Annotated in this window: 41 protein-coding genes and 3 pseudogenes (1 of these 44 cut by a window edge); 17 read left to right on the plus strand and 27 right to left on the minus strand. The window is 72.9% G+C overall.

The window, feature by feature from the left end; genetic code table 11:
- Positions 1–146 precede the first annotated feature (146 nt).
- Complete coding sequence (locus ACIQ7D_RS04900; protein WP_403933573.1) at positions 147–734, plus strand: TetR/AcrR family transcriptional regulator; 588 nt, start codon at positions 147–149, stop codon at positions 732–734.
- A 16-nt stretch (positions 735–750) separates the two neighbouring features.
- On the opposite strand, the gene ACIQ7D_RS04905 is transcribed toward ACIQ7D_RS04900, so the two are convergent.
- On the minus strand, positions 751–1,773 hold the full coding sequence (locus tag ACIQ7D_RS04905; RefSeq protein WP_403933574.1) for an SMP-30/gluconolactonase/LRE family protein: 1,023 nt from the start codon (positions 1,771–1,773) through the stop codon (positions 751–753).
- A gap of 211 nt (positions 1,774–1,984) precedes the next feature.
- On the opposite strand from ACIQ7D_RS04905, the gene ACIQ7D_RS04910 reads away from it, so the two are divergent.
- A complete protein-coding gene (locus ACIQ7D_RS04910; RefSeq protein ID WP_403933575.1) occupies positions 1,985–3,796 on the plus strand; it encodes a flavin-containing monooxygenase in 1,812 nt (603 codons plus the stop codon).
- On the opposite strand, the gene ACIQ7D_RS04915 is transcribed toward ACIQ7D_RS04910, so the two are convergent.
- Both ACIQ7D_RS04915 and ACIQ7D_RS04920 read right to left on the minus strand, forming a co-directional pair.
- Complete coding sequence (locus ACIQ7D_RS04915; RefSeq protein ID WP_403933577.1) at positions 3,793–4,629, minus strand: alpha/beta fold hydrolase; 837 nt, start codon at positions 4,627–4,629, stop codon at positions 3,793–3,795. The two genes, ACIQ7D_RS04910 and ACIQ7D_RS04915, sit on opposite strands and share 4 nt — an antisense overlap.
- Complete coding sequence (locus tag ACIQ7D_RS04920) at positions 4,629–4,835, minus strand: hypothetical protein (RefSeq protein WP_403933579.1); 207 nt, start codon at positions 4,833–4,835, stop codon at positions 4,629–4,631. Before ACIQ7D_RS04920 ends, ACIQ7D_RS04915 begins: the two co-directional genes overlap by 1 nt.
- Before the next feature lie 254 nt (positions 4,836–5,089).
- On the opposite strand from ACIQ7D_RS04920, the pseudogene ACIQ7D_RS04925 reads away from it, so the two are divergent.
- A pseudogene (locus ACIQ7D_RS04925) lies at positions 5,090–5,152 on the plus strand (TetR/AcrR family transcriptional regulator); the annotation flags it as partial.
- 154 nt (positions 5,153–5,306) lie between these two features.
- Positions 5,307–5,579: pseudogene (locus tag ACIQ7D_RS04930) on the plus strand (DeoR/GlpR transcriptional regulator); the annotation flags it as partial.
- A gap of 17 nt (positions 5,580–5,596) precedes the next feature.
- Here the strand turns inward: ACIQ7D_RS04930 and ACIQ7D_RS04935 are convergent.
- Positions 5,597–6,001, minus strand: a complete 405-nt coding sequence (locus ACIQ7D_RS04935) for a nuclear transport factor 2 family protein (protein WP_403933581.1) — start codon at positions 5,999–6,001, stop codon at positions 5,597–5,599.
- 111 nt (positions 6,002–6,112) lie between these two features.
- Positions 6,113–6,856 carry a zinc ABC transporter ATP-binding protein AztA gene (aztA, locus tag ACIQ7D_RS04940; protein ID WP_403933582.1) on the minus strand — a complete coding sequence of 248 codons (744 nt, stop codon included), beginning with the start codon at positions 6,854–6,856 and terminating at the stop codon, positions 6,113–6,115.
- Between the two features lie 15 nt (positions 6,857–6,871).
- Between aztA and aztB the strand changes: the two genes are divergently transcribed.
- The 5 genes and pseudogenes from aztB to ACIQ7D_RS04965 form a co-directional block, all read left to right on the plus strand.
- The gene (gene aztB, locus ACIQ7D_RS04945; RefSeq protein WP_403933584.1) at positions 6,872–7,723 is read left to right on the plus strand and encodes a zinc ABC transporter permease AztB; all 852 of its coding nucleotides are present in this window, start codon (positions 6,872–6,874) and stop codon (positions 7,721–7,723) included.
- Positions 7,724–7,738: 15 nt separating this feature from the next.
- The gene (locus tag ACIQ7D_RS04950; protein ID WP_403933586.1) at positions 7,739–8,980 is read left to right on the plus strand and encodes a hypothetical protein; all 1,242 of its coding nucleotides are present in this window, start codon (positions 7,739–7,741) and stop codon (positions 8,978–8,980) included.
- A complete protein-coding gene (gene aztC / locus ACIQ7D_RS04955; RefSeq protein ID WP_403933587.1) occupies positions 8,977–9,954 on the plus strand; it encodes a zinc ABC transporter substrate-binding protein AztC in 978 nt (325 codons plus the stop codon). Before ACIQ7D_RS04950 ends, aztC begins: the two co-directional genes overlap by 4 nt.
- Positions 9,955–10,046: 92 nt before the next feature.
- A complete protein-coding gene (aztD, locus tag ACIQ7D_RS04960) occupies positions 10,047–11,240 on the plus strand; it encodes a zinc metallochaperone AztD (protein WP_403933589.1) in 1,194 nt (397 codons plus the stop codon).
- A 388-nt stretch (positions 11,241–11,628) separates the two neighbouring features.
- A pseudogene (locus tag ACIQ7D_RS04965) lies at positions 11,629–12,326 on the plus strand (helix-turn-helix transcriptional regulator); the annotation flags it as partial.
- 38 nt (positions 12,327–12,364) lie between these two features.
- On the opposite strand, the gene ACIQ7D_RS04970 reads toward ACIQ7D_RS04965, so the two are convergent.
- The gene (locus ACIQ7D_RS04970; RefSeq protein ID WP_403933591.1) at positions 12,365–13,453 is read right to left on the minus strand and encodes a sensor histidine kinase; all 1,089 of its coding nucleotides are present in this window, start codon (positions 13,451–13,453) and stop codon (positions 12,365–12,367) included.
- On the minus strand, positions 13,446–14,165 hold the full coding sequence (locus tag ACIQ7D_RS04975) for a response regulator transcription factor (RefSeq protein ID WP_403933592.1): 720 nt from the start codon (positions 14,163–14,165) through the stop codon (positions 13,446–13,448). Before ACIQ7D_RS04975 ends, ACIQ7D_RS04970 begins: the two co-directional genes overlap by 8 nt.
- An 87-nt stretch (positions 14,166–14,252) precedes the next feature.
- Here ACIQ7D_RS04975 and ACIQ7D_RS04980 point away from each other — a divergent pair, with 87 nt between their 5' ends.
- The gene (locus ACIQ7D_RS04980; RefSeq protein ID WP_403933594.1) at positions 14,253–15,365 is read left to right on the plus strand and encodes an endonuclease/exonuclease/phosphatase family protein; all 1,113 of its coding nucleotides are present in this window, start codon (positions 14,253–14,255) and stop codon (positions 15,363–15,365) included.
- Between the two features lie 78 nt (positions 15,366–15,443).
- On the opposite strand, the gene ACIQ7D_RS04985 is transcribed toward ACIQ7D_RS04980, so the two are convergent.
- A complete protein-coding gene (locus tag ACIQ7D_RS04985; RefSeq protein ID WP_403933596.1) occupies positions 15,444–15,962 on the minus strand; it encodes a MarR family winged helix-turn-helix transcriptional regulator in 519 nt (172 codons plus the stop codon).
- A gap of 180 nt (positions 15,963–16,142) precedes the next feature.
- On the opposite strand from ACIQ7D_RS04985, the gene ACIQ7D_RS04990 reads away from it, so the two are divergent.
- The 3 genes from ACIQ7D_RS04990 to ACIQ7D_RS05000 all read left to right on the plus strand — a co-directional run bounded on the left by ACIQ7D_RS04990 (position 16,143) and on the right by ACIQ7D_RS05000 (position 19,298).
- Positions 16,143–17,357, plus strand: a complete 1,215-nt coding sequence (locus tag ACIQ7D_RS04990; RefSeq protein WP_403933597.1) for an FAD-dependent monooxygenase — start codon at positions 16,143–16,145, stop codon at positions 17,355–17,357.
- An 88-nt stretch (positions 17,358–17,445) separates the two neighbouring features.
- Complete coding sequence (locus ACIQ7D_RS04995; protein ID WP_403933599.1) at positions 17,446–17,985, plus strand: helix-turn-helix domain-containing protein; 540 nt, start codon at positions 17,446–17,448, stop codon at positions 17,983–17,985.
- Positions 17,982–19,298 (plus strand): MFS transporter, encoded by a 1,317-nt coding sequence (locus ACIQ7D_RS05000; RefSeq protein ID WP_403933601.1) that lies wholly within the window; start codon positions 17,982–17,984, stop codon positions 19,296–19,298. The genes ACIQ7D_RS04995 and ACIQ7D_RS05000 overlap by 4 nt, the downstream gene beginning before the upstream one ends.
- On the opposite strand, the gene ACIQ7D_RS05005 is transcribed toward ACIQ7D_RS05000, so the two are convergent.
- The 14 genes from ACIQ7D_RS05005 to ACIQ7D_RS05070 form a co-directional block, all read right to left on the minus strand.
- On the minus strand, positions 19,267–21,222 hold the full coding sequence (locus tag ACIQ7D_RS05005) for a class I SAM-dependent methyltransferase (RefSeq protein WP_403933603.1): 1,956 nt from the start codon (positions 21,220–21,222) through the stop codon (positions 19,267–19,269). The two genes, ACIQ7D_RS05000 and ACIQ7D_RS05005, sit on opposite strands and share 32 nt — an antisense overlap.
- Positions 21,140–22,447, minus strand: coding sequence for a cytochrome P450 (locus tag ACIQ7D_RS05010; protein ID WP_403933605.1), 1,308 nt, complete (start codon positions 22,445–22,447; stop codon positions 21,140–21,142). The genes ACIQ7D_RS05005 and ACIQ7D_RS05010 overlap by 83 nt, the downstream gene beginning before the upstream one ends.
- A 421-nt stretch (positions 22,448–22,868) precedes the next feature.
- Positions 22,869–26,948 (minus strand): amino acid adenylation domain-containing protein, encoded by a 4,080-nt coding sequence (locus ACIQ7D_RS05015; RefSeq protein WP_403933607.1) that lies wholly within the window; start codon positions 26,946–26,948, stop codon positions 22,869–22,871.
- The gene (gene gntD / locus ACIQ7D_RS05020; protein ID WP_403933609.1) at positions 26,945–27,958 is read right to left on the minus strand and encodes a guanitoxin biosynthesis L-enduracididine beta-hydroxylase GntD; all 1,014 of its coding nucleotides are present in this window, start codon (positions 27,956–27,958) and stop codon (positions 26,945–26,947) included. The genes ACIQ7D_RS05015 and gntD overlap by 4 nt, the downstream gene beginning before the upstream one ends.
- Positions 27,951–28,181: an MbtH family protein gene (locus ACIQ7D_RS05025; protein WP_403933611.1), complete on the minus strand. Its 231-nt coding sequence runs from the start codon at positions 28,179–28,181 to the stop codon at positions 27,951–27,953. The genes gntD and ACIQ7D_RS05025 overlap by 8 nt, the downstream gene beginning before the upstream one ends.
- Before the next feature lie 14 nt (positions 28,182–28,195).
- Positions 28,196–31,570, minus strand: coding sequence for an amino acid adenylation domain-containing protein (locus ACIQ7D_RS05030; RefSeq protein WP_403933613.1), 3,375 nt, complete (start codon positions 31,568–31,570; stop codon positions 28,196–28,198).
- Complete coding sequence (locus tag ACIQ7D_RS05035; RefSeq protein WP_403933615.1) at positions 31,551–32,390, minus strand: phytanoyl-CoA dioxygenase family protein; 840 nt, start codon at positions 32,388–32,390, stop codon at positions 31,551–31,553. The genes ACIQ7D_RS05030 and ACIQ7D_RS05035 overlap by 20 nt, the downstream gene beginning before the upstream one ends.
- Before the next feature lie 156 nt (positions 32,391–32,546).
- A complete protein-coding gene (locus ACIQ7D_RS05040) occupies positions 32,547–34,373 on the minus strand; it encodes a hypothetical protein (RefSeq protein ID WP_403933617.1) in 1,827 nt (608 codons plus the stop codon).
- An 80-nt stretch (positions 34,374–34,453) separates the two neighbouring features.
- Positions 34,454–40,054 (minus strand): amino acid adenylation domain-containing protein, encoded by a 5,601-nt coding sequence (locus tag ACIQ7D_RS05045; protein WP_403933618.1) that lies wholly within the window; start codon positions 40,052–40,054, stop codon positions 34,454–34,456.
- Positions 40,055–40,095: 41 nt separating this feature from the next.
- Entirely contained in the window at positions 40,096–40,323 is a 228-nt protein-coding gene (locus ACIQ7D_RS05050; protein WP_403933620.1) for a helix-turn-helix transcriptional regulator, read from the minus strand.
- 170 nt (positions 40,324–40,493) lie between these two features.
- Positions 40,494–41,321 carry a hypothetical protein gene (locus ACIQ7D_RS05055; protein WP_403933622.1) on the minus strand — a complete coding sequence of 276 codons (828 nt, stop codon included), beginning with the start codon at positions 41,319–41,321 and terminating at the stop codon, positions 40,494–40,496.
- A complete protein-coding gene (locus ACIQ7D_RS05060; protein ID WP_403933623.1) occupies positions 41,305–41,919 on the minus strand; it encodes a phosphopantetheine-binding protein in 615 nt (204 codons plus the stop codon). The genes ACIQ7D_RS05055 and ACIQ7D_RS05060 overlap by 17 nt, the downstream gene beginning before the upstream one ends.
- Before the next feature lie 21 nt (positions 41,920–41,940).
- Complete coding sequence (locus tag ACIQ7D_RS05065) at positions 41,941–42,750, minus strand: class I SAM-dependent methyltransferase (protein WP_403933625.1); 810 nt, start codon at positions 42,748–42,750, stop codon at positions 41,941–41,943.
- A gap of 2 nt (positions 42,751–42,752) precedes the next feature.
- Complete coding sequence (locus ACIQ7D_RS05070; protein WP_403933627.1) at positions 42,753–47,492, minus strand: amino acid adenylation domain-containing protein; 4,740 nt, start codon at positions 47,490–47,492, stop codon at positions 42,753–42,755.
- 345 nt (positions 47,493–47,837) lie between these two features.
- Here ACIQ7D_RS05070 and ACIQ7D_RS05075 point away from each other — a divergent pair, with 345 nt between their 5' ends.
- From ACIQ7D_RS05075 to ACIQ7D_RS05085, 3 genes are all read left to right on the plus strand, one after another.
- Positions 47,838–49,736, plus strand: coding sequence for an amino acid adenylation domain-containing protein (locus ACIQ7D_RS05075; RefSeq protein ID WP_403933628.1), 1,899 nt, complete (start codon positions 47,838–47,840; stop codon positions 49,734–49,736).
- 189 nt (positions 49,737–49,925) lie between these two features.
- Positions 49,926–50,819, plus strand: a complete 894-nt coding sequence (locus ACIQ7D_RS05080; RefSeq protein WP_403933630.1) for a 3-hydroxybutyrate dehydrogenase — start codon at positions 49,926–49,928, stop codon at positions 50,817–50,819.
- 179 nt (positions 50,820–50,998) lie between these two features.
- Entirely contained in the window at positions 50,999–52,930 is a 1,932-nt protein-coding gene (locus ACIQ7D_RS05085; protein ID WP_403933632.1) for a helix-turn-helix domain-containing protein, read from the plus strand.
- A 35-nt stretch (positions 52,931–52,965) separates the two neighbouring features.
- Here ACIQ7D_RS05085 and ACIQ7D_RS05090 read toward each other — a convergent pair whose 3' ends face one another.
- Both ACIQ7D_RS05090 and ACIQ7D_RS05095 read right to left on the minus strand, forming a co-directional pair.
- Positions 52,966–54,369, minus strand: a complete 1,404-nt coding sequence (locus ACIQ7D_RS05090) for an MFS transporter (protein ID WP_403933634.1) — start codon at positions 54,367–54,369, stop codon at positions 52,966–52,968.
- A gap of 216 nt (positions 54,370–54,585) precedes the next feature.
- Positions 54,586–55,134 (minus strand): NUDIX domain-containing protein, encoded by a 549-nt coding sequence (locus ACIQ7D_RS05095; protein ID WP_403933636.1) that lies wholly within the window; start codon positions 55,132–55,134, stop codon positions 54,586–54,588.
- Positions 55,135–55,601: 467 nt separating this feature from the next.
- Here ACIQ7D_RS05095 and ACIQ7D_RS05100 point away from each other — a divergent pair, with 467 nt between their 5' ends.
- Entirely contained in the window at positions 55,602–55,982 is a 381-nt protein-coding gene (locus ACIQ7D_RS05100; protein ID WP_403933638.1) for a TetR/AcrR family transcriptional regulator C-terminal ligand-binding domain-containing protein, read from the plus strand.
- Positions 55,983–56,257: 275 nt separating this feature from the next.
- Here ACIQ7D_RS05100 and ACIQ7D_RS05105 read toward each other — a convergent pair whose 3' ends face one another.
- From ACIQ7D_RS05105 to ACIQ7D_RS05115, 3 genes are all read right to left on the minus strand, one after another.
- Positions 56,258–56,911 (minus strand): TetR/AcrR family transcriptional regulator, encoded by a 654-nt coding sequence (locus ACIQ7D_RS05105; protein ID WP_403933640.1) that lies wholly within the window; start codon positions 56,909–56,911, stop codon positions 56,258–56,260.
- Positions 56,912–56,983: 72 nt separating this feature from the next.
- Positions 56,984–57,376: a carboxymuconolactone decarboxylase family protein gene (locus tag ACIQ7D_RS05110; protein ID WP_403933641.1), complete on the minus strand. Its 393-nt coding sequence runs from the start codon at positions 57,374–57,376 to the stop codon at positions 56,984–56,986.
- A protein-coding gene (locus ACIQ7D_RS05115) for an SDR family NAD(P)-dependent oxidoreductase (protein WP_403933643.1) crosses the window boundary here: on the minus strand, positions 57,369–57,671 show its 3' portion. Its footprint extends 558 nt past the window's final position; only the last 303 of its 861 coding nucleotides appear in the window; its start codon lies beyond the right edge, outside the window; its stop codon occupies positions 57,369–57,371. The genes ACIQ7D_RS05110 and ACIQ7D_RS05115 overlap by 8 nt, the downstream gene beginning before the upstream one ends.

Here is a 57,671-nt window from a genome sequence, read left to right on the forward strand (position 1 = left end):
ACCCCGGCCGGGGGCGGCCGGCCGCTCCCCCCCCACCAACGGCGCCGGCCCCCCGGGCGCCCCTCCCCCCGGGGGGGGCCCCGGCCCCGCCCCCCCGGGGGGGCCCCGGCCGGACACACCGCCCGGCCGGAGGCTACCCTTCCCGGGTGACGCAGCATCCCACGCCGAACGAGCGGCGGCCCGCGAACGACGGGCCGAAGGCCGCCGGCCGCAACCGGGCCGCTCTGGTCGCCGCCGCCCGGGAGATCTACGCGGAGCACGGACTGGACGCCCCGTTCTCCGCGATCGCGCGCCGCGCCGGGGTCGGCCAGGGCGTTCTCTACCGGCACTTTCCCGACCGGGACGCCGTGGCGACCGCGGTCCTGGAGGAGAACGTACGGCAGGTCGAGGAGGCGGCCGCGAGCGAGGAACTGACCTTCGCCGGTGTCCTCGGCGTGATGACCTGGCATCTGACGGAGTCGGCGGCCTTCATCGGCCTCCTGCACGCCGGTGAGGCGGGCCGCACCGGCATCCACGCGTACGCCCTGGCCCTTTCCGAGCGGGTCGAGCTCGCCCTGCGGGCCGAACTGCCGGACGGTCACCGGCTGGGGGCGGCGAACGATCTGATGCTGGCGGTCGCCATGGTCTCCGGGGCCGTGACCGGCCCCACCCGCGAGGAGCGGGAACGCCGGGCGCTGGCGGCCTGGCGGCTGCTCGACGTCGAGGTGGGACCGGTTCGGCCCCTCGGCGGGTGAGGGGCGCGGCGGTGTGTCAGCCGCCGTTGGACTGCCGGATGCCCTTCGCCAGCGCGTCGAAGGTGTAGAGGTACCCGCCGGCGGGCCCGCTGACGGTCATGTACGCCGTGGTCCCGCCGGGCTTGATCGCCACGTTGGTCGCCGACTCCAGCCCTTCGGTGCGGCCGGGGATCTCGACCGTCGCCAGGCGCTCACCGTGCCGGTCGTACACGACCATCGCGGGCCGGCCGTGCAGCCCCTGGTAGAGGTTGCCGGCCGCGTCCACGGCGATCGAGTCGGTCTGCGCGATTCCGCCGTCGACGCGGATGGCAGTGTGCCGGGAGGCCACCCCGCCCTCCGCGTCGAGGCGCAGATAGGAGATCCGGTTCTGGGTGAGTTCGCTGATCCACAGCCCGCGGTGGCCCACGTCGAACGAGATGCCGTTCGTCGCGGCCAGTTCGTCGGCGAGGACGGTGGCCTTCTTCCCCTCGCGGTCGATACGCACCACCCGGCCCTGCTCCTTGTTCTCGGACAGGCCGCGTGAGTCGCTGACGTACAGGTTGCCCTCCGGGTCGAAGGCGAGGTCGTCGGGGTTCATCGGCGCCCCGTCGACCCCGCCGGAGAAGAAGGTGCGGGGATCGCCGCCGTCCGGAGCCAGGCTCACGATCTCGCCGTGCGCGTAGTCGGTCAGGTAGAGCCGTCCGTCGTACGGGCTGAACTGGGCCGAGGTGTAGGCGCCCCGGCCGTCGGTGTGGACACCGCGCGACGTCTTCTTCGCGATGTCGACCCGTATCACCTTCGGCTCACCGGCGGGCGCGGTGACGTCGACGACGTACAGGCCACCGTCCTTGCCGAAGGTCGGGCCCTCCAGCAGGGTCATCCCGGTCTCCTCGTGCACCTGGGTGAGTTGCATGACCTTCTGCGCGCGGATGGTCCGGTCCTGGTGCGCGGAGGCGGCCGCCGTACCGCCGGGGGCGGCGGTTTGCGTACCGCATCCGGTGAGTGTCAGCACACCGACCGAGGCGAGCACGGCAAGGGATCGGAGGGGGAGTCGTCGCATGGGGGGATCACTCTTCCTGTCCGCTGTGTGCGGGCGCCGCCGGCGGGGAGGTTCGCGCGCGCCCGCCCGGGGCGCGGACGGGCTCGTCCCTGGTGCGGCGGTGCGCCCGCGTCCAACCGGACATCATTGTCCGGTAGTTGCTACCGTAGCGGAAGGCCGCTCGTCCTGGGCGGCCGGCACGACAGCGACCCCACAGGATCGAGGCCCCCACATGACGACGACCTCCCCAGCACCGGCCCCCGGCGAACTCGCCGAACTGAGGCAGCGTTACCGCCTCGAACGCGAGCGGCGCGTACGGCCCGACGGCGCGCTCCAGTACCGGGACACCGACGCCGAGTTCGGCTACTACGCCGCCGATCCGTACACGGGGGAGGTGGCCGGGCGCGAGCCGCTGTACGACACGGTCGATGTCGCCGTGGTCGGCGGTGGCTTCGGGGGCATCCTCGCCGGGGCCCGGCTGCGGCAGGAGGGCGTGGAGCGTGTCCGGGTCGTCGAGAAGGGCGGCGACTTCGGGGGCACCTGGTACTGGAACCGGTACCCGGGCATCCACTGCGACATCGAGTCGCACGTGTACCTGCCGATGCTCGACGAGACCGGATACGTGCCGGAGTGGAAGTACGCGCCCGGCGAGGAGATCCGCCGCCACGCGGTACGGGTCGCAAGGAAGTTCGACCTCTACGCCGACGCCCTGTTCTCCACCGCGGTCACCTCGCTGACCTGGGAGGAGGCATCCGAGACCTGGCTCGTGGCCACCGACCGCGGTGACGCGTTCCGGGCCACGTACGTCGTCACCGCCACCGGCACCCTGTCCGAACCGAAACTCCCCGGGATACCCGGCATCGAGGACTTCAAGGGCCACACCTTCCACACGTCGCGGTGGGACTACGGCTACACCGGCGGCACCGCCGACGGCGGCCTGACCGGTCTCGCGGAGAAGCGGGTGGGCATCGTCGGCACCGGTGCCACCGGCATCCAGGTCATCCCGATGCTGGCCGAGGACGCCGGGCACGTCTACGTCTTCCAGCGCACCCCCTCCACCGTGGACGTTCGCGCCAACCGCCGCACCACCGCGGGCGATGTCGGCGCCGACCACGACGGGTGGGCACGCGAACGCCGCGACAACTACCTCCGTATCGTCTCCGGTGAGACGGCCGAACAGGACCTCGTGGCGGACCGCTGGACCATGTCGGCGGGGCTTCTGGAGAAGCTTCTGCCGAGCTTCCGCCGCCAGGGCGACCGGAAGGCGTTCGAGGCCGCCTACGAGGTCGCCGACGCCGCCAAGATGAACGAGCTCCGCGCCCGCGTCGAGGAGACCGTCACCGACCAGGCCACGGCGGAGCGGCTCAAGCCCTGGTACCGGTACGCCTGCAAGCGCCCCACCTTCTCCGACAAGTACTACCCGGCGTTCAACCGGGGCAATGTCACCCTGGTCGACACCGCCGACACCCATGGCATCGAGCGCGTCACCGAGAACGGCGTCGTGGTCGGGGACACCACCTACGAACTCGACTGCCTGATCTTCGCCACGGGATTCTCCGTCGGCACCTCCGGCATCCACTCCGGCAAGCTCCCCGTCCACGGCCGCGACGGCACCCAACTGCTGCACGCCTGGGCGCGCCAGGGCCCGCGCAGCGTGCACGGCTTCACCAGCAACGGCTTCCCGAACCTGATCCAGATGGGCTCCCTCCAGAACGCCAGCAGCGTCAACTTCACGCACATCCTGGACGAGCAGGCCGTCCACGCCGCCGCCCTCGTCGCCGCCGCCGAGGCCAAGGGCGCCGTCATCGAACCGCCCCGCGAAGCCGAGGACGCCTGGATCGCCGCCCTGGCCGAGGACGCCCCCGACCACGAGTGGTTCCACGCCGAATGCACCCCCGGCTACTACAACCGCGAAGGGCGCGGCCGGCCGAACGGCCCGACCGCCTACCCCCACGGAGCGTTCGCCTTCCACGCGCTCCTGAAGCGATGGCGTACGGAGTCCATGGACGAAATCCTCCGGGCGAGGGCTTCCCGGCAGTCCTAGGGGGCGTACGGGCCGGACTCGGGCGCCGTCGCCCCACGTCGGAGCGGCGGTACGGGGGACCGCTGGGGCTCGTGGCCCCGTACCGGGACGCCGGCCGCCGGCCGCGCGTCCCGGTACGGGGCCAGGAACGCCGTCAGCGCGGACAGCATCGCCTCAGGGGTTTCCTCGGCGGGGTAGTGGCCGGACCCGGGCAGGGACAGACTCTCCACGTCGTCGGCGGCCGCCTCCATCGTCTCGCCGACCGACGCGCCCAGGTTCTCCGCCCCTCCGATCGCCAGGACGGGCAGGGACAGCCGTCGTGTCCTGCGCTCCTGGTTCTGGGCGACGGTCGTGTCGAGTGCGCGGTAGAACTCGAAGCCGCACCGCAGGGCTTCCGGGTCGCCGGCGAGCATGTCGACATAGTGCTGAACGGCGTGGCCGGGCAGCGGTTTCGCGGATTTCGTGGCGAACTGGCTGCCGAAGTAGAGCTGTTCCCGTCCGCTGACCAACTGCTCGTTGATGTCCGTGAGGCGGTTGAAGGCGAAGTGCCAGAGGCGTTCGTCGGCCTCGTGGCCGCCGAAGAGCGGCGGTGCGGGGGACAGCCCCGGTATCGCGGCCTCGGCGACGACCAGGCGGTCGAGCCGGCCGGGGTGATCCGCCGCCAGGGCGTAGCCGGTCCACATGCCGACGTCGTGACCGACCAGGGCGAAGCGCTGGTGCCCGAGCGCGTCCATCAGCGCCACCATGTCGCGTGCGAGCGTGCCGGTGTCGTATCCGCCCCGGGGCTTGCCCGAGAGCCCGACGCCGCGCGGATCGACCGCGACGATCTGGAAGACCTGGGCCGGCGCCGGCATCAGGAGACGCCAGGCGTACCAGGTCTGGGGCCGGCCAGCAACAGCAGGGCGGGCCCCTCGCCGCCGGTGACGGCGTGCAGGCGCAGTTCACCGATGTCGACGTACCGGCTGGTGAAGGTGTCGGTGAATCCGGCCGGGAGGTTCGGCACCTGGGAGACGGAACCGGGGCCCTCGGGGGTGGGCAGGTGGGGCGTCGTCAGATTCATGATCATCCTCTGTATAGGAGTAGGCGGGCGGGGCGGCCGAAGCGCGCACGTGCCGGCGCGAGGCCGTCGGCCTTCGTGAGTCCTCCGGGTACGAGAACCACGGCCCGTCACGCCAACCATCCTGGATCGACGGTCAAGGGTGAGGTGACCGATCGGTCCAAGAGGGGGGTGGGCTCCTGGGGCGAACGAAAAGGGAGGTGTCTGCTGTGTCCGGCCGCAAGCAGTTCGATGTCGGTGAGGCCCTGGACCAGGCCATGCGGGTGTTCTGCCAGCGCGGGTACGCGGATGCCTCGCTCGATGCCCTCGGCTCGGCGACGGGCCTCGGCCGCGGTTCCCTCTACGGAGCCTTCGGCGCCAAGGACGCCCTGTTCGCCCGGTGCCTCGACCGCTACGCGTCGATCTACGGCGCCCAGTACGAGCGGGCGCTCGCGGCACACCCCGATGATCCGGTGCGCGCGGTCGAAGCGTTCTTCGACGTCGTCCTGGGCCGTATCGCCGACCCGGCGGTCCCTGCGCGGTGCCACCACTCCCTCCGAGTCGAAGGTGGAGGTCAAACAGGCCGCGATGGCCACCGCCGCCCACTCGGTGCTCGTCGCCGGATCTTCCAAGTACGGTACGTTCGGCCGGTACCGGGTCGCGCCGCTCGCCGCCTTCGACACGATCGTCACCGATGCCGACCTGACCGATGCGGCCGCCGAGGGCATCCGTACAGGAGGCTCCTCGCCGGCACTGGCCCGTTCCTGACGCCGGCCGGCACCGGGTCACGCCCTGGTGATCTCCCTGCCCGGCATCGGCTCCGCGAGAGCCGCCCGCCAAGCGGGCGCGCCGAAGGGGTCCGCGAAGTACTGGGTCTCGTGCACCACATGCCCGTGGGCGAATTCCATGACGCTCACCGCGCGGCTGGGCACCCCGTCGTAGGTGATGACGCACTCGCTCACCCACAGATCCCCGCCGCCGACGATCCGGCGGACGGCGAAGTGCCGATCGGCGGGGTGCCCGCCACGCTGCGCCGAAATCGCCGCGCGGCCCCGGAACCGTTCGCCCGACTGCGGATAGTCGAGGATCGCGTCCACGGCGTAGAGGGCGTGCTCCGCCTCGATGTCCCCGCGTTCCGATGCCCGCCAGTGCTCCTCGATCGCGGTCCTGGTCCGCGTATCAGCATCCATCGCCTTGTCCCTTCTGCTGGCGGTCGGAGCGATCAGGGACCGGCCGTGGAACGTCAGGGGAAACGGGGACAGCGTAGACCGCCCGGTCCCGGGCGCGCGGAGCGACCCGCGTCAGAACGGCTGCCGGATCCGGGCGAGTGCCGCGGTGGTGAGGACCTGGTCGGGGTGGCCGTCTCCCGCCAGACGTCCGTCGTGCAGGACGAGGCAGGTGTCCGAGGCGCGCGCCGCCTCCAGGTCGTGCGTGGCCTGGACGACCGTCACCCCGTCGGCGACGAGTTCGGTGAGCAGTGTCGCGATCCGTTCCCTGGCCTCCGGGTCCAGGCCCGTGGTCGGCTCGTCGAGCAGCAGCAGGTCGGACCCCTGGGCCAGCCCCTGGGCGATCAGGGCGCGTTGGCGCTGACCGCCCGACAGCTCCCCCAGCTGGCGTGAGGCGAGAGCGCCGATACCGAGCCGGTCCAGCGCGTGGTCCACCGTCGCGTGGTCGCGCCCGGTCAGCCGGCGCCAGGGGCCGCGTTCGCCCCAGCGCCCCATCTCCACCGTCTGCCGGACGGTCAGCGGCAGTGTGTCGCCGACCGCCGTGCGCTGGGGGACGAACGCGGGCGGCAGTACACCGTTGTGGTGGAGTTCGCCCGATGTCGGACGGATCACACCGGCCATGACGCCGAGCAGTGTCGACTTCCCGCTGCCGTTCGGCCCGACCAGCGCGGTCATGGCGAGTCCCGGTATCGCGGCGTCGAGTTGGCGGAGGACGGGGCGGCCGGGATATCCCGCACACAAAGCGGCGAATCGGACGCGCGGAGTCCGGCCTCGCGGCGCGGTGGTCAGATGGTTCGGTGTTTTGAACATGATTTTCATTGTAGTGTGCCGGTCATGGAGTGGTTGACGGCCCCGTTCGAGGTCACATTCGTACAGCGAGCCCTGTGGGGCGGAATCCTGGTGTCCGCGATCTGCGCACCGGCCGGGACCTGGGTGGTGCTCAGAGGCATGGCCTTCCTCGGGGACGCCATGTCCCACGGGTTGCTGCCCGGGGTCGCGCTGGCCGCACTGTTTGGCGGCAACCTGCTGGTGGGCGCGGTGCTGAGCGCGGCCGTCATGACGGCGGGCGTCACCGCGCTGGGGCGCGCCCCGAAGCTGTCCCAGGACACCGGGATCGGGCTGCTGTTCGTCGGCATGCTCTCGCTCGGCGTGATCATCGTGTCGCGCTCGCAGTCCTTCGCGGTGGACCTGACCGGATTCCTCTTCGGTGACGTCCTCGCCGTACGGCAGCAGGACCTGTACCTGCTGGCGGCGGCCCTGCTGATCTCCCTGGCCGTCTCGGTCCTCGGTCACCGGGCCTTTCTGGCCCTGGCGTTCGACCCTCGCAAGGCCCGGACCCTCGGGCTGCGTCCGCGGCTCGCCCACGCCGTACTGCTCGGACTGCTCGGCCTGGCGATCGTTGCCTCGTTCCACATCGTGGGGACGCTGCTCGTCCTCGGCCTGCTCATCGCCCCACCGGCCGCCGCGCTGCCCTGGGCGCGCGGTGTCCGCGGGGTCATGGTGCTCGCCGCCCTCCTCGGCGTCACCGCCACCTTCGGCGGCCTGCTGCTGTCCTGGCATCTGGGAACCGCGGCCGGAGCGACCGTCGCGGCCCTCGCGGTCGGCCTGTTCTTCCTCTCCCATGGGGCATCCGGCCTGCGGCACCACCGCGCCACCACGCCCGTTCCCGCCCACGAAGTCAACTGAAGGAAACCTGAGGCGATGGCCCTGACCGTCAAAAGAAACGTCACCCCGCGGGCCGCGGCCGCCCTGCTGCTCCCCGCGCTGCTCGCCACGAGCTGTACCGGAGAGCGGGACAACGGCCCCCGGCCGGCGGCGCGTTCCTCCTCCGCCACCCCGCACGGTTATGTCGACGGCGCGCACGAAGCCGCCGAACAGCAGTCCCGTCTGCTCCTCAACGACCCCGACAGCGGGAACACCCGGGTCCTCGACCTCGTCAGCGGCACGGTGCGGGGAACCGAACCGGTGGCGGGCGCCGTCCGGCTGGAAACGGACGGACGGTTCGGCTACCTCCACACCGCCGAGAGCACCCACGTACTCGACAGCGGCGCCTGGATGGTGGACCACGGCGACCATGTCCACTACTACCGGGCGGCGATACGCGACATCGGCGATCTCCCGGTGGGCCGTACGGCGCGGGTACGCGGCGACATCGCGGTGACCGCGCTGACCGACGAGGCCGGCCGCGTGGTCCTCCACGACCGGAGCGAACTGGAGAAGGGCTCGATCACGTCGCCCCGGACGCTGCCGGGCACCTACACGGGCCCCGTCGTCCCGTACGCCGGGCACCTGGTCGCCTTCACCGGGAAGGGCGGCACGGCGCGGCCCGCCGTACTCGACCGGAAGGGCAGGCGCGTCGCGTCCCCGGAGGCGGAGTGCCAGGACCCGCGAGGTGACGCCGTCACGCGGCGCGCAGTGGTGGTGGGATGCGCCGACGGCGCCCTGCTCGTCCGTGAACGGAACGGTACCTTCACCGCCGAGAAGATCCCGTACGGCGACGACATCCCCGAGGAGCAACGGGCCACGGCCCTGCGGCAGCGCCCCGGCAGCGACACCCTCACCGCGCCCGCCGGGCAGGACGCCGTGTGGATCCTCGATGTCACCGAGCGGACCTGGACCCGGGTGAGCACCGGACCCGTCGTCGCCGCCAACACCGCGGGGGAGGGCTCCCCGCTGCTCGTCCTGGAGACCGACGGAGCCCTGCACGGCTACGACATCGCCACCGGCGAACACATCGCGCGGACCCAGCGGCTCCTGACGGGGCATCAGCGGGTGGGTGCCGAGGCGATCACACCCGTGATCGAGGTCGACCGCAGCCGCGCCTACGTCAACGACCGTGACGGCAAAAGGGTGTTCGAGATCGACTACAACGACGGACTGCGCGTCGCGCGCTCCTTCGACCTCGACATCGAGCCGGCCCTGATGGCGGAGACGGGCCGATGAGGGCGATGCGGCGCGCACGGATGCGGACCCGGCTGCGCAGCCTGCTCATGGGCCTGCTCGCCCTGGTCACGGCCGCTGCCGCCACCGCCTGCGGCACCGGAGGCGAGCGGCCTGGGATCGTGGTCACCACGAACATCCTCGGCGACATCACACGGCAGATCGTCGGCGACGAGGCCGAGATCACCGTCCTGATGAAGCCGAACGCGGACCCACACTCCTTCGGCCTGTCCGCCGCACAGGCCGCCACACTGGAACGTGCCGACCTGGTGGTCTTCAACGGTCTGGGCCTGGAGGAGAACGTACTGCGGCACGTCGACGCGGCCCGCGACTCCGGCGTCGCCACCTTCGAGGTGGGCGAGGCGGTCGGCCCGCTCACCTTCCGGGCGAGCGCCGACGGAGGCCCCGCCGACGGGGGAGGACAGCCCGACCCGCACTTCTGGACCGACCCGGACCGGGTACGGAAGGCCGCCGGCCTGATCGCCGGTCAGGTGATCGAGCACGTGAACGGCGTGGACGAGGCCGCGATACGCGCCCACGCCGGCCACTACGACACGAACCTGGCGGACCTCACCACCTGGATGGAGAAGTCCTTCGACCGCATCCCCGAGGACCACCGCGCCCTGGTGACCAACCACCACGTCTTCGGCTACCTCGCCGCTCGCTTCGGCTTCCGGGTGATCGGCGCGGTCATCCCCAGCGGCACCACCCTCGCCTCACCCAGCTCCTCCGACCTGCGCTCCCTCACCCGGGCGATGGAGGAGGCCGGGGTACGCACCGTGTTCGCCGACTCCTCGCGGCCCACCCGGCTGGCCGAGGTGCTCCGTACCGAACTGGGCGGCCGGGTCGCGGTCGTCGAGCTCCACTCGGAGTCACTGACCGCGCGAGGCGAGGGCGCCGACACCTACCTGCGCATGATGCGCGCCAACACCACCGCCATGACCGACGGCCTCACCGCCGGCGCGACCGGCGGCTGACCCCCGGCCCCACCGACGCCCGGTCGACCGGGCGTTCGTCAACCGTCACGTACTCCACGCCGCCGACGCGCGGCCCGGAAAGGAACACACCGGTGAACACCTCGATACGCACCAGAGCCCTCACGGGTACGGCCCTCACCCTCGCGGTGGCCACGGTCCTGACCGCCTGCGGAGGGGAGGACCCCTCGACCGGCGCGAAGGCCACGACGAGCCCCACGCCCGCGAAGACGGTCAAGGACCCGTTGGTCGCCACCTTCGACGGAGGCCTGTACGTCCTGGACGGCGCGAGCCTCGAACTCGGCGGGACCATCGCCCTGCCCGGCTTCAACCGGGTCAGCCCCGCCGGGGACGGCGACCATGTCATCGTCTCCACGGACAGCGGCTTCCGTGTCCTGAACGCCACCGGACGGAGCTTCACCGGCGTCGAGTACCAGGGCGCCAAGCCCGGCCATGTCGTCCGTCACGCGGGCAGGACCGTGCTCTTCACCGACGGCACCGGTGAGGTCAACGTCTTCGACCCCGCCGATCTCGGCGGCGGCGAGAAGCCCGAGGGCCGCGGCTACACCTCCGCGGAACCGCATCACGGTGTCGCCATCGAGCTGAAGAACGGTGAACTCCTCAGCACACTGGGCACCGAGGAGAAGCGTACGGGGGCTCTCGTACTGGACAAGAACAACAAGGAGATCAAGCGCGCCGAGAACTGCCCCGGTGTGCACGGCGAGGCGGCCGCCAGGAACGAGGCCGTCGCCGTCGGCTGCGAGGACGGCGTCCTGATCTACAAGGACGGCGAGTTCACCAAGGCCGAGGCCCCCGACGACTACGGCCGGATCGGCAACCAGGCCGGCAGCGACGTATCGCCCGTCATCCTCGGCGACTACAAGACCGACCAGGAGGCGGAGCTGGAGCGGCCGACCCGGATATCCCTCGTCGACACCGAAACGGCGAAGGTGCGCCTGGTCGACCTGGGTACCAGCTACTCGTTCCGCTCACTGGCCCGCGGCCCGGAGGGCGAGGCGCTCGTGCTCGGCACCGACGGCGCGATCCGGGTGATCGACCCGGTGAGCGGCGCCATCGAGAAGAAGATCCCCGCCGTGGGCGAGTGGCAGGAACCCCTGGACTGGCAGCAGGCCCGGCCCACCCTCTTCGTCCGCGACCACACCGCCTACGTATCCGAACCCGGGAAGAAGGCCCTGCACGCCATCGACCTCGAAACCGGCAAGAAGACCAGCTCGGTGACCCTGCCGAAGAGCACCAACGAACTGTCGGGGGTCGTCGCGCCCCACTGACCCCCGCACCGCCCCTGCGGCCGGCGGGCCGCAGGGGATCGGCGTGGTCGGCTGGTTCCGCGAGAACGGCGAATTCCCCGTCGACGACGTCGCCTGCCAACTGACGCGCCGGTGCCAACCGACGCTCCGGACGGCTACGCCGCCGGCGTCGGCACAGCCCCGTCGGCGGAACCGCGTACCGGTCCCTTCCAAGCGGTCGTGGCCGTTTCACCGGCAGGTCCGGGCGGTTCAGGTTTGCGGGTCACGGTGCCCGGTCGGCTGACCACGGCCGGGTCGCGGTGGTCGAAGAACAGCGACGCCCCCGAGGTGTGCCGGGGGGTGATGAGCGGGGGTGTATCAGGGCCCCCTCCGCGGGCGTGCACGGTGACGGCGGAGAGACACTGAAACCATGGCACCCGAGCAGCACACCGGCGAGGAACTGGGCCGCTTCCCGCGCGCCTGCCGCACCCGGACCAGCCAGCCCGCAGAGCGTCGGCCTGACCCCCGGGCCAAGGGTCCGCCGTACCCCTGGCCTGCGCCGCGAGGAGCTGGCCACCCTCGCCGGGGTCAGCATCGACTACTGCACCCGGCTGGAGCGCGGCAAGGAGACCCGGCCCGGTCCCGCCGTCATCGACGCGCTCGCCCGCGCGCTCAAGCTGGACGAGGCCGAGCACCAGCACCTGCGCGACCTCGCGGGACGCGCCGCCCGCTACGCGCCCCAGCCGGCCCCGGCGCCCGGCCGCACCGTGCGCCCCCACCTGAAACTGCTGCTGGAAGCCGTACGGCCGAACCCGGCCTGTCGTCAGCCGCAGCATGGACCCCCTCGCCCACAACCCCGGCGGGCTCGCCCTCTACGCCGGCATCGCCGACTGGCCCGCCACCCAGCGCAACCTCGCCCGCTATCTCTTCCTCCACTCCGCCGCCCGCGAGATCTTCCCCGACTGGGACAACCAGATCCGCGGCTGCGTCGCCCGGCTGCGCGCCCTGGCCGGCACGGCCCCCGACGCCCCGGACCTCACCCGCCTCGTCGGTGAACTCCTCCTCAAGAGCCCCGACTTCGCCGGGCTGTGGGAGCGGTACGAGGTCACCGGCCGCACACACGCCAGCGTTCCCCCACGTGCGGTAGGCATCGGTTCCCCGCTTCGTCACCTTTCGGCGGGCCGGGCTGCCGCGGGTAGTTCCACAGCGACGCGGATCCCGCCGGCAGGGCGCGGGGCGAGGGTGAGTGTTCCGTCGTGTGCGCGGGTGATGGTCTTGACGATGGCCAGGCCCAGGCCGACGCCCGCGTGATCGGTGCTGATGCGCTCGGTGCCGCGCTGGAACGGTTCGGTGAGTGTCGAGGCCTGCCGCGGGGTGAGCTTCTTGCCGGTGTTCTCGACCGTGAGTTCCACGGTCCCGGGGCGGACGCCGGTATGGACCCACACAGTGCCCTGTCCGGGCAGGTTGTGCACGATGGCGTTGTGCACCAGGTTCGTGGTGAGCTGCAGCAGGAGCGCCTGCGATCCGGCCGCGGGGGTGATGTCACCGGTGGTCTCGATGGTGACACCGCGCTTCTCGGCGAGAGGGAGGAGCGTTTCGGTGGCTTCTTCCGCCAGGAGGGACAGGTCGACGTACTCGCGGGTGAAGGATCGCTGGTCGGCGCGGCTGAGCACGAGGAGCGCCTCGGTCAGGTCGATCGCCCGGGTGTTGACGACGTGCAGGCGGTCGATGATGTCACCGGTGTCGCGCTGCGGATCGGTGCGGGCCAGGTCGAGAAGTGTCCTGGAGACCGCCAGCGGGGTGCGCAACTCGTGCGAGGCGTTGGCCGCGAACCTCTGCTGTTCCGCGACGTGTGCCTCAAGCCGTGCGAGCATGGCGTCGAAGGCGTCGGCGAGTTCGCGGAACTCGTCGTTGCGGCCCGGCAGCCGGATCCGGTGGGAGAGCGATCCGCTCGTGGCGGTACGTGTGGCGTCCGTGATCCGGGTCAGCGGGGCGAGCATACGGCCGGCGAGCATCCATCCTCCGAGGAGACCGAACGCCAGAAGGAAGACCATCACCGCGCCCGCGGCCGGCGCGAAGGTGCGCAGGAGGACGGAGCGTTCCAGCACCCCACCGGGGCTGTTCGCCACGTCGGGCAGGGCACTCAGCATGAACACCCACACCGCTGCGAGCAGCAAGGTGCCCGCGAACATGAGGAAACCCGCGTAACTGAGGGTGAGTTTGAGGCGAACGCTCACCCCGGGCGTTCTAGCCACGGTCTCCTCCCTTGTGCCCGGCCCCGTCCCCCGTCCTGTCCCCGGCCTCCGGTCGCGTGTCGATGCGGTAGCCGACGCCGGGCACGGTGGCGATGATCCAGGGTTCGCCGAGGCGTTTGCGCAGCGCCGAGACGGTGATACGTACGGCGTTGGTGAACGGATCGGCGTGCTCGTCCCATGCCCGCGCCAGCAGATCCTCGGCGCTGACGACACCGCCTTCGGCGGCGACGAGGACTTCGAGCACCGCGAACTGCTTCCTGGTCAGCGCGACGTAGCGGCCGTCCCGGTAGACCTCTCTGCGGAACGGATCCAGCCGCAGACCGGCGAGCTCCCGCACAGGGGGCCTGGTGTGGCCACGTCTGCGGTCGAGTGCTCGGATCCTGAGCACGAGTTCCTGGAGTGCGAAGGGCTTCGTGAGGTAGTCGTCGGCGCCGAGTTCGAACCCGGAGGCCTTGTCGTCGAGCCGGTCGGCCGCGGTGACCATGAGGATCGGCATGCCGCTGCCGCCGGCGACGATGTGCTGGGCGATCGCGTCACCGGAAGGGCCGGGGACATCGCGGTCGAGAACAGCGATGTCGTAGGCGTTGACGCTCAGCAGTTCCAGAGCGGTGTCGCCGTCCCCGGCGATGTCGGCGGCGATCGCTTCCAGGCGTAGACCATCGCGGATGGCCTCCGCCATATACGGTTCGTCCTCGACGATCAGCACACGCATGCTGTCGATGCTACGAGTCGGCGCATATCGTCGGCATATCGAAAACCGCATACGTGCCGGCAACACCACACCGCCTTGACTGACGGCATGTCCCACAGCGAATCAGCCCTCGATGACACGACAACGGCGCGGCCGGACACGGCGGAGACCGGGCAGGGCGGCGCCGGCCGCCGGGACGCGGGCGGTGGGACCTGGCGCGCGGGCATCCGCCGGGCGATCCGTATCGGCTCCCGGCCGGGGCCCTGGAGGCGCGGCCCGGTGCTCGCGGCGCTGGCGCTGCTGCTCGGCCTGGTCATGCTGCTGCACGCGCGGATCACGGACCGCGGCGGCCTCGGCAGCCTGGTGGAGACCTGCCTGCCGTGGTTCGGCCTGTTCGTCCCGGTGCTGCTGGCCGGGGCGGTGCGGCGCCGCTCCGCCTCGGCGGTGGCCGCGCTGCTGCTGCCGGTCACGGTGTGGCTGAACCTCTTCGGCGGGCTGCTCGGCGACAAGTCCCACCCGGGCGCCGACCTCACCGTGGCCGGCCACAACGTCGGCGCCGACAACCCCGACCCGGCCGGCACGGCCCGCGACCTGGCCGCCTCCGGCGCGCAGGTGCTGGCCCTGGAGGAGATCACCCCGCAGGCGAAGCCGCTGTACGAGAAGGAGCTGGCGGAGGCGTACCCGCACCACACGGTGCAGGGCACGGTCGGGCTGTGGAGCAAGCTGCCGCTGTCGGACACCCGGCCGGTCGACATCAGCATGGACTACGGGCCGCTGGCCGACACCAAGACGGCCGACGTCAAGATGGCCTACAACCGGGCGCTGCGGACCACGGTGGCCACGGACCGGGGCCCGCTGGCGGTGTACGTGGCCCACCTGGGGTCCGTACGTGTGTTTCCCAGGAACGGCTTCTGGACGGAGAGCCGGGACCGCGGCGCGCAGGCGCTCGGGGAGGCCGTCGCAGCGGAGCGGAACGAGCGGGTGGTGCTGCTCGGCGACTTGAACGGCACCCTGGACGACCGGGCGTTCGCCGGCATCACCGCGCGGACGCACTCGGTCCAGGACGCGGCCGGGGACGGCTTCGGCTTCACCTGGCCGGCGGGGTTCCCGGTGGCGCGGATCGACCAGATCCTGGTCAGGGGCGTGGAGCCGGTGAGCTCGCGGGTGCTGCCGGCCACCGGCAGCGACCACCGGCCGGTGGCGGCCGGAATCAGGTGGTGAGCACCGCGTGAAGCTTCCGCCGCCTCCCGCCGCCCGCCTCCCGCCGCCCGGCACCCCGCGCGCGGCCGTGCACCGGGCTCAGGTCTCCTCGTCGTCGAGCAGGGCGAGCCGGGTCGTCACGTCGTCGGCGAAACGGGCGAGGAGGCGGACGAGGTCGTCACGGTCCTGGCGGGGCCAGTCGGCGAGGGCGTCGCTGAACCAGCCGAGCAGGAAGGCGAGATAGCGGTTGACGGCCTCGGTGCCGGCGTCGCTGGGTTCGATGAGGCGGGCCCGCGCGTCGTGCGGGTCGGGGATGCGGTGGACGAGGTCGCGCTTCTCCAGGATCTGGACCTGGCGGGTGATGTGCGGGCCCACGACCTGCATACGGTCGGCGATCTCGCCGATCCGCAAGGGCTTGCCGGCCGTATGCAGGGCGACCAGCACACCCACCGCGGAGCGGTCGCGTCCCAGGCCCGCGTGTTCGGCGGCGCGCTCCACGAGGCGCCCCCGGTTGACGGCGGCACCGAGCCGGCTGATCCGGGGCAGCGCGGCGAGCAGGCCGAGGCGCGGATCCTCCGGTTCGTGGGCCTCGGGGGACTCCGGGGAATCGGTGGGCACGGCACCTCCATTTGCATACCTGAGTTAGGTATCTATATTGTGTGGGGCTATCGCCACCCGCCAGGGCGGCGTGCGGCCTCCGTAAAGATACCTGAGGTACGTATCTTTTCGCTGGTCCGGTGTGTACCACCGACATGCCGGCAGGGAAGCCCGCCGGGGAAGTGAGAGGCCATGAACGCCATGTCACACCCAGCCCGTCGCGTACTGGTCTCCGGAGCGAGTATCGCGGGCCCGGCGCTCGCGTACTGGCTCGACCGGTACGGCTTCGAGGTGACCGTCGTCGAGAAGGCCGCAGCCGTGCGCGGGGGCGGCTACGCCATCGACATCCGGGGCACCGCCCGTGAGGTCGTGGAGCGCATGGGGCTGCTGACGCGCCTGCGCGCCGCCCATGTCGACAGCCGGCGGATCACCTTCGTCGACCCCGCCGGGCTGACCGTCGGCTCGCTGCGCCCGGAGCAGATGACCGGCGGCGAGGCCGGTCTCGACCTGGAGGTCCGGCGCGGCGATCTGGCCGACGCCCTCCAGGAGCCGCTGCGCGACCGCGTCGAGTTCCTCTTCGGGGACTCCATCGCCACGCTGGACGACGACGGGGACGCTGTCCATGTGGCGCTCGACAGCGGCACCCGCCGCGGTTTCGACCTCGTGATCGGCGCGGACGGGCTGCACTCGAACACGCGCCGGCTGGTCCTCGGACCCGAGGAGCCCTTCCACCGCTACCTCGGACACGTCTTCGCCGGTTTCACCCTCCCGAACGAGTTCGGCCTCGCCCGGGAGGGCGTCGTCTGGAACGACGCCGGTCGCGGCGCGGTCCTCTACGCGCACGACCCCGCCGATCGTGTCCACGGCTTCCTCACCTTCACCCGCGACATCCCGCCCTTCGAGGCCTTCCGCGATCCGCGGGCCCAGCGCGAGCTGGTCGCCGCGCGCTTTCCGGAGCGGGCCTGGCATGTGCCGCGGCTGGTGGAGGCGATGCGGGAGGCCGACGACCTCTTCTTCGACATCGTCAGCCAGATCCACCTGCCGGCCTGGTCACGTGGGCGCGTGGTCCTCGCGGGCGACGCCGCGCACGCCACCTCGTTCCTCTCCGGTCAGGGATCGAGCGTCGCCCTGGTCGGCGCGTACGTCCTGGCCGGTGAGCTGGCCGCGCGCTCCGACCACACCGCCGCCTTCGCGGCCTACGAACGCCGGATGCGCCCCTTCGCAGAGCGCAACCAGGCGCTGGCCACCAGTGGTGGCACCGTGGTGACACCGACGACACGGGAGCAACTGGAGGCCCGCGACGCCCTGTTGCGCGATCCGGAGTCCCTCGCGAAGGAGATGGCGACGGCGGGCGCCCAGGCGGGCCGGGCCGCGCACTCGGACCTCCTGCTGCCGGAGTACGCCGGGGCGCTGTGACCCCCCGGCGTACTCCGGCGGGCGGGCGGTCCGCCAGCTCCAAAAGAAGTGTTTGACAGTGTGCTGACCGGGGCCGGATACTCGTGCCATGTCCGCTGCCGGGAAACACGCGGGGCTCAGCGGTCTGCGCGCGCTGGCTCATCCGCTGCGCCTGCGCCTGCTGTCCCTGCTCACAGCGCATGCGATGAGCGCCAGTGAGGCCGCGCGCGAGCTGGGCGAGTCGCAGGCGAACGTCAGCTACCACATGCGTCATCTGCACGCCGCCGGCCTGCTGGAGATGGTCGAGGAGAGCTCGGTGCGCGGCGGCCGGGCCAAGCTGTACCGCCACAATCCGGCGAGTGGGGAGTCCGTCTCCGACGGATCCCCCGACGACTACGCGGGCCTGGCCGCCGCCCTCTCCGAGGAACTGCGACGCCGCAGCCGCGAGCGGGTCACCGGGTCGCCGGGCGCGTTCACCGACGCCGAGTTGTGGCTGCCCCCCGAGGCATGGGAGCGGGTACGGGAGCTCGCCGTGGAGCTGGGGGTGATCATGCACGCCGAGGCCCGGCCGCCGGACACACCGGGGACCGTACGTGCCAGCGCGACGCTCATGCTGTTCGAAATGGCCCGAGAGGGGACCTCAGAGTGACCGAGCAAGCAGAGAAGGCCTCCGTTCTGGCGTCCTTACGCCACCGGAACTTCCGCAACCTGGTGTTCGGCCGCACGATGACGCACTGCGCCAACTCCATGGCGCCCATCGCCCTGGCCTTCGCCGTCCTGGACCTGACCGGCTCCGCCGTCGATGTCGGGATCGTCGTCGGCTCGCGGTCGATCGCCAACGTCCTGCTCGTACTCTTCGGCGGCATCCTCGCCGACCGTGTGCCGCGTGCCCTCATCCTGCAGGGGTCCAGCCTGTCGGCCGCGACGGTACAGGCGGCGGTCGCCGTGGTGCTGCTCACCGAAGCGGCCTCGCTCGGGGTGCTCATCCTGCTGAGCGTGGTCAACGGCGCGGTGGCCGCCGTGTCGATGCCCGCCTCGGCCTCGCTGGTGCCGCAGACCGTGCCGGCCGGGGAACTGCGCGCCGCCAACGCCCTGAGCCGTATGGGTGTGAACGCCGGCATGATCGTCGGCGCCTCGGTCGGCGGCATGATCACGGCCGTCTTCAGCCCCGGCTGGGGCATGGCCGCCAACGCCGTCGTGTTCGCGGGCGCCGCTCTCGCTTACCACGGTGTGCGCGTGCCCCGGGCCAAGTCGGCCTCGGACGAGCCCTCCCAGCCGCTGCGCGAACTCCGGGAAGGATGGAAGGAGTTCACCGCACGCACCTGGGTATGGGTGGTGGTGCTCCAGTTCTTCGTGGTCAACGCCGTGACCGCGGGCGGCATCCAGGTGCTCGGCCCGACCATCGCCAACAGCACCTACGGGCGCACCGCCTGGGGGCTGGTGCTGGCCACACAGATGGCCGGCGCACTCATCGGCGGGTTCGTGGTGGGGCGCTCCCGCTCCCGTCACGCCCTGCGCATCGGCGTGGCCGTGGTGGCCCTCGACGCCCTGCCACTGATCGCGCTGGCCGAGGCGGCGCCCCTGGCGCTGCTGGTGGTGGCGATGTTCCTCAACGGCCTCGCCCTGGAGCAGTTCGGGGTCGCCTGGGACGTGTCGCTCCAGGAGAACGTCCCGCCCGACCGGCTGGCGCGGGTCTACTCGTACGACATGCTCGGCTCGATCCTCGCCCTGCCCGTCGGTGAGATGACGGCGGGCACCCTCTCCGAGCGCTTCGGGTCGCGTGCGACGCTTCTCGGCGGCGTGTGCCTGGTCCTTGCCGCCACCGTCGCGGCGCTGTGCAGCAAGGACGTCCGGTCACTGACCGTCAAGGGCGGGCTGGTGGAGGCCGAGGCACCGGGCGCGGCGGCCGTCGCACCCGGCACCGTCGCCGCTACCGAGCCGACCCGGGATCCGGCGGGCTGAGCACCGTGAGGCCCGGGAGTGTGAAGCGCGCACCGACCGGGCCGGACGGTTGCGTGCCGGCGCCGACCGCTGCGAGCCCCGGCTGTTCCGGCCGGCCGGTGCGGTGGGCGTGGTACGCCGCCACCACGCGCCGTACGAAAGGCCCGGCGCCCGCTCCGTACGCCTCGGGGCGCCGGGAGACCACCGTGAGCCGGTGCTCCTCGGGGCCGAGGACGAACAGCGCCGCCGACTCGTCCGGCAGCTCCCCGGTCAGCCGGGTCAGCGCCCCGGCGGTGGCGTTGCGGGCCCGCAGGAGCACCGAGGGGCCCATGCGCGCCCGCAGCGCGCTCAGCCACGCCCCCCGGTCCACCCGGCCCACCAGACACAGCGAGACCTCGGCGCGGCCGTCCGGCAGCGGTCGCCACTCCCAGGCGTCCGGCCGGACGTCGTGCTCCACCGGGAACGGCGCGGGCAGCCGGTCCGCGGTCGGGAGGCCGGGCAGCACGACGACCGCGCCGGGCAGCCGGCCTTCGGGCAGCCGCTCGGCGAGGTGGGCCGTCAGCGCGGCGGCCAGGGGCGCCGTCGGGTCGATGACCGCCGGTGTGGCGGCGTACTCCGTCAGGCGGTCGGGAACGGGCGGCACCGCCGGGGCGTAGCCACCGGACGGAACCGGGACCCCCTGCGCGTGAGCCGGTCCCTCCGCGCCCCGCCAGAACACCGCGTCGAGGGCGGTGGGGTCGACGGGCGACCAGGTGACGGTCACGGCGTAGCCGAGACGGGCGCCCAGTTCCCGCAGGTCATCAGGCTCGGGCACCGTGGCCGCCGGTGCGGTGCGCAGCAGCGCCTCAGCGGTGGCGACGTCGGCGCCCGCGTCGAGCGCGCGCAGTGCGGCGGCCTCGGCGGCGATCCTGGCGTTCGGGACCGACTCCAGACGCAGCGCCGCCCCCGGGCCCTGCTCGGTCAGCAGCTCCGCCACCTCCGCGAGCGTGTCCGTGCCCTCGCTCCAGCGCACCCGCGGGGCGGCGGAGAGGTCGGCCGTCGGGCGGGCGGTGCGCAGCACGACGTCGTACCGGTAGCGCGTCAGCTCGTTGTGCGCCCGCCCCTCCTTGATCTGGAGGTCGACCGCGGTGATACGCGGGAACACGGCGGGCAGCGCGGCGAAGAACCCTGGATCGAGGTGGAGCTCCTTGTCCTGCGCCAGGCCGTCGGCGAGCCCGCGCAGCAGCGTGGCCCGGTCCGACGCGCCGTCGTCGCGGCTGAGCCTGACCGCACAGTGGAAGCTTCGTTCGAGCGCGGCGGTACGCACATCACCGAGGAACAGGGAGCCGTCGGGCGCGGTGAGCGAGAGCGCCTTGCCGATGACGTCGAGCAGATGGTTGTCGTCGGGGAAGTACTGGAGGACGGAATTGAGGACGACGGTGTCGAAGTGGCCGGCCGGCAGCCCGTCGACGATGTGGGCGGGAGCGCACCGCAACCGTACCCGCCCGGCGAGGGAGGGGTGCTCGCGCAGCCGCTCGTCGAGCAGCGCGACCGCGCGCGCCGAGTAGTCCGTGGCCCAGTACTCGGCGCAGTGCGGGGCGAGTTCGGAGAGCAGCAGCCCGCTGCCCGCGCCGATCTCCAGCAGGCGGCGGGGGCGCAGGGCCCGGACGCGCGCGACCGTGGCGTCGCGCCACTGACGCATCTCCTCCACAGGGATCGGGCTGCCGTCGTAGGTGCTGAACCAGCCGCCGAAATGCTCCCCGAGCGGCAGCGGCTCCGGGTCCGCGTACATGGCTTCGAACACCTGATGCCAGTCGCTGAGCTGCTCCAGGCGCAGCTCCTGCCCGGTCCAGGCGCGGGGAACCACGTACGAGGCGCTGCCGTCACCGGTCGTCAGGGCCTCCTGTACGCAGGGGTGGTCGAGCAGCGCGGCGTCGATCTCCTGGGAGCGGGGCGTGGGTTCCATTCCGTGTCGTTCCGTCCTTCCGTCCTCTTTGGCCACCGCCACCGCCACCGCCACCTCCACCGCCACCGCCACCGCCACCGTCCGGCGGTACGGGGGCCTGCCGGGGCCGCAGGGTGGCACGCAGGCCGTACGGCGCGCGTACGGCCTGCGGTCTGCCGGGCGGGGCCGCAGCGCCCGGGGCGTCGATGTCGTAGTGGGCGAGCAGGGCCGTGATCCCGCAGACCATCTGGACCATGCCCAGTTGGGCTCCGGCGCAGATCCGGGGGCCACCGCCGAAGGGCCGGTAGGCGCGCGGCGCGTGCGCGGGGGCCTCCGCCAGCCAGCGGTCGGGGCGGAACGTTTCGGGCTCGCTCCACCAGCGTTCGTCGTGGTGGAGGAGGTAGAGGCTGAACGCCACCCGCTCGCCGGGCTCCAGCCGTACGCCGCCCACGGTGACCGGCCGCACCACATCCCGCTGGAGCAGCCAGGCGGGGGAGTGGAACCGCAGCACCTCCTTGAGGAACGCCACGCTCCGAGGAGCGGCGCGCAACGGGTCCCGGACGATCCCGGCGAAGCCGACCGAGGCGATCTCCTCGCGCAGGGCCGCGGCTTCCGCGGGGTGGAGCGCGAGCTCCCGTACCGCCCAGGCGAGAGCCGCGGCGGGGGAGGCCAGGGAGGCGACCAGCAGGGTGCGCATCATCGCGGGCAGCCGGCCGCCCATTTCGTCCCCTCGCGCGGCCAGCACCTGGAGGAAGTTCCGCGCTTCCGGGTCGTCGGGCGGCGCGCCGCCCGACGCGGCGGCGTCGATCAGCTCCGCCAGCTCCGCGCCGGTCCTGCGGATACGGCGGGCACGGGGCAGCGGGAACCAGGACGGCAGCAGCCCGGAGGCCGCCGCCCCCGCCAGCAGGGCGCGCAGATGGTCGGCCGCGGCGCGCTCCAGCCGCTCCCCGTACGGCCCGGCGCACAGATCGGCGACGGTGGCGCCGCAGATGTCGAAGAACGTGCCGACCACGTCGATCTCGGAGCCGGCATGGCGCGCGAAGTGCGCCCGGAAGGCCGCCGCGACGGCCTCGCCGGAGGCCCGCGCCGCCGACGCCCCGAGGAGATGGGTGCTGTCCGCGCGGGCGCTGAGCCACGCCTGCCCTCCGGTGACGCCTCCCTGACCGGCCTCCTCGCCGGCGCCCAGCGCGAAGGCACCGTCGGTGTCGGCGAAAATATCGTGTAGGTGGTCGGGGTGCTGGAACACGGTCAGGGTGTTGCTGAAACGGAATATGTCTCCATGCGATCGGAGCTGACCGCGGAGAAATTCGAGAGGGTCTTGTTCGAAGGCGGCCGCATTGCGGATCTGCTGGCGCCGGGTGAGTGGATCCAGCGGTCGACTCTTATCCATTTCCCTCCGCTTCCCGTCCGCTGCGCCGAGGGGCCCGGCAGTGCTGCGCCAGGCCCCTCGGCTTTCGTTTCGTGAGGTCAGAGCCAGACGATCGGGGTGTAGGCGACCCGGCGCATCCCCTTGTCGGTGCGGCCCATGACGTGGAGGATCGTCGCCTTCATACGAGCCATTTCAGCAACTCCTTCGGTGAGGGAAAACCGCCGATTGGCGATTCCAGGCAATCCTAACGATGCCGGACTTGACCGTCCATAAGGGGTGGATGGAAATCTCGGCCGTGTTATCCGGGGCTTTCGTTCTGCCGCTCGCTTTCCATTCCGGGCAGCGATGTCAGCCAGGCGCGCGTTTCCCGCGCGGCCGACCACACATGAGGCCGGCGCATGACGCTGTGATGGTCGCCAGGCACCTCCCGGACCGTCAGGCCCTCGCCGAGCACCGGCCGCCACGGCTCCCAGCGCTCCTCGGCCCGCTCGGCACGGCACGCCAGATAGAGCGCCGGCCCCGGATGCGGTGTGACACGGTGCCGGGCCAGCGCCGCCAGATGGGCCCGGAAGACCTCCACCCGCGCCCGCAGCCGGTCGGGCTCCGTCTCCTCGCCCAGCACGCCGCGCCGGCGCGCCCACCTCAGCAGCGCGGCCGCGTCGGGCCACTTCCCGTCGTGGACATGCTCGGTCAGCCCCGCCCCGGCGGCCAGATGGGCGCCGAACTCGGCGAGCGGGTCGGCGACATCGAACTCGGGTCCTGGCACGGTGGCGTCGATGAGCACCACCGGCGGTGGCACGCCGCCCGCCGCCCGGAGCCGGTACGCCATCTCCACCGCGACCACCCCGCCCATCGACCACCCCACCAGCGCCGCAGGCCGGTCGATGCCCTCCTGGCGCAGCGACGCCAGATAGTGGTCGGCCATCTCGGGTACGGACTCCAGCGGGCGCGGGCCGGGTACGGGATCGAGACCGGGAGCGACCACCCCGAGGACCGGGAAACCGGCGCCGAGGGCGGTGGCGAACTCGGCGTACCCCAGAAGGTCCCCGCCCACCGGCGGCAGACAGACCACGGGTGCCGGGCCGGAGCCCTCCCGCAGAACCGTCACCCGCGCCGCACCCGCCGGCCCCGGCGCCCCCCGCGCGCCGGGCGTCGCCAGCAGCCCGGCGTACAACTCCACGGTCGGCGCCTCGAACAAGGAGGCCGGGGCCAGCCGCGCACCGGCCTCCCGGTTCAGCCGGCCGACCGCGCGCAGCGCCGTCAGGGAGTTGCCGCCCAGCACGAAGAAATCGTCCGCCAGCCGCAGCCCGTCGCGCCCGAGCACCTCGCCCCAGACATCGGCGACCAGCCGCTCTTGCGCGGTGCGCGGCGGCGGCGAGTCCGGGCGGCCGGCCGGCGCACCGGGGTCGGGCAGCGCCCGCCGGTCGGTCTTCCCACTGGCGGTCAGCGGGAGTGCGGGCAGGACCACATACTGCGACGGCACCAGGTGTGCCGGGAGCCGCGAACGCAGCCCACTGGCCAGCGCACGGGGGGCGAGCGTGTCGGGACCGGCCACATACGCCACGAGCCGGGCCGTCGGGCCCTTCCCGTGCGCGGTGACGGCCGCGCCGCGCACCCCGGGCGAGCGCAGCAGGGCGTGTTCGATCTCGCCGGGCTCGATCCTCAGACCGTGCAGCTTGATCTGGTGGTCCGCACGCCCCAGATGCTCCAACTCCCCGTCCGGGCGCAGCCGTACGAGGTCCCCGGTGCGGTACATCCGGGCGCCGGGGACCGAGGTGAACGGGTCGGGCACGAAATGCGCGGCGGTGAGCGAGGGCCGGTCGAGATACCCGCGCGCCAGACCCGCGCCGCCGAGATACAGCTCGCCCACCGCGCCCTCCGGCAGCGGACCGCCGCGCTCGTCGAGCACATAGGCGCGGCAGCCGTCCACCGGCCTGCCGATCGCGGGCCGGGCCGTCCCCGGCTCCACCTCGCTCCAGGTGGAGTAGACGGTGTCCTCGCTCGGCCCGTAGAGGTTGACCACGCGCCGCACCGGCCCACGCGCGTGCACCGCCTTCGCGAGCGAGGCGGGCAGCGGCTCACCGGCGAGGTTCACCGTGCGAACCGAGCCGGGCAGGGAGTGCTCCAGCAGATGGTCCTGAAGGAGGCTGGGGACCGTATTGACGAGGGTGACCGGCGGAGCGCCGGCCGGCGGCGCGGACAACCCGCCCAGGCCGTCGGAGAGGACCACGGTGCCGCCCGCCGCCAGCGGCACGAACAACTCGAAGACGGAGATGTCGAACGAGAGCGGCGTGGCGGCCAGCACGCCCGCCAACTCCTGTGCCGTGTACGTCCGCAGGGCCCACTCGACCATCGCGACAACGCTACGGTGCTCGACCGCCACGCCCTTGGGGCGGCCGGTGGAACCCGAGGTGTAGAGCACATAGGCGAGGTCCGACGGGCCGACCGCACGCTCCTGGGCCACCGCCGCGTCCTCACCGCTCCCGTCGATCCGCACGGCGCGCACCCCGGCCGCCCGGAAGGCGTCCTGCCCCGTATCAGGACCGGTGATCACGAGGCGCACCCCGCAGTCCGCCAGGACCCAGGTCAGGCGCTCGGCGGGCAGCGCGGTGTCGAGCGGTACGTAGGCCGCCCCGGCCAGCAGGACACCCAGGACGGCGACGGGCAGCCGCGCGGTCCGCTCCAGATGGATGCCCACCCGGTCGCCCGGGCCGATCCCGAGCGCCACGAGCCGGTCGCGGAACGCGCGGGCCCGCTCGTGCAGCCGCCCGTACGTCAGCCGCTCCGCGCCGGCGACCAGGGCCAGGGCGTCCGGGGTGCGTTCCGCCTGCCGCGCCACCAGATCGCACACGGTGCCCCCGGGCGGTCCCGCCGGAGCCGCGCCCCGCAGGGCGGCGGGCCGGCCGGCCGTCCCCAGCCCGGACAGACCGAGCGCGGTGCCGTGGTCGGCGACCGCGGTGAGGACGGCGACGACATGGTCCAGCATGCGCCGCGCCGTCGCCTCCTCGTAGCGTTCCTCGGCGAGGCTCAGCCGCAGGCCCAGACCGCCGTCCAGCCGCTCGCTCACCCACAGGTCCACATCGAAGCGGGATCCGCCGCCGGGCGGTGTGATCTCCTCACCCGGCACCCCACCCAGTACCACCGGATGCTCCGTGAAGCCCTCCACGGAGAGGAACGCCTGGAAGAGCGGATTGTGTCCGGGCACCCGCCGCGCGCCCGTCGCGTCCACCAGGACGTCGAAGGGCACGTCCTGGTGGGCGTACGCGTCCAGCGCGGTGCGCCGCGTGCGCGCCAGCAGCCCGGCGAAGGTCTCCGCCCCCGCTCGCACACCGCGCAGCACGACGGTGTTCACGAACAGCCCGACCGTTCCCTCGCTCTCCTGACGGTGGCGGCCGGACACGGGCGACCCGACCAGCACGTCCTCCTGCCCCGTGAACCGGTGCAGCGTCAGGCAGTAGGCGGCCAGCAGCACCATGAAGGGCGTGGCGCCCTCGGCGTGCCCCCGCTCCCGCAGCCGCGCGGCGGTCCGCGCCGGCAGCTCCGCGGCGGCTCCGACGGCCCCGTCCGCCGCGCCAGGAACGCCCGCCGCGCCCGGAGCGTCCGAGACGTCGGCGGGCAGCGCGAGGAGTTCGGGCGCACCCGCCAACTGCCGCCGCCAGTAGGCGATCTGCCGCGCCGCCTCCGGGCCCTCCAGCCACGCACGCTGCCAGGCGGCGTGCTGCGCGTAACGGTACGGGGGCGTCGGCAGCACAGCCCGCCGCCCGGCCGCCTCGGCGTCGTGGAGCGCGGCCAGATCGGTGAAGAGGATCTCCAGCGACCAGCCGTCGGCAATGCTGTGATGCAGCGTCAGCACCAGGACCGTGGCCTCCCGCGTGAGCAGGATCTCGGCGCGCACCAGCGGCCCCCCGTCGAGAAGGAAGGGGGCGTCGGCCGCCGCCGCGACGCGCCGCCGCACCTCCTCGGCCGCCTCCCGCGGCGACGCCGCCCGGCGTAGATCGGTCACGGGGCACCGCAGCGGTTCTCCCGAGGGCAACTGGACCGGCACCCCGTCGATCTCGGTGTACCGCATCCGCAGCATCTCGTGCCGCTCGACCAGCGCGAGCAGCGCCCGGCGCAGCGCGGCACTGTCCACCGGCCCGTCGAAGCGGTACGCCAGCGGAATGGAGTAGACGGGCCTGCCGGGCGTCAACTGCCCCATGAACCACATGCGCCGCTGCGCCGCGGTCAGCAGAACCTCGTCACCGAGCCGCTCGTCGCCACGGACCCTGGCGAGGAACGCGCTCCGGCGCTCCGGCGGGAGGAGCGAGAGGCGCTCGAAGGGGCCGTCGGCGGACGGGCGGGCGCCCTCCGCCGACAGCGGCCGCCCGGTGTCCGTCACTGTTCGCCGACGAGCACGTGCCGGGTGTCCTTGCTCCACGCGGGCCAGCAGCGGCCCAGATCCCTGCTGACGCTGATGCGCTTCAGCCAGCGGTCCTTGCCGTCGTACCGGGCGGCGAACGGCTTGCGGCCGTGCACGGCGCTGCGGTTGTCGACCAGCAGCATGTCGCCCGGCGCCAGCGCCACCTGGCGCAAGGACGCCTCCACGGTGTCGTAGAACCGCCGCAGTACCCCGGCCAGCCGGCCGTCCTCCGGGGGCTCCAGGAAGTACGGGTCCACGCACGCGTACGGGCGCTCGCGCGGCCCGAAGAGCACCGGGCGGCGCTCCGTCCGGTCACCCGTCACACCGTGCGAGTGGTCGGGGAGCTGGCGGAACCTCGGCTCGAAGAGGACGTCGAAGGCCGGGTCGCCCAGGTCCCAGTCGGCCGCGCAGCTCACCGTCGTGGCGGCGGCCGTGGGGTTGCGCAGGCAGAGCAGGCCGACGTAGTCGGGCCGGAACGGATGGAAGGCGTCCTCCGTGTGCCACCAGATCGGCTCCTGGCTGGCGAAGTTGATCTGGGTGTTCTCGTACTCCCGCATCGGCAGTACGTCGTGCACCACCGCGCCGTCCTGCTGGCTCCGCCAGCCGAAGACCTCGCCGAGCAGGGAGCCGATCAGCACCGCCTGGATCTCCTGGCGCCGGGTGCGATCGCGGGCCGGTCCGTCCCCCCACGACGGGGGCGTGGTGCCGACGGCCTCGTCGTCCACCGCGAGGCCATGGACGAGGGCGTACGCCGCCGGGCCGTCCTGCCGCAGTTCCCCCAGGGCCCGGCGGAGCCGGAGCGGCAACTCGTGGGCGATCACCGGGGCCTCGCGGCAGAGGTCGTACGGCGCCGACGCGGGCACCTCGCGGGCCAGCCGGGACGTGATGTCCTCCAGCACCTGGCGCTCGGCGTTCGTCAGGGTCAGCTCGATGCCGGCCCCCGGCGCGCTCACGCCGTCCCGCTCGGGCAGGTCCGCGGTCTCAGCCATGGTTTCCTCCGCTCGCCAGGGCACCGCGTGCCGACTTCGGGCGCATGTCGGTCCAGTGCTCTTCGATGTATGCGAGGCAGGCGGCCCTGTCCCCCGCCTCGCCCACGGTCCGCCAGCCGTCGGGAACGGGACGGCCGTCCGCCCAGACCGAGTACTGGTCCTCGTCGTTGACCACCACGAACCAGGCGTGCTCCACGCCCTCGTCGGTGTCGGTGTTCTCCATGGAGCCGTTCCTCCTCAGTCGCGCCGTTCCGCGCCGGGATCACCGGCGGGGCCCAGCAGTTCGTCGAGCAGCATGTCCAGCCGTGCGAGACCCGCGCCGTCGTCCGCGGCGCCCGTCGGGCCGGCCTCGTCCCGCGCGCTCCCCTCTCCGGCCTCGGCCCGTGCCACGAGCCCGGCGAGGCCCGCGACCGTGGGGTCGCCGAAGAAGCCTGTGAAAGGCACGGTGACCGAGAACTCCTCCCGGATGTTCGTCAACAGCCGTGCCACCAGCAGGGAACTGCCGCCCAGCCGGAAGAAGTCCTCGTCCCGCCCCACCGTGTCCGTGCCGAGGACGGCCGCGAACCGGTGGGCGACGCGCCGTTCCCGCTCGCCGCGCGGCTCGACGCGCTCCCCGTCGCTCCGCCGGGCGGAGCCGAACCGCGGCTCCGGCAGCCTGCGCTGGTCGACCTTGCCGTTGACCGTCAGGGGGAACTTCTCCAGCAGGACGTACGCGGCGGGCACCATGTACGCGGGCAGCCTGCCCCGCAGGTACTCCCGCAGTTCCTCCTCGTCCGGGTCCGCCCCCGGCGACGGGGTCGCGTACGCCACGAGGCGCCGGTCGGCGGAGCGCTCGCCCCACACCCGGACGAAGGCGGTGGCCACCTCCGGGTGTTCCTCCAGCACCGTCCGCACCTCGCCGAGCTCCACCCGGTAGCCGCGGATCTTCACCTGGTCGTCGGCGCGGCCGAGGAATTCGAGGGTGCCGTCGGGCCGGTACCGCGCCTGGTCGCCGGTCCGGTACAGGCGGGCGCCCGGCACGCCGGAGAACGGGTCGGGCACGAAGGAGGCGGCGGTGGCGGCGGCCATACCGAGGTAACCATGGGCCAGGCCGGCGCCGCCGACGCACAGCTCCCCGGTGACACCGACGGGCACCGGACGCCCCCAGGCGTCCAGCAGATACACCCGGGACGCGGTGACGGGCCGTCCGATCGGCGCCCAGGCGGGCCAGTCGGCCGGATCGCCCGCGAGGGTGTGGGCGGTGGTGACATGGGTCTCCGAGGGGCCGTACTCGTTGTGCAGCCGCCCGTTCGGCAGAGCGGTGAACAGATGGCGCAGGTCGTCCGTGACGACGAGCTGTTCCGACCCGGAGATCACCGTCCGCAGGGTCTCCGGGAGCCCACCGCCCGCCCGGTGTCCCTCGGCCATCTGCTGGAGCGCCGCCGCGGGGATGAAGAGCCGCTCCACGCGGAGCGCGGTGAGCAGCTCCGCCAGAGCGTGGACATCGCGCCGCTGGTCCTCCGAGATGAGGACGAGCGTCCCGCCGCCCGCGAAGGTGGAGAAGATCTCCTGAAAGGAGACGTCGAAGCTCAGCGAGGCGAACTGGAGGGTCCGCTGCCCCGGCGGCACCGGGGCGTAGCGTTCGAGCTGCCAGCCCACGAGGTTGCCGACCGCCCGGTGCGGCATGCAGATGCCCTTGGGACGGCCGGTGGAGCCGGAGGTGTACGTCACGTACGCCACCGCGTCCGCCGGAATCCGGGGCACGGGGCCGCCGGGGACGGCGGGTGCCCGCCCGCCGGCCCCGGTGACGTCCAGGAGGCGCGCCGCGGTCGGCGGCAGCGCGGCGCGGGTGTGCGCGTCGACGAGCACCACGGGGGCGGCCGTGTCCTCCAGGATCATGGCGAGACGTTCCGCCGGATGATCGAGATCGAGGGGCACGTACGCGGCGCCCGCCTTCAGCACCCCCAGGACCGCGGCGATCATGGCGGGGGAGCGGCGTACCGCCACGGCCACGAAGTCGCCCGGCCGCACCGACGCCTCGCGCAGAGCGTGGGCCACCGCCTGGGCGAGCCCGTCGAGTTCGCCGTACGTCATCTGCCGGCCGTCCTGCTCCAGCGCCGTACGGCCGGGCTCGGCCGCCGCCCGGCGCTCGAACCACTGGTGCGCGAGCGGCGCGGGGGAGGGCGCGGTCCCGGTGTCGTTCCAGACGCGCAGGACGAGGTCGCGTTCGGCGGCATCGAGCAGGTCGTGATCGGCGAGCGGGGCGTCGGGGGAAGCGGCGAGGGCGTCGGCGAGACGGCCCAGTCGGCCTGCCATCCGCTCCATCGCGTCCCGGTCGAACATCGACGGGTCGTACTCGAGGGTCAGCCGGGTGGTGTCCCCGCCACCGGCGGCGAACAGCGCCAGGTCGAACTTGGCGTCGCCGCCCCCGGCCGGGATCTCGCGGCACGCGGCGCCGTCCAGCTCCAGGGGATCCACGCCCTCGCCCTCGGCGGCGAACCACACCTGGAACAGCGGGTGACGCACGTCCTGCCGGGGCGGGTCCACGGCCTCGACGACCGCGTCGTAGGGGGCGGCGCCATGGGCGTGGGCCTCCGCGAGGGCGTCGGAGGTGTGGGCCAGCATCCGCCGGAAGGAGGCGCGGGCCGGTACCGCGAGCCGCAGTGCGAACGTGTTGAGGAAGAATCCGACCATCCGGTGGGTCTCGGGCCGGTCGCGCAGCGTGGCAGGCGTCCCGACCACCATGTCCCCCTCCCCGGTGACCCGGTGCAGCAGGGCGGCCCACACCGTGAGCAGCACGGTGAACGGGGAACAGCCCTCCGCGCGGCCGAGGTCCAGCAGCGCGCCGAGCGCGGCGGGGCGGGCGGGGACGCGGACCCGGGCCGCCGGGTCGTCCCCGGGCGGACCGGAGACAGGCAGGTCCATACGCCGGGGCGCGTCCCGCAACCGCTCGGCCCAGTACCTCACCTGGGGCTCCGTCACATCCTGCCGCTCGTGCTCCCGCTCCGCCCAGTCCAGGTACGAAGGGCCCGGGGCGGCGTCCGCCCCGTCACCGTGGAGAGCGGACCGGTAGAGCGCGGCCAGATCGCTCTGGAGGATCCCCAGGGACCAGTCGTCGACGAGGATGTGGTGCAGCACCACGCCGAGCGTCCAGCGGCGTCGTGGGTGGCGGTAGAGCGTCAGCCGCACCGGAGGCGCCTGCGCCAGGTCGAACGGTGTGCCGGCCCGCTCCGCCAGCGCCGTGGCGAGAGCGGCCTCGTCGTCGTGGCCCGCGGCCGCGGCGCCGAGCTCCACGATCTCCACCTCGGGCGGGGCATCGAGCACGACCTGCTCCAGCGCGTCTCCCGTGGTGCGGAAGACGGTCCGCAGCGCCGCGTGGAGCAGGCACAGCCGCTCCAGGGCGCGCACGAGGGCCGGCTCGTCCAGGTCGCCCTCGATCCGCCAGGCCGACGCGACGTTGTACGCGGCGCTGTCCGGCCGCATCGTCTGCGCCAGCCACATCCGCCGCTGCCCCCGGGAGAGGGGGCCACGGCCGCGGTCACCGCGCGGCGCCGGTCCGTCCCCGCCCGGCCGGGCGAGGCCCCGCTCGGCGAGCAGCGCGGCGATCCGCTCCTCACGACTGTCCACACTCATGGCGGCGTCCTCTCCCTTCGCGCGGGAATCCGGCGTCGAGCGCGTCGTCACCGACGGTGACCACCGGTTCCCGGGTGCGGCTCGCGAGGAACTCGGGGCGCGGGTCGGGCACATCGCACAGCGGGTTCTCCACGCTGTTGTAACTGATCAGCACCATGGTCCTGTTGTCCGGGGACATGTTGGGCCCGGAGCCGTGGAGGATGTTGCTGTGGAACAGCAGCACGGACCCCGCCGGGGCCTTGGGCGCCACGATTCCCCGCTGTTCGGCGGCGGACGCCAGCGCCTCCACGCGCAGGGAGTACTTCAGCTTCGACGTGAGGGTCCGGGTCCAGTCCGCGTCGTGCGTGTCGACGGCGCACAGCCCGTCCTTGTGCGACCCGGGAACGAACATCAAAGGACCGTTGAACTCGTCCACGTCGTCCATCAGCACCGCCACGCTGAGCGCCCGGTCGGTCGGCATTCCGTCCTCGTCACGCCAGAACCGGTAATCCTGGTGCCATTCCCACACATCACCCACGAGAGCGAGTTTCGCGTTGATTTTGAACTGGAACACATGGACGTCACTGCCCAGCAACTGACGCGCGGGCTCGACCAGCCGGGGAAGCCGCACCAGCGTACGGAACACGGAGTTGGTCTCGTGCACACCGTGCACCCCGCGCACGACGCCGCTGCCCTCCTCCAGGACCCGCCGGGGCGAGTCCTCGTCGAAAACGACGGGGAGTTCTCCGCGCAGCATGTCGAGTTCCGCGTGGTTCACGTACCGGGGCAGCAGAAGATATCCGTCCTCCTCGTACTGCTCGATCTGTTCCTCGGTCAGCACCGGAAAGCCTGCCTCTCTGCTCGGAGGTCGCTCGTGCCTTCGCAGGATTTCAACGCGGGTGACGGGCTGTTGAGTCGCGGAAAAACGGGACTTGACACCGCCGATGAATTCGGGAGCATGACGAAATGGCCTCCGGGCGCCGGCGGAAACCGTGTCTCACTCCCGCTCGTCCGGCGCGACGGCGAAGTAGACGCGGCTCACCGCGATTCCCAGGTCGTGCACCGCGAAGGGCAGCAGACAGTACAACTGCGGTACGGCGTCCGGTTCGATCTCGACGGTGAATTCCGCCCGCGCGGGCTGCCCCGCCGTCACCTCCACGCGCCGCAGCGCCGGCCGTACCCGTACCCGGATGGTCGGCGACGGCACGATGCCCAGGTTCACCGTCCCCGCGCGCCGCCCCACGGCCTCCACCCGCACCGTGACGCTCGTCCCGGGCGCACCGCCGAGCGGGGTGTCGACGCGCAGCAGCGGTGCCCCGACGAGCGCGTTGTACACGTCTCCGCACCGCGCGCAGACCCCGCGCACCGTGTCCGTCACCTGGGGCACCGCCCCCCGGTGCAGATAGCCGTCCAGCGGGCTGCCGCACGCGCACGCCGCGTCGAGGGCGGTCCGCTCCTGTGCCACGCTCCGTTCGCCGAAGTACGTCGAGAAGTCGAACACCGGGTCGTCGCGGTGCTTGGCGAACCGCTGTGCCAGCGCCAGGTCGAGCGAGGTCACCTCCTTCGCGACCGCCGTGAGCGCCGCCCGCCGCTCCGGGGCGGAACCGGTGACCGTACGCACCGTGTCGCGGAGCACGGTGTCCGCGAGGGGGCGCAGCCGAGGACGCAGCGGGTAGTCCTGTGCCGTCAGCCCGCTGTCGAGCAGACCCGCCAGCCGTCCCCCCACCTCGCGCAGGTACGAACCCGCGGCCTCGCGGCCCCGGCCGTCGTCGCCGCCGTCGACGACCGGCTCGTGGGCGGCGGGTGCCTGGAGCCCCACCTGGACGAAGGCGGGGTAGGGGTTGATGTCGGCGAGCCGGTCGTTGAGGGCCCGCGCCGCACTGCCCCCGCGGTCGGCGCCCAGCCAGGCAAGGACCTCAGGGCGCTGCGCGTCGCACGCGAAGAGGGTGGCCACGACGGTCTGGGCCGCCCCGTCCACGGCGGCCAGCATGCTCAGGTATTTCGGGTCGTACGCCCCGTGGCCGGCGAGCGGACCGCTGAAGCAGTTGGCGAGGACGAGTTCGGCCGCCCGCACCGCCCGCGCCGGCAGCAGTTTGTCCTCCGGCTTGACGCATCCGAGCCCGAAGGCGCACTTCGGTCCCTGCCGCCCCGGCGCCCGGTCCCCGGCTGGGCTCAGGCCGCACACCGTGAACTGGCCCAGGTGCAACTGGTCCTCGGTGCCGTTGCCGTGGAAGAGCAGACGGCGCCACGCCCGGTTCAGGGCGAGGCCCTGGATGTCGCGGTGGCGCATGTCGTCGGCGCCGAACCACTCCACGCCGGGCACCGGGGACGCCGAGTCCAGCGCGGAGAACATCCCGACCGGCCCCCGGGCGTCCGGCGCGGCGTACTGCTTGGCGATCATCCAGCTCACACTGTGCACATCACGTCCCGTGAGCAGGAACAGGTCCCGCGACGAGCGGTGCGCGGCCTCGACAAGCGGCCGCAGTCTCTCGGCGGTCAGCTCCGGGTACGCGCCGACGACCAGCACCGAGCCGGACCCGGGCAGGTCGTCCACCTCGGTCACCCAGGTCCGGGCGAGGGGCCGGGCGGCGCGCAGGACGGGCTCGGGGAGGGCGTCGCCCAGGACGACACCGGTGGCGCACGGCCGGACCGTGCCGCGGCCTGGGTAGACGTCCTCGGCGAGCGCCACGCCGTCCAACAGGTCGTCCCGCGCCCCGGTCCACACCGGCACGGGGGACGTGGCGGAGTCCACGCACCGCGCCACCGCGGCCCGGTACTCGTCCAGCGACTTGCAGGGCAGGAAGACCGCCTCGGCAGAACTCATGGGATGCCTCGATTCCTGGAGGGCCTCGGAAAGAGCCGGCGCGCGCCGGCACGCGTCCCGCTCGGCGGTGACGGGGGTGCTCAGGAGCCGCCTGCGGCGTGCTCGACGACGTACTCCCGGCACAGTTCGCGCAGGTCCTCGGCGTGCACCTCGCGCCAGCCGGCGGGGACGGACAGGCCGCTGGGCCACACCGCGTGCCGCCCCGTCCCGCTCTCGACCACCCGGAAGGTGCCGTACTCGTCCTCGTACGGATCCTCGGGCCAGGGCTCGGCGAGCACCTCCACCCGGCCGTCCGCGCACCGCCGCGCGGCGCGGCCCGCGCGCCACATCCGGGCGCCCGGCCGCCGGTAGGGGTCGGGGAGGAACCGCTCCGCGGTGTCCCCCGGCAGGCCGGGGTAGCCGGAGGCCACACCCGCGCCCGCGACACAGAGCGCGCCGGTGCCGCCGGGCGCCACCGGACGCAACGCGGCGTCCAGCACGTACACCTGGTGGTTCGGCGCGACCGTCACCCCTCCGTCCGCGCCGTGGACGCGCACCAGGCGCGCCTCCTCCGGTCCGCCGCGGTGGACGAGACGCAGACCGAGGTCCCGGGCGGCGCGGAGCAGAGCGGGATCGGGGTCGTACGCGTCGCCGGTCACGGTGAGGGAGCGCAGCGCCTCGGGGCGCCGGTCGGAGGCCGCGATCGCCTGGCAGAGCCGCAGCGCGGTCTCCTGCCCGGCCATCGCGTCCTGTGCCCCGCTCTCCGCCAGCCAGGCGGCGAGCGCCGGCGGGTCCCCGAGCGCGCCCGGGCGGGGAACGAGCACGGTGTTGCCCGCGGCGAGCGCCGCGAGAAGGTCCACCGCTCCGGCGGTACCGCCGTACGTGCCCTCGGCCAGCCAGGCGGCCCGGGCGCCCGGCAGGGTCTGCCGGCGGTACGCCGCCGCGGCGTCCACGCGTCGCGCGCCGATCCGGCAGCCGCCCGCGACCGCCCCCGCCTCACCGTGGAGGACGAGCCCCCGGTCGCCTCCGGCCCGGGCGGCGGCCGCCAGGGCGGCCACCTGGCCGACCGGGGAGGCGAACGGCGACGCCGGCCCCGCGGGAGCGGCCGCCCGCCCGGTCGGCGCGGCGCCGGTGGCGTTTTCGGCGCGGCGCGCCAGTTCCGCGTAGGTGATCACCGGTCCGGCCGGCCCCGCGCCGTCGGCGCGCTCCAGCGCCGGGGCATCGGAGGTCTCGCGGATCGTCGCCTCCAGCAGCCGTGCCACCGTGCCCGGTTCCAGGGGCTGTTCGTCGCCGTTCCACTGCCTCTGCGCCCGCTCCAGGGCCGCGGGGGCGATCAGGTCGAGGCGGCCGACACGCCGTTCGGGGTCGGCCATGGCCGAGTCGAGAAGAGTGATCCACGCGTCGACCAGACCGGCCGCGCTCTCCCCGGCCAGCACCTCGCCCCGGAAGAACGCCGTGACCGCGATGCCCTCGCAGGCGCCGGTGTGGCTCTGCTCCTCCGTCAGCACCAGGCTCAGATCGGCCCCGTCGTACGGAGCGGGCGCCGGCTCGGCCGCCGCCTCCACCCCCGCGACCTCGGCGGACGGAAGGGCCGGGCGCCACAGCGCGAGGGCGACGCCTCCCGGCAGGGCGGGCTCGGCGCCCGGCCGCAGGCAGGCCTGGACCACCGCCTCGTGGGTCCGCCGGACGAGTACGCCGAACGCCGGGTCGCCCGAGGTGTCGACCCGCAGGGCGCAAGCGGTGGTCAGCGGGGCCACGGTCCGGCGGGTGGCCGGGCCGCCGGGGCGTGCGACGGGGGCCGTGGTGACGATCGGGCCGGCGGCGCCCTGCCGGGTGAGGAGCGCGGCCAGCGCCGCGTGCAGCAGCGCGGACAGGGTGGTGTCGTGCTCCGCGGCGTACGCGGTGAGCCGAGCGTGCAGGTCGGCCCGGAGGCGGGCGCGGTGGACGCCGTGCCCCGGGACGCCGTCGTCCGGTCGTCGTCCGGTGGCGGTGGCGGTGGCGGTGGTGGTGGGCAGGGGGGTGGGCCGTACCGCGTCCGGTGCCGTGCCCCGGTCCCGGGGCTCCGGTCCGAGCGGGGGCAACGGCTCCCAGCGCGGTGCGTGTTCGTTCACCCGGGAGCGGTATGCCTCCAGCAGGTCGGCGCCGAGCGGTGCGAGCGACCAGACGTCGGCGAGCCACGGGTGCAGCAGGACCAGGAGCAGATGGTCGTCGGGACCCACCTGGTGCAGTTCGGCCCGCCACGCAGGCGTGGTGCCGTACGGATCGGGGAGCGGGTGGGCCGCCGCGCGCAGCACCTCGGCGACGCCGGTCCCGGACGGCGTACGGAGGACCGGCAGGTCGGCACGGACCGCGTCGGGGGCGCCGGTCGTGCGCTCACCGCCGCCGCCCCGCCCGGTGGCGGTGAACGTGGTGCGGAGCATCGCGTGGCGCCGTGCCACATCCCGCAGCGCGGTGCGCAGGGCCTCGGTGTCCAGGGGCCCGGTCAGCCGCAGCGGCAGCAACCGGCAGGTGTCCGTGTCCGGCCGGGGTGACGCGGATGCCGACGTCTCCCGTCCGGGGACGCCGTCAGGGCGGTGGGACCGGGCGGTCTCCTCGCCGAGGAGCGCGGCGAGCGCGGCCGGTGTGGGCGCCTCGTACAGCGCGCGCCCACCGGGATCGACCCCCAGGGTGGTCCGCAGCCGGGAGAGGAGCCGGGCGCCGGCGAGGGAGTGCCCGCCGGACAGGAAGAAGTCGGAGTCGGCGTGGAGGTCGCGCCTGGGCATGCCGAGGGTGTCGGCGAAGAGGTCGCACAGGGCCTCTTCGAGAGGGGTGGCGGGCGGCAGCCCGGGGGCGGACTCGCCGCGTACGGGCTCGGGCAGCGCCTTGCGGTCCACCTTGCCGTTGGTGGTGAGCGGCATGGCACCCAGAGTCGTGATGGTGGCGGGGACCATGTAGTCGGGGAGGCGTTCCCGCAGATACCTGCGGAGTACGAGAGCGGGGTCGACGGTACGGTCGAAGGCGGTCGGGGTGTTGGCGCAGTCGCTCAGCGCGCGGGGGTCGTCCTCCGGCGTGACGAACACGGATGTCAGCCGGCCCGGCGGAAGGTGCCGGGGGTCGAGCAGCACCACGTCCAGCGCCCCGTCCCCGGATCCGTCGGGTGATCCGTCGGCACCCGGCGCGTCCGAATCCCCTGCACCCGCATCCCGTACACCCGCATCCCGCGCACCCGACCAGGTCGCCAGGGCCCGGTAGCCCATCCGCTCGGCCAGCGCGCACAGCTCCTCAGGGTCCCCGGCCCCTCCCGCGCCGGCGGCGGGCGGCGACGCCAGGGCCGCCAGGGCCGCCGCCACTCCCGCGTCCCCGTCCAGCGCGGCCGTGGCTGCCCGTTCCCCCGCGGTGCGCGCGTCGGGCACGCCGGTGACACGGAGCCGGGCCGGCCGGTGCTCCTTCAGATGGCGGGCCAGGTCCTCCGCGTCGGCGATGTCCTCGCCCCAGGCGGCCCGGGGCGCCTCCCGCAGGTCGGCGGCGGGCGGAGCGGTGCCCAGCACCGCGTCGAACCGGTAGCGCGTCAGCTCGTTGTGGCAGTGGCCGCGCTTGACGCGGACATCGGTGGAGCGGATGCCGGGCAGGTCGCGCGCCAGGACGTCGAAGAAGCCGGGGTCGAGCAGCAGTTCGGTCTCCACGGTGACGCGTTCATGGATCTCCCGGCGTACGGCTTCGGCCTCCCGCGCCGGGTCGCCGGGAGCCAGGGCCACTCCGGTCTGGAGGTGGCGCTGCAGCGCGGCGTTGCGCAGATCGCCGAGGAACACGCAGCCGCCGGGCGCCAGCAGCGGCAGGACGCCCTCGATCACGGCGCGCAGGTAGCCGGCGTCCGGGAAGTACTGGACGACCGAGTTGAGCACGACGGTCGTGAAGTGGCCCCGTGGCAGCCCCGCGGTGACATCGGCGGCCTGGCAGCGCAGGGTCACCTTGTCGCGCAGCTCGGGCCGTTCGCGGAGCTGGAGCCGGAGCGCGTCGAGTACGGTCCCGGAGAAGTCGGTGGCCCAGTACTCGTCGGCGCCGGGCGCCAGGTGCGCCAGGAGCAGCCCGGTGCCCACGCCGATCTCCAGGACCCGGCGGGTGTCCAGCTCGCGGATGCGCGCCACGGTGGCGTCGCGCCACTCGCGCATCTCGTGCCGGGGGAGGGGCGCATGGTCGTAACTGCTGTTCCAGCCGACGAAGTTCTCGCCGAATCCCGCCGTGTCCGGCTCGCTGTAGAGCGTCTCGTAGATCTCGTGCCACTCGGCGGTCAGCGCGTCGCCGTCCGCGGTCCCGGACGTGGAGGGCACGACGTACGCGGCGAGGCTCTTGTCGCCGCTCGGGGTCCGGCGCGGGATCACGGTGGCCTGGGCGACGCTCGGATGCCCGACGAGCACCACCTCGATCTCGCCCGGTTCGATACGGAAGCCGCGCAGTTTCACCTGGTGGTCGACGCGGTCCTGGAAGACCAGGGCGCCGTCCTCGCGCACCGTGACCCGGTCTCCCGTGCGGTAGAGCCTGCGGTCCCCTCCGCCCCGGCCGGGGGCCTCGGCGGAGGCGGTCGGGTCGGGCACGAAGCGCTCCCCGGTCAGGCCGTCCTGGCCCAGATAGCCCAGGGCGAGGCAGGGTCCGCCGAGGTACAGCTCCCCGGTGCCGCCAGGACCCACCGGGGCGCCGTGGCCGTCCAGGACCCGGGTGACGGTGGCGCCGATCCCCGTGCCGATGGGGATCGGCCGGGTGAAGTCGTCGTGCTCGCCGATCTCGTGCCAGGTGGCGAAGGTGGTGGCCTCCGTCGGCCCGTACACGTTCAGCAGCCGGGCCGGGGGAGAGGCCTCCAGTACGCGCCGTACGGTACGGGGGTCGCACACCTCGCCGCCGAAGAGAAGGGTACGCAGCGGGGCGAAGGCCGCCGGCCGTTCGTTCGCGATCTGCTGGAAGAGCGCGGTGGTCAGGAAGAGGACGGTCACCCCGTGGTCGCGAACCGCCGACTCGAAGGCGATCGGGTCCAGGACGACGTCCTTCTCCAGCCCGACGACCGTGGCGCCGGCCCACAGCGTGGCCCAGATCTCGAACGTGATGGCGTCGAAGGCGGGGTTCGCCGCCTGCGCCACGTTGTCGTCCGCGGCTATGCGGACGTAGTCCGTGGAGTTCACCAGGTCGAGGACGGCGCGGTGCGGGACGACGACGCCCTTGGGCGCGCCCGTCGTCCCGGACGTGTAGCACACGTAGGCGGTCGCCTCGGGTCCCACGGGCACCGGGGCGAACGTGCTGTCCCTCTCCGTGATCCGCTCGGCGTCGGCGTCGAGGGCGATCACGGTCGGGCCCGTGTCCGCGTGCGCGTCGGCGAACCGGGACAGGGTGACGACGGCCCGCGCCGCGCAGTCGCGTGCGATCAGCCGCCGCCGCTCGGCCGGGTGGCCGGGGTCCAGCGGTACGTACGCGGCGCCCGCGCGTACGACCGCCAGGAAGGCCACCACCAGCTCCGCGCCCGGCGGCAGACAGAGCACCACATGGTCCCCGGGCCGCACCCCCCGCGACGCGAGATGACCGGCGAGCCGGGCGGCCCGTCCGTCCAGCTCGCGGTAGGTGAGCGCGGTCCCCTCCGCCGGATACGCCACCGCGAGCGCGTCGGGGGCCGATTCCGCGTGCCGGCTCACGGCTTCGACAAGCCCCGCGACCCTCTGGGATCCATCACTCTCGGACATGCGCATCCCACCCTTCCCCGTTTCATTCGCCCGGCCGCACGTCACGCGGCAGCGGCACCGGAGCCGCCCATGTCATTCGTCAATGAAATTCCGAGACGGACGATATCCGCGTGCGTTTCCACTTCACATTTCTGACGCACTCGCCGAATATAAGTATTGACGGTATGTACGCTGATTCCCAGTCTGGTGGCGATCTGACTGTATGTAAAACCCCGGGCGACGTACTTCACGACCTGGAGCTCTCTGGGCGACACGCTCTGGCCGTTCACGTGTGCCCCATTTTCGGGTTTACTCGCTGACCTGTGCAACGCACGTTCCCCCTGCGGATCATCGGCAAATCGAGCATGGTCAACCCTCAACGGACGTCAAATATAGGGTACTTGGCTCGCGGTCGCCATTTCAGGCCCTCTTGACTTTCCCGCCGGCCCATGGTTGGTGGTCATCCGGGGATTTCCTTTGGTGATATCAGTTCGTAAGCGGTCCGGATCACTCCGGGGTCGCGCAGAAGATCTTCCTGACTTACCGGGAACCGGATTTCCCGCCCGGTGCGCCCACCGGTCCGGCCCGTGGAGAGCAGAGAGGTCGCCGACGCCCAGCCGGGCCCCGGCCCCAGATGCCGCGCCGCCGCGAGGTACCCGGTGTAGGAACGGAACAGCCTCGTGAGCTGTTCGGCGAAGTGACCGCCGACGCCCATGCGCGCGAGGGCGGTCGCGTACGCCTCGCGGTACAGGGCGACGTACGCCTCCGCCGCCTTGTCGAAGTCGTCGCCCGTCACGTCACGGATCCGGTCGATCCCGTGGCGCAGTTCGGCCCGCTCCTCGTCGCTCACTCCGTCCATCCCGGCCACCGCCAGGCGGATGTCCCGGTCCAGACTCGCCACTCCGGGCACTTCCGGATCGAAGAGCAGCAGCACCGGCCGCGCGCCCTGCCGGCGCTCCACGATGTCCGCCAGACGTGAGGCGAACACGCTCCCCGCGCAGTAGCCGAGCACCGCGCGCACCGGGCGGGCGGCGGGCCCGTACGGCACCTGGCCGGCCCACCAGTGCAGGTGGTGCCGCGCCCGGTCGTCCTCGCCTCCCGCGGTGGGTACGCCGGGCGGCGGCACCGCCTGCCGTAGGTCGAGAGAGCCCGGGAGCAGCCCGGCGAGTTCGGCGAACGTCGCCTCGCGCCGCCCCGTCGTGGCGAAGTCCACCGCGAGCACCACATCCCCGTCGGCGTCCGGGACCAGCGGAGCCCAGGCGGGTCCCGCGTCACCGCTGCCCGGCATCCGGTCCCTCCCCGTACACCTCGGCGGCCACGGCCACGATCTCGGCGAAGCGGGGCACCTCCGCGAAGCGCGCCTCAAGGGCGTCCGCGAGCGCCGCCACGGTCCGGTGACCGAACAGGGTCGCCACCGGCAGCTCGATGCCCAGGACGGCCTGGACACGGGCGAGGACCCGCACGGCGCGCAGCGAACTCCCGCCCAGCGTGAAGAAGTCCGCGTCCACCCGCGCGACGGGCACGTCGAGCACATCGGCCCAGACGGCGGCCAGCCAGCGCTGAAGGTCACCGGCGGGCGCCGCGGCGCCCTCGGACGCGGCGGGGCCGTCCGGCCGCTCGCCGGGGCCCCCGGGGAGCGTGTCCCGCGACGGCGACGGCAGGTCCGTGACCGGTACGAAGCGCAGACCCACCGCCTCGTCCGGCAGCGTCTGCGCGGTGTGCGCACGCAGCTCCGCCTCGCCGGGCGGCGAACCGGGCTCCGGCACGTAGTAGACGGTCAGTTCGGCCGGGGCGCTCTCCCGCGACGGTGCGCCACCCGCTGTGAGAAGGTCCTCCAGGGCGTCGAGCTGGGAAGGGGAGAGGCCGGCGATTCCGGGGAAGGACACGGAGTTCCTTTCTGCCACTGCTCAGCGGGTCGCGGTCACGACGGTCATCCGGTCCGTCCACCAGTACTGACAGTCCGGCGGCGGCTGGAGACCGTCCACGACCTCCACCGCGAACGAGGAGAAGTACCGCAGCAGTCCCCGCTGGTGACGGCGGCTCAGCGAGTCCCGCTCGTTGGTGTAGTACGTGAAGACCCCGCCGGAGCGCAGATGGGCGGCGGCCTCGCAGAAGAACGCCTCCGCGACCGTGCTGTCCCGCAGCACGTACTGGTCGAACTCGGCCTCGCTGGTGGGGAAGGCGTCCCACAGGATGCCGTCGAAGTCCCCGAGCCGCGGCAGCGCGGCCTGCCAGTGCCCCCGCAACAGCTCGATGTCGGAACCGGGGCGCTCGGCCGCCCACCGCCTGGCCTTGTCCAGCACCCCGTCGTTGTACTCGACGATGGTGTGCGAACGCACCCCCTGCTCCTCGATGAAGGTCGCCGACAGCCCGAGGCCGAACCCGATCTCCAGGATGTCGCCGTGGGTGGCGGTCACACGCTCCGCCATGCGGTGCATGAGCCGTTCCTCCCAGTCCTGCATGACCTGCTGGCCCTCGATGAGGAGCTGGTCGTCGTGGTAGTCGGCCTCGCTCTCGTGCCAGTTCGCGTGGATCTCGCCGCGCGTGGTGCCGCCGATGTAGTCGGGCGCGATGACGTCGAGATGGCGTAGCTGCTCGGCCAGCTCGTCGACGGCGCGGTGGATCACCCAGCGCCGCTGTTCCGCGCGCGGCGCGTCGATGAAGGTGTCCCGCCGGATGTCGAGATCCACGGCGAAGTCCTTGTAGCGGCGCAGCATGGTCACCTTCCGGTCGGCGGGGTGGTCGGGAGGACGTCCGCCCCGGTGACCGCGCGCAGCGCGGCCGCGGCCACCTCGGGCGGTACGGCGGACAGGAGCGCGGCCGTCCGCTGCGCCGGGGTGGCGCCGGGCGGCGTCGCGGCCACGGTGGCGGAACGTACCCCCGGATGGTCGGCCACATGGGCGGCGATCCGGCCGAGCCGTACCCGGACGCCCCGGAGCACGGCCAGGTCGTCGGCCGTGCCGCACAGCTCGATGTCGCCGGACGGCCGCATCCGCGCCAGCTCACCCGTCCGCACCAGACGGGCTCCGGCCGGCAGTTCCGGGTGGCGGCTCTCCACGAGACGCCGCCGGTCGAGGGCGGCGTTCGTGACCCCGTCGACCCCGTCGCCGTCGTCGTCGGAGGTCAGGCAGAGTTCGCCGAGGACGCCGTGGGGCACCGCCCGGCGCCGGTCGTCGACGATGACGGCCGAGCCGTCGCCGACGACGAGTCCACGACTCTCCTCCGGGCCGCCGGTCATCGCCCTGACCAGCGCGGCCAGGCCCCCTCCCGCGTCCGTGTGCAGGTGGTACATGCGCGCGGCCGGAGCCAGTGCGGCGAAGCGGCGCGCCGTGTGCTCCCGGGGGGCCTCACCGATGGTGATCACGGTCCGCAGGGCCGCGAGGTCATCGGCACGACCTGGCTCGGCCGACACCTGGCCGACCAGGTCGGCCAGCGCGCTCGGCAGGAGGAAGAGCGTGTCCACGCCGTCCCGGACCAGCGTCGCCGCCAGCACCTTCGGGTCGGTCCGTTCGCCGGGACCGGGCAGGACGGCGGTACCACCGTGCGCGAGCGGCCACAGCAACTCCCAGACGGCGTGCGCCCGGGCGGGCGGTGTGGCGTGCAGGACCGTGGGCGTCCGCGTGCCGAAGTACCGGACGGCCCACGCGGTGTGGCGGGCGAACGCCCGGTGCGCGACGACGGCCGGATACGGCGGGTCGGCCGGCCCCGTCGTGCACACCGCGTACATCGGGCGTCGTTCGTCGCCGGGCCCGTCCGCCGGGTACGGCACCGCGTCCGCCGTCCCGTACACCTCACCCTCACCCTCACCCGAGCCCGAGTCCTGCCGCGGCCGGGCCCCGACGAACAGCGGCCGCACACCGGACGGCACGGCCGACATGTCCGCGTCCTCGGCGACAACCGCGAACGGGTTGCCGGTCCGTGCGACGAGATCCGCGACGCGCTCCCGCGACCAGCGCGGGTCGACGGGCACGAAGGCCCGGCCGAGGCTGTTCACCGCGAGCATCGCGGCGATCAGCGCGGGCCCCTCCGGGAGTACGAGCGGCACGAACGCCGCCATCGGCGCCGCGTCGCGCAACCGGCCGCGTACCTCCTCGACGAGCGCCGACAACGCGCCGTAGGTCATGCCCCGGCCGTCCGAGACGAGAGCCGTGCGCTCCGGCCACCGCCGGGCGGCGGCCTCGAACCGCACCGCGAGCGGCGCCTGTTCCTCGGCCCCGGGGGCCGGGGCGGCGGCCACGGCCAGCGACCGGTCGGCCGGACGCGCGGCGTCAATGTCCCGCACCCGCAGATCAGGATCCGCGACGACCTGGTCCACCAGCGTCAGGAAGCTCGCCACCATGCGCTCCGCGGTCTCCGGGCCGAACACCTCGGCGCAGTACCACAGGCGCCCGCTCAGCGTCCCGTCCTCGTCGTCACCGACGGCCAGCGTGAGGTCGAGCGCGGAGGACCGCACGGGCACATGCGCCGGCCGGACCTCGCAGCCGGGCAGCCGCAGCGCACCCCGCTGCTCCTCGTCCATCACGAACAGCGTCTGGAACATCGGGTTCCGGGTCGCGGAGCCGTGTCGCCCGACGGCGCGGGCGATCTCGTCCACCGGGACATGCCCGGCGGCCTGCGCGGCCAGTGTGCTCCTGCTGACGCGGCGCACCGTCTCGGCGAAGGTGGGGTTGTCCTCCAGCCGTGCCCGTACCGGAAGGGTGTTGACGAAGAACCCGATCAGCCCCTCCAGCTCCTCCGAGCCCCGGTTGGCGGCGGGCACGCCGACCGCCAGGTCGTACGTTCCGCTGTAGCGCGCCAGCAGGACGGAGAACAGCGCGAGGAGGGTGTGGTAGCGGGTGACCCCCTCGCGGCGCGCGAGGGCCGCGAGGGCGGCGGCCTGACGGCGCGGCACGGTGAAGCGCCGCTCGTCGCCCACGCGGGTGGGCCGCTCGGGCGGAAGCAGGTCGGCGGGCAGGGCTTGTTCGGGCAGTCCCTCCAGATACTCCCGCCAGAATCCGAGCCCTTCCGTCACCCGCCGCCGGAACGCCGGGTCCGCCTGCCAGTCGCAGAAGTCCACATAGCGCGCGCCGAGCGTACGCGGCGCGGACGGCGCGCCCCGCAGGGCGCGGGCGTACGCGCCGCTCAGCTCGTCGAGGAACAGCCCCACCGACCACTCGTCGAACGCCACATGGTGGACGGCGAAGGCGAGGAGGGTCCGCCCGGCCGCGCACTCGACCACCGTCGCGCGCAGCACCCGGCCCGACCGGAGGTCGAACGGGCGTGAGACGAACGCGGCCAGCACGGAGTCCCGCGACTCCAGTTCCTCCTGGACGGAGTGCGGGACGGAGGCCGTCTCCACCGGGACGTCCGGCGCGACCACGACCTGGGTGAGCCGGGTGCCGTCGAGCCGTACGGCCGTACGCAGCGGCTCGTGCCGCTCCGCCACCGCCCGCAGCGCGGCGTGCAGAGCCGGCACGCTGACACCGCCCGTGACCTCGAAGGCGAGCGGGATGTGGTAGGCGGCGGAGTCCGGCAACAGGCGCTGGAGGAACCACATCCGCTCCTGGCCGGACCAGCACGGACCCGTGTCGCCCGTCGTGCGCGGCAGCAGCCGGGGCGGACCGCTCCCGTCGTCGTGCCCGCTCTCCCGCGTCATCACCCCGGCCGCGACGAGGGCCGACGCGAGAGCGGCCACCGTGGGCTCCTCGAAGAACCGGGCGACGTCGACGGCCACGCCGTACCGTCCGCGCAACCGGGTCAGCAACTGGATGGCGAGCAGGGAGTTGCCGCCCAGGTCGAGGAAGCTGTCCCGTTCCGCGATCTCCTGGTCGCCCAGCAGTTCCCGCCACACGGCGGTGACCGCGGCGACCGCCGCGCGCCGGGCCTGCCCCTCGCCCGGCGGGTCCCCGTCGGCCCCGGCGGTGTCCGCGCTCCGGGGCGGACGGCCCGACGGGCCGAGCGTGCGCGGTGTGCCACCCCCGTGGGAGTGCACCACGTACCGCTGCGGGCAGGCGTAGTCCGGCAGCCGCTCCGCCGCCCGCCCGGCGAGCATCCCGACGAGCCCTTCCGCGTCCCCGGCGACCGCGGTCCCGACCACCTCGGCGACCAGCAGGTCCCTGCCGTCCGGCCCCGGCTCCGTGGTCACCGCGACCTTCTCGACCCCGGCCACCTCGGCCAGTACGCCCTCGACCTCACGCGGCTGCACGGTGAAGCCCCTGATCTTCAGACGCGTGTCGATGCGCCCCGCGAAGCGGAAACCGCCGTCGGTGAGGGCCACCGCCCGGTCCCCGGTCGCGTACATACGGGCACCGGGGCGGCCCGCGAACGGGTCGGGCAGGAACCGTTCCGCCGTGCGCGCCGGCTGTCCCACGTAGCCGCGCGCCGTGGCCAGCCCGCCGACGTACAGCTCTCCCGGAACGCCCGGCGGCCGCCGGCGCAGCCCCGCGTCGAGCACATAGGCGTGGACGCCGGGCAGCGGCCGGCCGATCACCCCGCTGCCCACCGGGTCACCGGGCGCCAGGGGACCGTCCACGACGGAGGTGATGGCCTGCTCGGTCGACCCGTACATGTTGAACGTCCGGCATCCCGGCCCGGCGACGGCCTGCCAGCGGGCGATGTCGTCGGCGGCGACCTCCTCGCTGCCGACCGCGACGGTCCGCACACATCCGGGAGGCGGCGGCACGTCGCCCGCCTCCACCGCCGACAGCCACGCGGTCCAGAAGGAGGTCGGCAGATCGAGGGTGCTGACCTGGAATTCCTCCAGGAACGCGGTGAACCGCACGAGGTCGCCCGCGGTCGCGGGATCCATCAGGGTGAGCGCGGCACCCGCCGTCCACGCGCTGAACGCCTCTTCCAGCGTGATGTCCACACCGAGCGAGGTGAACTGGAGCACCCGGTCCGCCGGGGTGAGCTCCCAGCGCTCGGCCATCCGGGTACAGGTGTTGGCCAGCGCCGCGTGCTCGGTCAGTACGCCCTTGGGCGCACCGGTCGAGCCCGAGGTGAACACGACGTAGGCGAGGTCCGAGCCCGTCCCGGCCCACCGCGCCACGGGCGCCGGGCGCTCCGGCCCCTGTGCCTCCGCCACCGGGAGCACCAGGGACAGCCCGGCGTCCTGTGCGAGAGCGGTGTGCTCCGCGTCCACGAACACCTGCCGCAGGCCCGCCACCTCGGCGACCTCCGCGATACGGGCCGGCGGCCACGACGGATCCAGGGGCACATACGCCGCGCCACCGCCGAGCACCCCCAGCACCGTGGCCAGGAAGTACGGGCGACGTGCCCCCAGATAACCGACCGGCAGCTCCGCGCCCTCGGCAGGGGTGCCGAGTGCCCGTACCGAGGCCGCGACGGAGTCCGCCATCGCGCCCAGTTGCTCAAAGGAAAGATCACCGTATGCGCCCGTGACGGCCACGGCGTCGGGATGTGCCGCGCGCCGCGCGGTGAACGCCTCGCATACGGACGCCCATGCCCCCGAATCGACCACTGCGGTCTCCTCACATCATCCGACGGAACGTCACATGTCGTTACTCATCACGGCTTTTCGTTGTCCGAGGATTACTACGCAAGCTCCCGCCAATCCACTAGACACATTTGCCGACGGCAGGCGCACACACCATTCACCAGAACCTGTGACTTGACAGGTTTGGGTGCCATCGATCTAGTTCCTTCCGGTACGACGCCCCGTTGACAGCCCCTCATCCCTGTGGCAGCTTCGGCGCATCACGGCTCCGCCCTTCCACCACGTCTGTGAAACGCCGCCCCGCGCACGCGCGAGGGAATGTCCCCGCCGACACGGCACGCGGCGTCCTGCCCCGTTGGGAGAGCTGAGTTGTCACCGTCATCCGCCGTACCCGCCACCGCCCGCGTTCCCTGGCACGGCCCCTCGCGCCGGATTCCCCCGGCCACACTCCCCGAACTGTTCGAGGCCCAGGCCGCGGCCACACCCGACCGCACCGCCCTGGTCTTCGAGGGGAGCCGGACCCGCTACGACCGGCTCGACGCCGACGCCAACCGCCTCGCGCACCTGCTGCTGGAGCGCGGCGTTGGCCCCGGCGACCGGGTCGCGGTGGCGGTCCCGCGCTCCGTGGAGCTGGTGGTCGCCCTGCTCGCGGTGGTCAAGAGCGGAGCGGCGTACGTACCCGTCGACCCCGACCACCCCCGCGACCGCGTCCGCCGGCTGCTGCGCGACGCCGCGCCCCGCGTGGTGCTCACCACCACCCCGGTCGCCGAGACCGTGGACGCGCCCGACGGCGCCGTCCTCCTGGACGATCCGCGCACCGCCGCCTCGCTGGCGGCCCTCCCGTCGTCGTCACCCACCGGGCCGGGCTACGGAGCCCCGCCCACTCCCGGCCATCCCGCCTACGTCATCTACACCTCGGGCTCCACCGGCCACCCCAAGGGCGTCGTGGTCCCACACCACGCCGTCGTCAACCGCCTGCTGTGGATGCAGCACACCTACGGGCTGGAGGCCGACGACCGCGTCCTGCAGAAGACTCCCGCCGGCTTCGACGTCTCGGTCTGGGAGTTCTTCTGGCCCCTGATCACCGGCGCCACGCTGGTCATCGCCCGGCCCGGCGGCCACAAGGACCCCGGCCACCTCGTCCGGCTCATCCGCGGCGAGCGGGTGACCACCGTCCACTTCGTACCGTCCATGCTGCGGTACTTCCTCCAGGCACCTGGCGCGTCCGGGTGCGACAGCCTGCGCCGCGTGTTCTGCAGCGGCGAGGCCCTTCCGGCCGATCTCGTGGAGCCCTGCCTCCGTACGCTCGGGGCCGGCCTCCACAACCTGTACGGCCCCACCGAGGCGACCGTCGACGTCACCTCCTGGCCCTGCCTCCCGGGCGGCGACACCTCCGTGACGGTCCCGATCGGCAGGCCGGTGTGGAACACCAGCGCGTACGTCCTCGACGGGGCGCTGCGCCCGGTCGAGGACGGCGGGATCGGCGAGCTGTACCTGGCCGGTGCCCAACTCGCCCACGGCTACCTCGGCAAGCCGGCGCTGACGGCGGGCAGCTTCGTCCCGGACCCCTTCGGAGCACCGGGCGCCCGCATGTACCGCACCGGTGACCTCGCCGCCTGGCACGCGGACGGATACCTCCTCTTCCACGGGCGCGCCGACCACCAGGTGAAGGTGCGCGGGTTCCGTATCGAGCCCGCGGAGATCGAGGCGGCACTGACCGCGTGTCCCGAAGTCGGGCAGGCGGTCGTCGTCCTGCGCGAGGACCGGCCGGGCGACCCCCGCCTGGTGGCGTACGTGACCCCCGCACCCGGCGTCGGCGCCGCCCGGCCGGACGACCCCGTCATCGCGCGCCTGCGGGACGCACTGGCGGCACGGCTGCCCGACTACATGGTGCCCGCGGCGTTCGTCACCCTGGACGCGCTGCCCCTGACCCCCAACGGCAAGCTGGACCGACGCGCCCTCCCGGCACCCGGAAACCCCGCCCCGGCCCGCACCGGCCGGGAACCGCGCACACCCGTGGAACGTACCTTGTGCGCACTGGCCGCAGAGGTCCTGGGCGCCGCCGGCCTGACCATCGACGACAACTTCTTCCACCTCGGCGGGAACTCCCTGCTCGCCGTCCGCTACGCCGCGGGCATCCACACCGCGTTGGGCACGCCGATCGAGGACGTGAGGGTCTTCTTCCAGGCACCGACCGTCGCGGAGCTGGCCGCACGGCTGTTTCCCACGGCACACGAGGGCACCGGGGGGCTTGGTGCCCGGAACTGATCGATGGACCGGCAGGCGCTCTCCCGCCAGGGCCCGACAGCTCCAGGGAAGTCCGTTGCCGGAGAGCCGCCCACCGCGTCAAGCAGGCCCTCGCCGATACACCCACATGGTTCGAACCCACCACTCCATGGTGAAGTGTGGGTGCTGACCATATCGGTGAGGCTCCGAGCGCTGCTTAGGGTGCGGAGTATGACCGCGCCCACCACACCAGGTCCTGCCCCGCGTACGCAGGGCTCCCGCACCGGGGACGGCCCGGCCGCCAGTGGCCCCGGCCCCGCCGGCATCGCCGCCGCTCCCGGCGGGCTCGCTCCCGTCGCGCTCGACCTCGGCGGCCGCATCGCGCTGGTCACCGGCGCCGCGAGCGGCATCGGCCGCGCCTGCGCGCTGCGGCTCGCCGCGGCCGGGGCCGGCGTCAGAGCGGTGGACCGGGACGGCGAGGGGCTGGCGTCCCTGGCCGGGCAGGCCGAAAGCTTCGGAGCGGCGGGGACCTTCGACGCGCGGGTCCTCGACCTGACCGACCTCGACGCGGCGGAGCGGGCGGCCGAGGGCGCGGACATCCTGGTCAACAACGCCGGGCTGCAACTGGTGCGCCCCATCGAGGACTTTCCGCCCGACGTGTTCCACACCGTCCTCACCGTCATGCTGGAGGCCCCCTTCCGGCTGATCCGGGGCGCGCTTCCCCATATGTATGCCGAGGGTTGGGGCCGGATCGTCAATATCTCCTCCGTACATGGGCTGCGCGCCTCCCCCTACAAGTCGGCATATGTGGCCGCCAAACACGGTCTCGAAGGACTCTCCAAGACCGCGGCCCTCGAAGGCGCCTCGCACGGAGTCACCTCCAACTGCATCAATCCCGGCTATGTGCGTACGCCACTGGTCGAGAAGCAGATCGCGGACCAGGCACGGACGCACCAGATCCCTGAGGAAAGGGTCGTCGCGGATGTCCTGCTCCAGGACTCCGCACTGAAGCGCCTCCTCGAACCGGACGAGGTCGCCGAGGCGGTCGCCTATCTCTGCACCCCGCAGGCGTCCTTCATCACGGGCACGTCGCTCGCGCTCGACGGCGGATGGACCGCGCATTAGCTCCGGTCCGGCTCCGGTCCGGCGAATCCTTCCGGGCCCGTGAGCGGGCGACGCCTCGCACGCCCGCACGCGCGCACCGCCCGCTCGTCGCGTCGCGGCGCCGGAGCGGAAGGTGTCCGCATCGCGTCCGTTGTCCACAGGCCGGCGCGGCTGACCGAATGACAGGTAATGCTGTGTCCATGTCCCAGCCGCAGTCCAACTCCCGCTTCTGCCATCACGACCAGCTCTCCTACCTGGAACTCCTCGCACGCGGCGCGGCGGCGGAGGCATTCGACCGGCCCGCGCTGCTGGCCCGCGCGGACGGCGGGGGCCCGGAGGCCCTGGCCGCGCTGGAGCGCGCCAAGCGGCTCGCTCTGAGAGTGCGGGCCGAGCTGGCGGAGCGACGACGCCGGGAGGCCGAGCTGTCGGCGCTCTTCGCAACCGCGCACGACCTCGCGGGACTGCGCGATCTCGACGCCGTGCTCCGGGCCATCGTGCAGCGCGCGCGTTCCCTGCTCGGCACCGAGGTCGCCTATCTCTGCCTGAACGACCCGGCCGCGGGCGACACCTATATGAGGGTCACCGAGGGGTCGGTGTCGGCCCGATTCCAGCAACTGCGGCTCGGGATGGGGGAGGGGCTCGGCGGACTCGTCGCCCAGACCGCGCGTCCGTATGTCACCGACAGCTATTTCGACGATCCGCGTTTCCGGCACACCAGGGCCATCGACTCCGGCGTACGCGACGAAGGACTGGTCGCCATCCTCGGCGTGCCGCTGATGCTCGGCAGCCAGGTCATCGGGGTGCTCTTCGCCGCGGACCGCCGCGCCCGGGTCTTCGAGCGGGAACAGATCTCACTGCTGGCCTCGTTCGCCGCCCATGCGGCGGTCGCCATCGACACCGCGAACCTGCTCGGGGAGACCCGCTCGGCGCTCGCGGAACTGGAGAAGGCCAACGAGATCATCAAGGAACACAGCGCGGCCATCGAGCGCGCCTCGGACGTGCACGACCGGCTGACCGAACTGGTCCTGGGCGGCGGCGGTGTCCATGACGTGGCGAGCGTGCTCTCCGAAGTACTGGACGGCACGGTGGAGTTCGCCGGGCCGGAGTCCCCTTCCGTGACCGCGCTGGACCTGACCGGCACCGAAGGCCGTGCCACACGCCACGGCGAGGTCTGGGGAGCCGCGGTCTGGGCCGGCGGCGAACTGCTCGGGGCGCTCGTCCTGCGTGGCCATCCCGCTCTCGACTCCGTCGACCGGCGCACCCTGGAGCGGGCCGCCATGGTCACCTCGCTGCTGTTGCTGGCCCGTCGCTCCGCCGGAGAGGCCGAGCAGCGGGTGCGCGGCGAGTTGCTGGACGACCTCCTCGACGCCCCCGACCGCGACCCCCGCCTGCTGCGCGAGCGGGCCGTCCGGCTCCACGCGGATCTCGACGCGCCGCATGTGGTGCTGGCCGCCCGGATCGACGGCCCCGCCCCCGGCACCCCGGGAGCCACCGAACGGGAGACGGCCGACCGGCGCCGCCTGTGGTCCGCCGCCTCCCATCTCGCCGCCACCGGACGGGGACTGGCCGCCACGCGCGACGGAGGTACTGTCCTGCTCCTGCCGCTCGCCCCTGACGACACCGCCGCCGACCTCGCCCGCCGTACGGCCAAGCAGCTCGGCGGGGCCCTGCGCGAGCCCGTCACCGTAGGGGCCTCGGCGGCCGTGGAGTCACCCGCGGCGCGTCCGGGCGCGACAGCCGAGGCGTACGCGGAGGCCCGGCGCTGCCTCGACGCGCTCCGGCTGCTCGGCCGCTCGGGCGACGGCGCCGCCGCTCAGGACCTCGGCTTCCTCGGGCTGCTGCTCGCCGACGCCCGGGACATCGAGGGTTTCGTGCACCGCACCATCGGTGAAGTGATCTCCTACGACCTGCGTCGCTCCACCGACCTGGTCCGCACCATGAGGGCCTACTTCGCGTCCGGGATGAGCCCGGCCCGTACGAAGGACGAACTGCACGTCCACGTCAACACGGTCGCCCAGCGCCTGGAACGCGTCGCCCGGCTGCTCGGCACGGACTGGCAGTCACCGGCCCGAGCCTTGGAGATTCAACTGGCCCTGCGGCTGCACGCCATGTCCGACGCCGTCGTCCGCTGAACGCGCGGTTCACCGGTGGCCCGCCGCCGGACGCTTCAGGCGCCGGAGGTACGGGAGCCGGCGTCGGCCTGCAGCGGCGCGGGCACGCCCGGCTGCGCGGGATCCGCCTCGACATCCGTCAGGTCGCGGTGCCGGGTCTCCCGGGCACACGCGATGGCCACGACCGTGATGAGGGCGGCGGCGATGACGTACAGGGCGATCGGCGTCGAGCTGTCGTAGTCGGCGAGCAGCGCCGTCGCGATCAGCGGGGCCGGTGCGCCTGCCGCGACCGAGGAGAACTGCGCGCCGATCGACGCGCCCGAGTAGCGCATGCGGGTCGCGAACATCTCCGAGAAGAAGGCTGCTTGGGGCGCGTACATCGCACCGTGCAGCACCAGTCCGACGGTGACGGCAAGGAGCAGATTACCGAAGCCGGCGCTGTCGATCAGGGCGAAGAACGGGAACATCCAGGCCCCGACCCCGACCGCACCGATCACATACACGGGCCTGCGGCCGATGCGGTCCGACAGCGCGCCCCATGCGGGGATGACCGCGAAGTGGACGGCGGAGGCGATGAGTACGGCGTTGAGCGCGGTCTGTTTGCTCAGCCCCGCCGAGTTCGTCGCGTACACCAGGATGAACGCGGTGATCACGTAGTAGCTGATGTTCTCCGCCATGCGCGCGCCCATCGCGACCAGTACGTCCCGCCAGTGGTGGCGCAGAACGGCGATCAGCGGCATCGTCTCGGCATCGGCCCCGCCGTCCGCTGCCGCGCGCCGAGCGGCCTGGGCCAACGCGGCCTTGAAGACCGGGGATTCATCGACGGAGAGCCGGATCCACAGACCGACGATCACCAGCACACCGGAGAGCAGGAACGGTATGCGCCATCCCCATGAGACGAACTGGCCGTCCGAGAGCAGTGCGGTCAGTGCCGCGAGCACCCCGGTGGCGAGCAGCTGTCCGGCCGGAGCCCCGGTCTGCGGCCACGAGGCCCAGAACCCACGCCGTTCGGCGTCCCCGTGCTCCGACACCAGCAGCACGGCCCCGCCCCACTCACCACCGAGTGCGAACCCCTGGACCAGCCGCAACACGGTCAACAGCACGGGAGCGGCCGTACCGATGGTGGCGTGCGTGGGCAGCAGCCCGATGGCGAACGTCGCTCCGCCCATCAGCAGCAGACTGAGGACCAGCAGCTTCTTGCGGCCGATCCGGTCCCCGTAGTGGCCGAACACCAGCGCCCCGAGCGGCCGGGCGGCGAACCCCACGGCGTAGGTGAGGAAGGACAGCAGTGTTCCGACGAGCGGATCGGAGCCGGGGAAGAACAGCTTGTTGAACACCAGGGCCGCTGCGGATCCGTACAGGAAGAAGTCGTACCACTCGATGGTCGTGCCGATGAGGCTGGCGGCGACGATGCGCTTGAGAGAGCTGGGTGTTGGCGGAGCGGATGCCGAGGCAGCCATGGTCACCACTTCCGGGCGGGTGTCGGGGACGATCTCGTGTCGCCACACCGTAGAAAGAGGCAGGTCAGGAGCACATATGGTGGGACACCATAATTCGTGGGCGAGGTGTGCGCGCGGGACCCATGTGAGCGGCCGTAGGTATGCGCCATGGGCTCGACGGTACCGGGGCCACACCACACGACCACCGGAACGGGACCGCGGCGACCGACACCGGGCTTATTCGCTGCCCCAGTCCCAGGTGTCGAAGTACGCGGCCACGCCTGTGCGTCGGGCCTCCGCGACGGCGCTCAGGCGTGCGAAGTCCCGAGGTGGCATCAGCGCCTCCCACTCGGCCACGGACAGGACCCGGACTTCGTCGTGCTCGCTCGGATCCAGGGCGAGGCCGTGGATCTGCGCCTCGGTGAGCCGGCCGCCGTCGAAGATGAGGCCGATCGTGCTGTAGGGCCATTCGGTGCCGGGCAGCCCGTAGACCGTCGCCAGGAGCTGAGGCGGTCCGGCCGGCGTGATGCCGGTCTCCTCCTGGCATTCGCGCACCGCTGTCTGCCAGGGGCGCTCACCCGGATCCATCGTGCCTCCCACCATCTGCCACGGGTGAGAAGGCGAGTAGACGGAGTGCAGTTGGAGCGGCCGGTCGTTCTCATCGGTGACGTAAACACACGCGAAAGCGGTGGCCTTGAGGACCGTCTCGGCATACTGCTCGGGCGGCAGCCACCCGGAACTGCTCGCCCGTCGGCCGGGGATGGCGGGTTCTTCTTTTCGCGTCACCGGTCGTGCCGAGCCGGCGGTGCCGCCGACGTCCTGCCTGATCGTGCCCGGCTGCCCTTCGTTTCCAGGGGGCTGGTGCGGGGGAGCGGGACACGTGGCGTCCCCCAACTGGCGGTGAAGTGGCACGGGGACTCCAAAAACGTGGGGGGCGGGGCAGGTCGGCCATCGCCTCACGGACGAGGCCGGGGGCGTTGAACCGATCGCTGGTGCACGGTACTTCGCGATCGGTGCGGGCGACGCGGTGGGTGTGTGAGCGCTGCCTCCTTCAGGAGACCCTTCACAGGCATGGGCAAACCTTAGGGTCGGCTGCACCGTCACCGCCCGCGATTTCGCCGAGGGTCATCCGGCAGGGTGACGCGAGGCCGACGGGTTGTCGCGCGGTGGCGCGGTACAGGGGGGCGGGAGTGACCGGATCTGCGCCGAGGGGCTCCTGCCAGGGACGTGGGTGTGCGAGGCGCGGGACCGAGGTGAAGCAGTTGCTGGACGAAGGGCGGGGGGATCGATCCGGAGACCTGGTCCGCACGCTCGTCCGGGTCACCGGACGCCTCGACCCCCAGCGCCACCGCCTGATCACCGTCGGACTCACGGCAGCCACACACCACGCTGAACTCGCCGGCTCTCTGCGCGTCCGTTTCACCACCGCCGTCGAGCAGGCCATCGCCGCAGCCCTCGCACGCGCCCGCCACCGGGGTGAAACCCTGCCCGGCGCCCCGGCCGACAGGATGACCACCGCCACCGTGATCGCGCTCCTGAGCCATCTGCCGGCGCTCCAGGACCGGCCGCTGGCTGCTTGCGACTTCGAGGCCATCACCGACCGTGTTCTCCTGCCTCTCCTCACCCAGCCCTGATCGGCGGGACGCGCGGGCCGGGCGCCGTGGCCCACGCGATCGCCGGTTCCAGATCGAGGCCACTGTTCATGTCCAGCTCAAACCCGCCGAACTTCTCCACACCGCACGGGGGTTGTCGCACGGCGTGTCGCAAGGCCGGGCGGGATGCTCGCGGCCGGCCGTACAGCCGTGCCATCGGTCGCCACACCGGCGGCCATGGCAGCACCGCACCGGCCGGTGCCACGGCGGGCTTCCCGGCATGAGGCGCGGGGGCACGCCGACAGCCGGTGGTTCACCTAGCGGTGTGCGTCGCGCAGGACCGCGCCGACGATGCGGTCGACGAACGAGGTGAGTTCTTCCTCGTCGTGGTGACCGAAGGTGGACGTCCACAGCGCGAAGCGGCCGAAGAGCGCGGACCACAGGATCATCGCGACTCCTTCGGAGCCGTCCGGCCAGCTCAGCCCCTCCTTCTCGCACGCGTGGATGGCGTCCACCCACTGCTGCCACAGGAGGCGAGCGGGATGCACCTGGCCGGGCTCGCCGAAGCGTGAGGCATCGTGACCGAACATCATGCGCATGACGCCGCGCTCGGCGATGGCGAAGGCGCAGAAGGCGTTCGCCTGTGCCCGGAGGCGGTCACTGGTATCGGCTCCACCGGCTGCTGCCCGGCTGTCGGCTTCGCGCATGGCCGCGACGACACGTTGATAGCCGTCCTCGGCGACAGCGTGCGCGAGCTGGTCCTTGTCGGCGAAGTGCAGATACATGCTTTGAGGGGCGATGCCGACCTCCCGCGCGACCTCCCGGAGCGACACCGGCAGGGCGCTGTCGGCGATCTTCTGGTCGAGAAGCCGTGCCACGGCGGCCAGGATCTCCGCACGGAGCCGGTCCCCCTGGCCGCGGGGATTGCGTCTGCGTGCGGTGTCGGTGCCCTTACCGCGGTCCTCGTTCATGTATCTCATTCTGCGGCAATCGACCGCTTGCGGGTTCCCGGCCCTGGCAGGGAACCCGCAACCAGGAGGCGGCTACGCCTCCTCGATCGCGCGGGTCGCGGAACCCATGGCCTGCCCGGCGGCGGGAAGCCCGATGTAGGGGATCGTCTGGACGACGGCTTCCAGGATCTCCTCTCGGGTCAAGCCGTTGGCGAGTCCGCCCAGGACGTGGTTACGCACCTCCCACTGGTGGCCCTGGGCCATGAGCACGCCCAGAGTGACCAGGCTGCGGCTCCGCCGGTCCAGGCCCGGCCGGGCCCAGATCTCGCCGAAGCACTGCTCCAGCGCGAGTCGGGCGGTGTCGGCCTCGGGCCCCTCGCCTTCGGCCGGGGCGACCATATGGTCCTGGAGGAACGTCTCGCCGAACATCTCTCGTACCACCTGCTCGCCGGCCGCCCGGCGGTCGGTGGCATCGCCGCTACTCATCGGTGTCCTTCCGGTGGGGTGCAACGCGGGGGAGCATGCCGAGCACCGTGGCCGTGGTAGTGCCCGCGTCGACGGGGAGCACGGTGCCGGTGATCCAGCGCGATTCCTCCCCGGCGAGAAACAGGACCGCCCAAGCCAGATCCCAGGCGGTGCCCTCGATGCCGAGAAGGTTGGCCGACCTGCGCAGCAGTCGTCCCTCTTCACCACCGTGGTCGCCGATGGGGGTGTGCAGATGGCCGGGCACAAGGCAATTGACACGGATGTGGTCCGGCCCCCAGGTGTACGCCAGATCGGT

This window comes from Streptomyces sp. NPDC096310 (genome assembly GCF_044763125.1).
GTDB lineage: Bacteria > Actinomycetota > Actinomycetes > Streptomycetales > Streptomycetaceae > Streptomyces.

Coding starts and splice junctions, on each gene's coding strand:
- ACIQ7D_RS04905 (WP_403933574.1), bottom strand. CDS start 1,773: ATGCGACGACTCCCCCTCCGATCCCTTGCCGTGCTCGCCTCGGTCGGT.
- ACIQ7D_RS04910 (WP_403933575.1), top strand. CDS start 1,985: ATGACGACGACCTCCCCAGCACCGGCCCCCGGCGAACTCGCCGAACTG.
- ACIQ7D_RS04915 (WP_403933577.1), bottom strand. CDS start 4,629: ATGCCGGCGCCGGCCCAGGTCTTCCAGATCGTCGCGGTCGATCCGCGC.
- ACIQ7D_RS04920 (WP_403933579.1), bottom strand. CDS start 4,835: ATGAATCTGACGACGCCCCACCTGCCCACCCCCGAGGGCCCCGGTTCC.
- ACIQ7D_RS04935 (WP_403933581.1), bottom strand. CDS start 6,001: ATGGATGCTGATACGCGGACCAGGACCGCGATCGAGGAGCACTGGCGG.
- aztA (WP_403933582.1), bottom strand. CDS start 6,856: ATGAAAATCATGTTCAAAACACCGAACCATCTGACCACCGCGCCGCGA.
- aztB (WP_403933584.1), top strand. CDS start 6,872: ATGGAGTGGTTGACGGCCCCGTTCGAGGTCACATTCGTACAGCGAGCC.
- ACIQ7D_RS04950 (WP_403933586.1), top strand. CDS start 7,739: ATGGCCCTGACCGTCAAAAGAAACGTCACCCCGCGGGCCGCGGCCGCC.
- aztC (WP_403933587.1), top strand. CDS start 8,977: ATGAGGGCGATGCGGCGCGCACGGATGCGGACCCGGCTGCGCAGCCTG.
- ACIQ7D_RS04975 (WP_403933592.1), bottom strand. CDS start 14,165: ATGCGTGTGCTGATCGTCGAGGACGAACCGTATATGGCGGAGGCCATC.
- ACIQ7D_RS04980 (WP_403933594.1), top strand. CDS start 14,253: ATGTCCCACAGCGAATCAGCCCTCGATGACACGACAACGGCGCGGCCG.
- ACIQ7D_RS04990 (WP_403933597.1), top strand. CDS start 16,143: ATGTCACACCCAGCCCGTCGCGTACTGGTCTCCGGAGCGAGTATCGCG.
- ACIQ7D_RS04995 (WP_403933599.1), top strand. CDS start 17,446: ATGTCCGCTGCCGGGAAACACGCGGGGCTCAGCGGTCTGCGCGCGCTG.
- ACIQ7D_RS05005 (WP_403933603.1), bottom strand. CDS start 21,222: ATGGAACCCACGCCCCGCTCCCAGGAGATCGACGCCGCGCTGCTCGAC.
- gntD (WP_403933609.1), bottom strand. CDS start 27,958: ATGGCTGAGACCGCGGACCTGCCCGAGCGGGACGGCGTGAGCGCGCCG.
- ACIQ7D_RS05025 (WP_403933611.1), bottom strand. CDS start 28,181: ATGGAGAACACCGACACCGACGAGGGCGTGGAGCACGCCTGGTTCGTG.
- ACIQ7D_RS05030 (WP_403933613.1), bottom strand. CDS start 31,570: ATGAGTGTGGACAGTCGTGAGGAGCGGATCGCCGCGCTGCTCGCCGAG.
- ACIQ7D_RS05040 (WP_403933617.1), bottom strand. CDS start 34,373: ATGAGTTCTGCCGAGGCGGTCTTCCTGCCCTGCAAGTCGCTGGACGAG.
- ACIQ7D_RS05045 (WP_403933618.1), bottom strand. CDS start 40,054: ATGTCCGAGAGTGATGGATCCCAGAGGGTCGCGGGGCTTGTCGAAGCC.
- ACIQ7D_RS05055 (WP_403933622.1), bottom strand. CDS start 41,321: ATGCCGGGCAGCGGTGACGCGGGACCCGCCTGGGCTCCGCTGGTCCCG.
- ACIQ7D_RS05065 (WP_403933625.1), bottom strand. CDS start 42,750: ATGCTGCGCCGCTACAAGGACTTCGCCGTGGATCTCGACATCCGGCGG.
- ACIQ7D_RS05080 (WP_403933630.1), top strand. CDS start 49,926: ATGACCGCGCCCACCACACCAGGTCCTGCCCCGCGTACGCAGGGCTCC.
- ACIQ7D_RS05085 (WP_403933632.1), top strand. CDS start 50,999: ATGTCCCAGCCGCAGTCCAACTCCCGCTTCTGCCATCACGACCAGCTC.
- ACIQ7D_RS05090 (WP_403933634.1), bottom strand. CDS start 54,369: ATGGCTGCCTCGGCATCCGCTCCGCCAACACCCAGCTCTCTCAAGCGC.
- ACIQ7D_RS05105 (WP_403933640.1), bottom strand. CDS start 56,911: ATGAACGAGGACCGCGGTAAGGGCACCGACACCGCACGCAGACGCAAT.
- ACIQ7D_RS05110 (WP_403933641.1), bottom strand. CDS start 57,376: ATGAGTAGCGGCGATGCCACCGACCGCCGGGCGGCCGGCGAGCAGGTG.